Source organism: Kitasatospora sp. NBC_01560 (genome assembly GCF_045208415.1).
In the GTDB taxonomy this organism is placed as follows: Bacteria; Actinomycetota; Actinomycetes; order Streptomycetales; family Streptomycetaceae; genus Kitasatospora.
This window is the reverse complement of the sequence record NZ_CP109364.1, coordinates 5309411-5364154: the sequence shown is the minus strand read 5'-3', so window position 1 is coordinate 5364154 and position 54744 is coordinate 5309411. Positions and strand designations below refer to the sequence as shown.

At 73.1% G+C, this 54744-nt stretch carries 57 protein-coding genes and 1 pseudogene (2 of these 58 only partly in view); 28 read left to right on the top strand and 30 right to left on the bottom strand.

Going from position 1 to position 54744, the window contains the following annotated elements; translation table 11 throughout:
- Together OH807_RS23515 and serC are read left to right on the top strand one after the other, a co-directional pair.
- A protein-coding gene (locus OH807_RS23515; RefSeq protein ID WP_406202187.1) for a citrate synthase 2 crosses the window boundary here: on the top strand, positions 1-969 show its 3' portion. The gene continues 132 nt to the left of window position 1, outside the view; 969 of the gene's 1101 nt are visible here — the last part of the coding sequence; the start codon falls outside the window, past its left edge; the stop codon is at positions 967-969.
- 159 nt (positions 970-1128) lie between these two features.
- Positions 1129-2247 (top strand): phosphoserine transaminase, encoded by a 1119-nt coding sequence (gene serC / locus OH807_RS23510; protein WP_406202185.1) that lies wholly within the window; start codon positions 1129-1131, stop codon positions 2245-2247.
- Positions 2248-2501: 254 nt separating this feature from the next.
- On the opposite strand, the gene OH807_RS23505 is transcribed toward serC, so the two are convergent.
- On the bottom strand, positions 2502-3269 hold the full coding sequence (locus OH807_RS23505; RefSeq protein ID WP_406202183.1) for an SDR family oxidoreductase: 768 nt from the start codon (positions 3267-3269) through the stop codon (positions 2502-2504).
- Between the two features lie 85 nt (positions 3270-3354).
- Here OH807_RS23505 and OH807_RS23500 point away from each other — a divergent pair, with 85 nt between their 5' ends.
- A complete protein-coding gene (locus OH807_RS23500; RefSeq protein WP_406202181.1) occupies positions 3355-3963 on the top strand; it encodes a TetR/AcrR family transcriptional regulator in 609 nt (202 codons plus the stop codon).
- Between the two features lie 79 nt (positions 3964-4042).
- Here OH807_RS23500 and thpR read toward each other — a convergent pair whose 3' ends face one another.
- Positions 4043-4636 carry an RNA 2',3'-cyclic phosphodiesterase gene (gene thpR / locus OH807_RS23495; RefSeq protein ID WP_406202179.1) on the bottom strand — a complete coding sequence of 198 codons (594 nt, stop codon included), beginning with the start codon at positions 4634-4636 and terminating at the stop codon, positions 4043-4045.
- Positions 4637-4680: 44 nt separating this feature from the next.
- Here thpR and OH807_RS23490 point away from each other — a divergent pair, with 44 nt between their 5' ends.
- The gene (locus OH807_RS23490) at positions 4681-5199 is read left to right on the top strand and encodes a GNAT family N-acetyltransferase (protein WP_406202177.1); all 519 of its coding nucleotides are present in this window, start codon (positions 4681-4683) and stop codon (positions 5197-5199) included.
- 62 nt (positions 5200-5261) lie between these two features.
- Here the strand turns inward: OH807_RS23490 and OH807_RS23485 are convergent, their stop codons facing one another.
- From OH807_RS23485 to OH807_RS23455, 7 genes are all read right to left on the bottom strand, one after another.
- Positions 5262-6749 (bottom strand): MFS transporter, encoded by a 1488-nt coding sequence (locus OH807_RS23485; protein WP_406211136.1) that lies wholly within the window; start codon positions 6747-6749, stop codon positions 5262-5264.
- A 155-nt stretch (positions 6750-6904) separates the two neighbouring features.
- Entirely contained in the window at positions 6905-7339 is a 435-nt protein-coding gene (locus OH807_RS23480; protein WP_360182207.1) for a MarR family transcriptional regulator, read from the bottom strand.
- Positions 7340-7481: 142 nt separating this feature from the next.
- Complete coding sequence (locus OH807_RS23475; protein ID WP_406202174.1) at positions 7482-9281, bottom strand: hypothetical protein; 1800 nt, start codon at positions 9279-9281, stop codon at positions 7482-7484.
- Between the two features lie 94 nt (positions 9282-9375).
- Entirely contained in the window at positions 9376-10224 is an 849-nt protein-coding gene (locus OH807_RS23470; RefSeq protein WP_406202172.1) for a nucleic acid/nucleotide deaminase domain-containing protein, read from the bottom strand.
- A gap of 16 nt (positions 10225-10240) precedes the next feature.
- Entirely contained in the window at positions 10241-10801 is a 561-nt protein-coding gene (locus OH807_RS23465) for an SUKH-4 family immunity protein (protein WP_406202170.1), read from the bottom strand.
- 36 nt (positions 10802-10837) lie between these two features.
- Positions 10838-11827: a nucleic acid/nucleotide deaminase domain-containing protein gene (locus OH807_RS23460; protein WP_406202168.1), complete on the bottom strand. Its 990-nt coding sequence runs from the start codon at positions 11825-11827 to the stop codon at positions 10838-10840.
- Positions 11824-12549: a WXG100 family type VII secretion target gene (locus OH807_RS23455; RefSeq protein WP_406202166.1), complete on the bottom strand. Its 726-nt coding sequence runs from the start codon at positions 12547-12549 to the stop codon at positions 11824-11826. The genes OH807_RS23460 and OH807_RS23455 overlap by 4 nt, the downstream gene beginning before the upstream one ends.
- A 312-nt stretch (positions 12550-12861) precedes the next feature.
- Here OH807_RS23455 and OH807_RS23450 point away from each other — a divergent pair, with 312 nt between their 5' ends.
- Together OH807_RS23450 and OH807_RS23445 are read left to right on the top strand one after the other, a co-directional pair.
- Positions 12862-13266, top strand: a complete 405-nt coding sequence (locus OH807_RS23450) for a VOC family protein (protein ID WP_406202164.1) — start codon at positions 12862-12864, stop codon at positions 13264-13266.
- Positions 13267-13586: 320 nt separating this feature from the next.
- Positions 13587-14366, top strand: coding sequence for an MHYT domain-containing protein (locus tag OH807_RS23445; protein ID WP_406202162.1), 780 nt, complete (start codon positions 13587-13589; stop codon positions 14364-14366).
- A gap of 122 nt (positions 14367-14488) precedes the next feature.
- On the opposite strand, the gene OH807_RS23440 is transcribed toward OH807_RS23445, so the two are convergent.
- Together OH807_RS23440 and OH807_RS23435 are read right to left on the bottom strand one after the other, a co-directional pair.
- Entirely contained in the window at positions 14489-16201 is a 1713-nt protein-coding gene (locus OH807_RS23440; RefSeq protein ID WP_406202160.1) for a hydrogenase maturation protein, read from the bottom strand.
- Between the two features lie 298 nt (positions 16202-16499).
- Positions 16500-17423, bottom strand: a complete 924-nt coding sequence (locus OH807_RS23435; protein WP_406202158.1) for a DUF4231 domain-containing protein — start codon at positions 17421-17423, stop codon at positions 16500-16502.
- A 145-nt stretch (positions 17424-17568) separates the two neighbouring features.
- Here OH807_RS23435 and OH807_RS23430 point away from each other — a divergent pair, with 145 nt between their 5' ends.
- Positions 17569-18021: a VOC family protein gene (locus OH807_RS23430; RefSeq protein ID WP_406202156.1), complete on the top strand. Its 453-nt coding sequence runs from the start codon at positions 17569-17571 to the stop codon at positions 18019-18021.
- Positions 18022-18092: 71 nt separating this feature from the next.
- On the opposite strand, the gene OH807_RS23425 is transcribed toward OH807_RS23430, so the two are convergent.
- Both OH807_RS23425 and OH807_RS23420 read right to left on the bottom strand, forming a co-directional pair.
- A complete protein-coding gene (locus OH807_RS23425; protein ID WP_406202155.1) occupies positions 18093-18500 on the bottom strand; it encodes a hypothetical protein in 408 nt (135 codons plus the stop codon).
- Between the two features lie 3 nt (positions 18501-18503).
- The gene (locus OH807_RS23420) at positions 18504-19103 is read right to left on the bottom strand and encodes a DUF6313 family protein (RefSeq protein ID WP_406202153.1); all 600 of its coding nucleotides are present in this window, start codon (positions 19101-19103) and stop codon (positions 18504-18506) included.
- A 621-nt stretch (positions 19104-19724) separates the two neighbouring features.
- On the opposite strand from OH807_RS23420, the gene OH807_RS23415 reads away from it, so the two are divergent.
- On the top strand, positions 19725-20195 hold the full coding sequence (locus tag OH807_RS23415) for a hypothetical protein (protein WP_406202151.1): 471 nt from the start codon (positions 19725-19727) through the stop codon (positions 20193-20195).
- A gap of 60 nt (positions 20196-20255) precedes the next feature.
- Here the strand turns inward: OH807_RS23415 and OH807_RS23410 are convergent.
- The 6 genes and pseudogenes from OH807_RS23410 to OH807_RS23385 form a co-directional block, all read right to left on the bottom strand.
- Positions 20256-20405 (bottom strand): annotated as a pseudogene (locus OH807_RS23410) (NCS2 family permease); the annotation flags it as partial.
- Positions 20406-20447: 42 nt separating this feature from the next.
- Complete coding sequence (locus OH807_RS23405; RefSeq protein WP_406202149.1) at positions 20448-20696, bottom strand: hypothetical protein; 249 nt, start codon at positions 20694-20696, stop codon at positions 20448-20450.
- Positions 20697-22674: 1978 nt separating this feature from the next.
- On the bottom strand, positions 22675-22905 hold the full coding sequence (locus OH807_RS23400; protein WP_406202147.1) for a hypothetical protein: 231 nt from the start codon (positions 22903-22905) through the stop codon (positions 22675-22677).
- Between the two features lie 244 nt (positions 22906-23149).
- Positions 23150-23473 carry a hypothetical protein gene (locus OH807_RS23395; RefSeq protein WP_406202146.1) on the bottom strand — a complete coding sequence of 108 codons (324 nt, stop codon included), beginning with the start codon at positions 23471-23473 and terminating at the stop codon, positions 23150-23152.
- The gene (locus tag OH807_RS23390) at positions 23473-23634 is read right to left on the bottom strand and encodes a hypothetical protein (RefSeq protein WP_406202144.1); all 162 of its coding nucleotides are present in this window, start codon (positions 23632-23634) and stop codon (positions 23473-23475) included. Before OH807_RS23390 ends, OH807_RS23395 begins: the two co-directional genes overlap by 1 nt.
- On the bottom strand, positions 23631-24188 hold the full coding sequence (locus tag OH807_RS23385) for an ATP-binding protein (protein WP_406202142.1): 558 nt from the start codon (positions 24186-24188) through the stop codon (positions 23631-23633). The genes OH807_RS23390 and OH807_RS23385 overlap by 4 nt, the downstream gene beginning before the upstream one ends.
- 48 nt (positions 24189-24236) lie before the next feature.
- Between OH807_RS23385 and OH807_RS23380 the strand changes: the two genes are divergently transcribed.
- Together OH807_RS23380 and OH807_RS23375 are read left to right on the top strand one after the other, a co-directional pair.
- Complete coding sequence (locus OH807_RS23380; protein ID WP_406202140.1) at positions 24237-25547, top strand: hypothetical protein; 1311 nt, start codon at positions 24237-24239, stop codon at positions 25545-25547.
- Between the two features lie 17 nt (positions 25548-25564).
- The gene (locus tag OH807_RS23375; protein WP_406202139.1) at positions 25565-26278 is read left to right on the top strand and encodes a creatininase family protein; all 714 of its coding nucleotides are present in this window, start codon (positions 25565-25567) and stop codon (positions 26276-26278) included.
- A gap of 72 nt (positions 26279-26350) precedes the next feature.
- On the opposite strand, the gene OH807_RS23370 is transcribed toward OH807_RS23375, so the two are convergent.
- Positions 26351-27808, bottom strand: a complete 1458-nt coding sequence (locus tag OH807_RS23370; RefSeq protein WP_406202137.1) for an NCS2 family permease — start codon at positions 27806-27808, stop codon at positions 26351-26353.
- 271 nt (positions 27809-28079) lie between these two features.
- Here OH807_RS23370 and OH807_RS23365 point away from each other — a divergent pair, with 271 nt between their 5' ends.
- The 3 genes from OH807_RS23365 to OH807_RS23355 are packed head-to-tail and all read left to right on the top strand — an operon-like array spanning position 28080 to position 31434.
- Positions 28080-28442, top strand: a complete 363-nt coding sequence (locus OH807_RS23365) for a DUF2530 domain-containing protein (RefSeq protein ID WP_406202135.1) — start codon at positions 28080-28082, stop codon at positions 28440-28442.
- A gap of 52 nt (positions 28443-28494) precedes the next feature.
- On the top strand, positions 28495-31020 hold the full coding sequence (locus OH807_RS23360; RefSeq protein ID WP_406202132.1) for an HAD-IC family P-type ATPase: 2526 nt from the start codon (positions 28495-28497) through the stop codon (positions 31018-31020).
- Positions 31021-31041: 21 nt separating this feature from the next.
- The gene (locus tag OH807_RS23355) at positions 31042-31434 is read left to right on the top strand and encodes a hypothetical protein (RefSeq protein ID WP_406202129.1); all 393 of its coding nucleotides are present in this window, start codon (positions 31042-31044) and stop codon (positions 31432-31434) included.
- Here the strand turns inward: OH807_RS23355 and OH807_RS23350 are convergent.
- The gene (locus OH807_RS23350) at positions 31379-34684 is read right to left on the bottom strand and encodes a sacsin N-terminal ATP-binding-like domain-containing protein (protein WP_406202127.1); all 3306 of its coding nucleotides are present in this window, start codon (positions 34682-34684) and stop codon (positions 31379-31381) included. The two genes, OH807_RS23355 and OH807_RS23350, sit on opposite strands and share 56 nt — an antisense overlap.
- A 134-nt stretch (positions 34685-34818) precedes the next feature.
- Between OH807_RS23350 and OH807_RS23345 the strand changes: the two genes are divergently transcribed.
- The gene (locus OH807_RS23345; protein ID WP_406202125.1) at positions 34819-35223 is read left to right on the top strand and encodes a hypothetical protein; all 405 of its coding nucleotides are present in this window, start codon (positions 34819-34821) and stop codon (positions 35221-35223) included.
- Between the two features lie 83 nt (positions 35224-35306).
- Here the strand turns inward: OH807_RS23345 and OH807_RS23340 are convergent, their stop codons facing one another.
- Entirely contained in the window at positions 35307-36185 is an 879-nt protein-coding gene (locus OH807_RS23340; protein WP_406211134.1) for a DUF3027 domain-containing protein, read from the bottom strand.
- Positions 36186-36640: 455 nt separating this feature from the next.
- On the opposite strand from OH807_RS23340, the gene OH807_RS23335 reads away from it, so the two are divergent.
- From OH807_RS23335 to OH807_RS23320, 4 genes are all read left to right on the top strand, one after another.
- Positions 36641-38380 (top strand): MFS transporter, encoded by a 1740-nt coding sequence (locus OH807_RS23335; protein WP_406202122.1) that lies wholly within the window; start codon positions 36641-36643, stop codon positions 38378-38380.
- Positions 38381-38465: 85 nt separating this feature from the next.
- Positions 38466-38999: a hypothetical protein gene (locus tag OH807_RS23330; protein ID WP_406202120.1), complete on the top strand. Its 534-nt coding sequence runs from the start codon at positions 38466-38468 to the stop codon at positions 38997-38999.
- Positions 39000-39009: 10 nt separating this feature from the next.
- Entirely contained in the window at positions 39010-39756 is a 747-nt protein-coding gene (locus OH807_RS23325; protein WP_406202118.1) for a futalosine hydrolase, read from the top strand.
- Positions 39749-40594 (top strand): 1,4-dihydroxy-6-naphthoate synthase, encoded by an 846-nt coding sequence (locus OH807_RS23320; RefSeq protein ID WP_406202115.1) that lies wholly within the window; start codon positions 39749-39751, stop codon positions 40592-40594. The genes OH807_RS23325 and OH807_RS23320 overlap by 8 nt, the downstream gene beginning before the upstream one ends.
- A 62-nt stretch (positions 40595-40656) precedes the next feature.
- Here OH807_RS23320 and OH807_RS23315 read toward each other — a convergent pair whose 3' ends face one another.
- Entirely contained in the window at positions 40657-41040 is a 384-nt protein-coding gene (locus OH807_RS23315; protein ID WP_406202112.1) for a cold-shock protein, read from the bottom strand.
- A 589-nt stretch (positions 41041-41629) separates the two neighbouring features.
- On the opposite strand from OH807_RS23315, the gene OH807_RS23310 reads away from it, so the two are divergent.
- Positions 41630-41878 carry a hypothetical protein gene (locus OH807_RS23310; protein ID WP_406202110.1) on the top strand — a complete coding sequence of 83 codons (249 nt, stop codon included), beginning with the start codon at positions 41630-41632 and terminating at the stop codon, positions 41876-41878.
- A 70-nt stretch (positions 41879-41948) separates the two neighbouring features.
- Here OH807_RS23310 and OH807_RS23305 read toward each other — a convergent pair whose 3' ends face one another.
- The gene (locus tag OH807_RS23305; protein ID WP_406202107.1) at positions 41949-42590 is read right to left on the bottom strand and encodes an HAD family hydrolase; all 642 of its coding nucleotides are present in this window, start codon (positions 42588-42590) and stop codon (positions 41949-41951) included.
- A gap of 122 nt (positions 42591-42712) precedes the next feature.
- Here OH807_RS23305 and OH807_RS23300 point away from each other — a divergent pair, with 122 nt between their 5' ends.
- From OH807_RS23300 to OH807_RS23285, 4 genes are all read left to right on the top strand, one after another.
- On the top strand, positions 42713-43765 hold the full coding sequence (locus tag OH807_RS23300) for a FecCD family ABC transporter permease (RefSeq protein ID WP_406202104.1): 1053 nt from the start codon (positions 42713-42715) through the stop codon (positions 43763-43765).
- Complete coding sequence (locus OH807_RS23295) at positions 43762-44811, top strand: FecCD family ABC transporter permease (protein ID WP_406202101.1); 1050 nt, start codon at positions 43762-43764, stop codon at positions 44809-44811. Before OH807_RS23300 ends, OH807_RS23295 begins: the two co-directional genes overlap by 4 nt.
- 40 nt (positions 44812-44851) lie before the next feature.
- Complete coding sequence (locus tag OH807_RS23290; protein ID WP_406202098.1) at positions 44852-45730, top strand: ABC transporter ATP-binding protein; 879 nt, start codon at positions 44852-44854, stop codon at positions 45728-45730.
- Between the two features lie 75 nt (positions 45731-45805).
- Complete coding sequence (locus tag OH807_RS23285) at positions 45806-46864, top strand: ABC transporter substrate-binding protein (RefSeq protein ID WP_406202095.1); 1059 nt, start codon at positions 45806-45808, stop codon at positions 46862-46864.
- A gap of 63 nt (positions 46865-46927) precedes the next feature.
- Here the strand turns inward: OH807_RS23285 and OH807_RS23280 are convergent, their stop codons facing one another.
- The 5 genes from OH807_RS23280 to OH807_RS23260 all read right to left on the bottom strand — a co-directional run bounded on the left by OH807_RS23280 (position 46928) and on the right by OH807_RS23260 (position 48565).
- Positions 46928-47356 carry a VOC family protein gene (locus OH807_RS23280; RefSeq protein WP_406202092.1) on the bottom strand — a complete coding sequence of 143 codons (429 nt, stop codon included), beginning with the start codon at positions 47354-47356 and terminating at the stop codon, positions 46928-46930.
- A 186-nt stretch (positions 47357-47542) separates the two neighbouring features.
- On the bottom strand, positions 47543-47716 hold the full coding sequence (locus OH807_RS23275) for a hypothetical protein (RefSeq protein ID WP_406202089.1): 174 nt from the start codon (positions 47714-47716) through the stop codon (positions 47543-47545).
- Entirely contained in the window at positions 47713-47952 is a 240-nt protein-coding gene (locus tag OH807_RS23270) for a hypothetical protein (RefSeq protein ID WP_406202087.1), read from the bottom strand. The genes OH807_RS23275 and OH807_RS23270 overlap by 4 nt, the downstream gene beginning before the upstream one ends.
- Positions 47940-48197 carry a hypothetical protein gene (locus OH807_RS23265; RefSeq protein ID WP_406202085.1) on the bottom strand — a complete coding sequence of 86 codons (258 nt, stop codon included), beginning with the start codon at positions 48195-48197 and terminating at the stop codon, positions 47940-47942. Before OH807_RS23265 ends, OH807_RS23270 begins: the two co-directional genes overlap by 13 nt.
- Positions 48194-48565 (bottom strand): ATP-binding protein, encoded by a 372-nt coding sequence (locus tag OH807_RS23260; protein WP_406202082.1) that lies wholly within the window; start codon positions 48563-48565, stop codon positions 48194-48196. Before OH807_RS23260 ends, OH807_RS23265 begins: the two co-directional genes overlap by 4 nt.
- Positions 48566-48868: 303 nt before the next feature.
- Here OH807_RS23260 and OH807_RS23255 point away from each other — a divergent pair, with 303 nt between their 5' ends.
- A complete protein-coding gene (locus OH807_RS23255) occupies positions 48869-49732 on the top strand; it encodes a helix-turn-helix domain-containing protein (RefSeq protein ID WP_406202079.1) in 864 nt (287 codons plus the stop codon).
- Entirely contained in the window at positions 49725-49928 is a 204-nt protein-coding gene (locus tag OH807_RS23250) for a DUF397 domain-containing protein (RefSeq protein ID WP_406202076.1), read from the top strand. The genes OH807_RS23255 and OH807_RS23250 overlap by 8 nt, the downstream gene beginning before the upstream one ends.
- Before the next feature lie 63 nt (positions 49929-49991).
- Here the strand turns inward: OH807_RS23250 and OH807_RS23245 are convergent, their stop codons facing one another.
- Positions 49992-52769, bottom strand: coding sequence for a tetratricopeptide repeat protein (locus tag OH807_RS23245; RefSeq protein ID WP_406202073.1), 2778 nt, complete (start codon positions 52767-52769; stop codon positions 49992-49994).
- Between the two features lie 409 nt (positions 52770-53178).
- On the opposite strand from OH807_RS23245, the gene OH807_RS23240 reads away from it, so the two are divergent.
- The 3 genes from OH807_RS23240 to OH807_RS23230 all read left to right on the top strand — a co-directional run.
- A complete protein-coding gene (locus OH807_RS23240; RefSeq protein WP_406202070.1) occupies positions 53179-53367 on the top strand; it encodes a hypothetical protein in 189 nt (62 codons plus the stop codon).
- 313 nt (positions 53368-53680) lie between these two features.
- Positions 53681-54313 (top strand): RNA polymerase sigma factor, encoded by a 633-nt coding sequence (locus OH807_RS23235; protein WP_406202067.1) that lies wholly within the window; start codon positions 53681-53683, stop codon positions 54311-54313.
- Positions 54310-54744 carry the 5' portion of a CU044_5270 family protein gene (locus OH807_RS23230; RefSeq protein WP_406202064.1) on the top strand. It continues 642 nt past the right edge of the window, so 435 of the gene's 1077 nt are visible here — the first part of the coding sequence; it begins with the start codon at positions 54310-54312; the stop codon falls past the right edge of the window. Before OH807_RS23235 ends, OH807_RS23230 begins: the two co-directional genes overlap by 4 nt.

Here is a 54744-nt window from a genome sequence, read left to right as displayed (position 1 = left end):
GGCCACGTCTGGGGCCTGCTGGTCGACGGCAAGTTCAACCCCGGCCTGCCGGCCGCCGAGCCGTTCCCGATCCCGGTCCACTCCGGCGACATCCGCGTCGACGTGCAGTCCGCCCTCGCCATGCTCGCCCCGGTCTGGGGCCTCAAGCCGCTGCTGGACATCTCCGCCGAGCAGGCCCGCGACGACCTCGCCCGGGCCGCCGTGATGGCGCTCTCCTACGTCGCCCAGTCCGCCCGCGGCCAGGGCCTGCCGATGGTCCCGCAGAGCGAGATCGACAAGGCCGAGACGGTCGTCGAGCGCTTCATGATCCGCTGGCGGGGCGAGCCGGACCCGAAGCACGTCAAGGCCATCGACGCCTACTGGACGTCCGCCGCCGAGCACGGCATGAACGCCTCCACCTTCACCGCCCGCGTCATCGCCTCCACCGGCGCCGACGTCGCGGCCGCGCTCTCCGGCGCGGTCGGCGCGATGTCCGGGCCGCTGCACGGCGGTGCGCCGTCCCGCGTGCTCGGCATGATCGAGGAGATCGAGCGCACCGGCGACGCCACCGCGTGGGTGAAGAACGCGCTGGACAAGGGCGAGCGCCTGATGGGCTTCGGCCACCGCGTCTACCGCGCCGAGGACCCGCGCGCCCGCGTGCTGCGCCGCACCGCCAAGGAGCTCGACGCGCCGCGCTTCGAGGTCGCCGAGGCGCTGGAGAAGGCCGCGCTGGAGGAGCTGCACAACCGCCGCCCCGACCGCGTGCTGGCCACCAACGTCGAGTTCTGGGCCGCCATCATGCTGGACTTCGCCGAGGTCCCGGCGCACATGTTCACCTCGATGTTCACCTGTGCCCGGACCGCCGGCTGGTCGGCGCACATCCTGGAGCAGAAGCGCACGGGCCGGCTCGTGCGCCCCGCCGCGCGCTACATCGGCCCCGGCCCGCGCAGCCCGCGCGACATCGAGGGCTACGAGGCCATCGCGCGCTGACCCTCCGACCTGGCCGCGAGGCCGCGAAGTCGTTGCGGGGAGCAGCGGATCCGGCACCTGCCGGATCCGCTGTTTCCGCAGCTCGCGACCGCAAAGATCGCATCTCAGCGGGCGGACGGCCGTCACACTTCCCGAGCGGCGGCCGGTAGGCTGCCGACCGTGGCTCAGATCCAGATCCCCGCTGACATCAAGCCCGCAGACGGCCGTTTCGGCTGCGGCCCGTCCAAGGTGCGCCCCGAGGCCCTGAGTGCCCTCGCCGCGACCGAGACCTCCCTGCTCGGCACCTCGCACCGCCAGGCCCCGGTGAAGAACCTGGTCAAGCGCGTGCGCGAGGGCGTGAGCAGCCTCTTCTCCCTCCCCGAGGGATACGAGGTGGTGCTCGGCAACGGCGGCTCCACCGCCTTCTGGGACATCGCGGCCTTCGGCCTGGTGCGGGAGAAGTCCCAGCACCTCGACTTCGGCGAGTTCTCGTCCAAGTTCGCCTCCTCGGTCAAGGCAGCCCCGTGGCTGGCCGAGCCGACCGTGATCAAGACCGCCCCGGGCACCCACCCGCTGCCGGTCGCCGAGGCCGGCGTGGACGTCTACGGACTCACCCACAACGAGACCTCCACCGGCGTCGCGATGCCGATCAAGCGCCCGGTCGGCGCCGACCCGGGCTCGCTGGTCCTGGTGGACGCCACCTCGGGCGCCGGCGGCCTCCCGGTCGACATCACCGAGACCGACGTCTACTACTTCGCCCCGCAGAAGTCCTTCGCCTCCGAGGGTGGGCTCTGGCTGGCGGCCTTCTCCCCCGCCGCCCTGGAGCGTGCCGCCGAGATCGCCGGCTCCGGCCGGTACATCCCGCCGTTCTTCGACCTGCCGACGGCCATCGACAACTCGTCGAAGGACCAGACGTACAACACCCCGTCGATCGCCACCCTGTTCCTCCTCGCCGACCAGCTGGAATGGCTGAACGGCAACGGCGGGCTCGACTGGGCCGTCGCCCGTACGGCTGATTCCTCGTCCCGCCTGTACGGCTGGGCCGAGAAGTCCGCGTTCGCCAACCCCTTCGTGGCCAACCCGGCCGAGCGCTCGCAGGTGGTCGGCACGATCGACTTCGACGACGCGGTTGACGCCGCCGCCGTCGCCAAGGCACTGCGTGCCAACGGCATCGTCGACACCGAGCCGTACCGCAAGCTGGGCCGCAACCAGCTGCGCGTCGCGATGTTCCCGGCGATCGAGCCGTCCGACGTCGAGGCGCTCACCGCCTGCATCGACTACGTGGTCGAGCAGCTCTGACCCGGCCGGCACACGCGTGAGGGCCACCGCCCGCGGGCGGTGGCCCTTCTGCATGCTCGGGGCCGTCCGGCCCGGCCGGGCGGGCGCCGGGCGCCGGGCGGCCGCGCTCCCGGCGACCGCCCGGCCGGGCGGCTACTTGCCGATCAGCGCGCCGATCACCACGACGGCCAGCAGCAGCGCCAGGGCGCCGCTCACGATACGCATACGAGTTTTGGGGTCCACGGTCAACGAGGGTACCCGGGTGCGGACGGCGGTCAGACGCCGAGGTTGGACCCGCCGCTGGCATCGAGGTTCTGCCCGGTGATCCAACGGGCGTCGTCCGAGGCCAGGAAGGCCACGGCGTCCGCCACGTCGGAAGCCTCGCCGACCCGGCCGAGGGCGGCGTAGCCCGCCACCCGGGCCCGTGCCGCCGGGTCGTCCAGCCAGGGGTTGATGTCGGTGGCGACGACGCCCGGCAGCACCGCGTTCACGGTGATCCCGCGCGGGCCCAGCTCCTCGGCCAGGGTCAACGTCAGGGTGTTGAGCGCCCCCTTCGTCATCGCGTACGAGACCGCGGAGGGGAACGCGACCCGGGTGACCCCGGAGGACACGTTGACGATCCGGCCGCCGTCCCGCAGCCGGCCCAGACCCTGCTGGACGACGAAGAACGGCGCCTTGGCGTTCACCGCGAACACCTTGTCCCAGTCGGCCTCGGCCACCTCGTGGATCCGGCCGGGCGCGCCGATCCCGGCGTTGTTCACCAGGATGTCCAGGCCCGTGCCGCCGCCGGCCGCCGCGAGGCCCGCGTCGAAGGCCGCCCAGAGCGCCGCCGCGTCGCCGGGGGCCCCGAGCTCGGCACCGATCGCGAAGGCCCGCCCGCCGGCCCGCTCGATCGTCGTGACCACCTCCGCCGCCGCCGCCGCGTTGCTGCCGTAGTGGACGGCGACCAGCGCGCCGTCCCGGCCCAGCCGCTCGGCGATGCCCCGCCCGATCCCCCGGCTGCCGCCCGTCACCAGTGCCGTCTTCCCTGCAAGCGTGCCCATGGCCACGCCCCCCTTATTTCTGTAGTGGTCGCTAATGAAAGAGACCGTAGCACGCCTTCTGTAGGAGTCGATATAGAATCTCGGCATGGCGACGAGCACGGCGAACAGCACCCCGCGGCGCGGACGCCCGCGCTCCTTCGACCGCGACACCGCCCTGGAACAGGCCCTGCGGCTGTTCTGGGAGCACGGCTACGAGGCGACCTCGGTCGCCGACCTCACCACCGCCATGGGCATCCGCCCGCCGAGCCTCTACGCGGCCTTCGGCGACAAGCGGGCGCTCTTCGAGGAGGTCGTCGCCCGCTACCGGGCCACCCACGGTGCGTACGCGCCCCGCGCGCTGACCGAGGAGGCCACCGCCCGGGCCGGCGTCGCCCGGATGCTGCGCGAGGCCGCCGCCCAGGGCACCGACGCGGACCACCCCTGGGGCTGCCTGGTGGTCAGCTCGACGGTGAACTGCACCTCGCCCGAGGTCACCGCGGCCGTACGGGAGCTGCGCAACGCCAACGTCCGCGCCCTGGAGGCCCGTATCCGCGCCGATGTCGCGGCCGGCCACGAACCGGCCGGGACCGACCCGGCGGCGCTGGCCCGGTTCACCGCCACCGTTGTCCAGGGCATGTCCCAGCGCGCCCGCGACGGCGCGACCCGGGCCGAGCTGGAGCAGGTCGCGGCCGACGCGATGCGGGTCTGGCCCTGAGCCGCACCGGACCGGACCACGCCGGCGCCCCTGTCAGCGCCCGCGGCCGTACCTGCGTCCTCGTCCGCCGGGAGGGGCCTCAGCCCCGGTCGGCCAGCGGCCAGGAGCGCACCGCCCCGTAGTGCGCGAACCCGCCGTCGAGCTCGCTCTTCATCAGGTGCAGCTCGGCAGCGGCCCACTCCGGCCCGCGGTACCCGTCGAGCGCCCGCGCCAGGTCGTCCAGCCCCGCCCGCGACCCCGCCGGCCGCCGGTCCGCCCGCCGGTGACCGCGCGAGGAGCCGGCCCGGGCCAGGGTCAGGTGCGGGTGGAAGTCGAACGCCCCGGCCGCGCCGGCCACGTCCGCGGTCGCCGCGCCCACCGCCTCGGCGAGCCGCCGCAGCGCCCGGGCCTGTCCCTCCACCCCGGCCCAGAGCACCCGGTCGCCGAAGTGGCCGGCGCCGGCCAGCCGCAGCCGGTGCGCCGGGTGCAGCCCCGCCACCCCGGCCAGCGCGGCCTCCAGCGCCGGCAGGCGCTCCTCCGGCACCTCGCCGAGGAAGGCCAGGGTCAGGTGCCGGCCCTCGGCACCCGTCCAGCGCAACCGCTCCGCCCCGGGCAGCCCGCGCACCGGCGCCACCGCGTCGGCCAGCTCCTGCAACGCCCCGGCCGGCGGCAGCACCGCCACGAAGAGCCTCATGGATCCATCTTCCCGTGCACGGCCGTTTGGGTTAGAACTTTTTCATGAAGATCCGCACCGGTGGCCCCGACGACCTCACCGACATCCTCGCCCTGCTGGACGGCGCCGTCGCCTGGCTCGCCGCACGGGGCCGCACCGGCCAGTGGGGCGACCAGCCCTTCAGCACCGACCCGGCCAGGGTCGGGAGCATCCGGAAGTACGCCGACGAGCCGTTCCTGATCCGCCTCGCGGTGGACGACGAGGGCCGCACCGTCGGCTCCTGCGTCCTCTCCGAGGTGCGCGGCCCGCACATCCCTGCGGTGGAGGAGCGCGAGCTGTTCGTCCGCAACCTCGTCACCGACCGCACCCGCAAGGGCTCCGGCATCGGCACCGCGCTGATCGCCGACGCCCTCGACGAGGCCCGCCGGCGCGGCATCTCCCTGGTGCGGGTCGACTGCTACGGCGGCGCCGACCGCAGGCTGGTCGGCCAGTACCGCGCGCTCGGCTTCACCGAGACGGAGTCCTTCGAGGTCGAGCAGCCGAACGGGGTCTGGCCCGGCCAGGTCCTGGAGATCAGGCTCTGACCGCCCGCCCCGGATGCCCCGCCCCGGGCGGGGCATCCCGCCCCGCCCGGGGTGATCGATCGTCAGCAGGCGGCGGCCAGCTCCGACTTGGCCGCGACCCGGGTGCGCGGCACGAAGGCCACCACCCGCCCGCCGCGGCCCGGGTGCAGGTCGACCCGGACCTTGAGATCCGCACTGCGGGCCAGCACCAGGCCGACCACGCCGGCGGCCAGCGCCGAGACCAGCCCGCAGGCCAGCAGGCCGAGCCGGGGCCCGTACGAGGCCGTCACCCAGCCGACGATCGGCGCACCGATCGGCGTCCCGCCGGTGAAGACCAGCACCAGCAGGCCCATCACCCGGCCGCGCATCGCGGGGTCGGTGGCCAGCTGAAGCGTGGAGTTGACGGAGGTGTTGAAGCTCAGTCCGAACACCCCGATCAGGGTCAGCAGCGCCGCGAAGGTCCAGTAGCCGGGCGCGAACGCGGCCACCACCTCCAGCAGGCCGAAGCCGAGCGCCGCGCCCACCAGCCGCCGCAGCCGCGGCGCCCCGCGCCGGGCCGCGAGCAGGGCACCGGCCAGCGAACCGACCGCCATCGCGGTGTTCAGCAGACCGTACTGCCCGGCGCCGACGTGGAAGGTGTCGCGGGCGAAACCGGCCAGCAGCGTGGGGAAGTTGAACCCGAAGGTGCCGATGAAGCCGGCCAGCACCAGCGGCCAGAGCAGCTCGGGCCGCTCCTTCACGTACCGGAGCCCCTCCCGCAACTGCCCCTTCTCGCGGGCGACCGGCGTGGTCGGGCGCAGCTCGCTCGTGCGCATCGCGAGCAGTCCGCCGATCACGGCGGCGAAGGAGAGCGCGTTCACGGCGAACGCCCAGCCGCTGCCGACCGCGGCGATCAGCAGGCCCGCGACGGCGGGGCCGACCAGCCGGGCGGTCTGGAAGTTGGCGGCGTTCAGGCTGACCGCGTTGGCGAGGTCCTTCGGGCCGACCATCTCGGAGACGAAGACCTGCCGGGCCGGGTTGTCGACCACGGTGACCAGGCCGAGCAGCAGCGCGAACGCGTAGACGTAGTACGGCGTCACCACGCCGCCGATGGTCAGCACGGCCAGGCCGACGGCGAGCAGGCCCATCGCGCCCTGGGTGAAGATCAGCAGCCGGCGCCTGGGCATCCGGTCGGCGAGCACGCCGCCGAACAGGCCGAGCAGCAGCATCGGCAGGAACTGCATGGCGGTGGTGATGCCGACGGCCAGCGGGCTGCCGGTGAGGCTGAGGACCAGCCAGTCCTGCGCGATCCGCTGCATCCAGGTGCCGGTGTTGGACACCACCTGACCGGCGAAGTAGTAGCGGTAGTTGCGGACGCGCAGTGAGGAGAACATCCCCCCGGGCCGGGTGAAGCGGGCGCCTGTGGGAGATGCGGCAGCCGGTGTGCTGCCTTGAGCGGCGGGGGTCACCGCCGCGGTGCGTTCGTCGGGGTCGTCGTCGCCGTTGCCGGGCAGCCCCGTGGGGGCGGGTGCCTGGTCGGCGGCCGCGACGCTCGCCGCGGTGGGGTCGGTGGTCGGCTCGTCGGTACGGATGGCGGCGGCGGTGGCTGCGGCCGGCGGTGTCACTGTGGTCTCCCCTCGCGGCACGACGACCCGTCGGGGGGCCGTCGCGCTCCTGGTGTTCGTGATCGGTGCTGCGGTGATGCGGTTCTCCTTCGTCCTCCGGCGGCTACCGGATCAGCTGTGCCTCAGAGATGTGCGAGCTTGTACAGCACGGGTGCGGCCTCCCGGAGGACGGCCCACTCCTCCTCGTCGAGCCCTTCGGCGAGTTCGGCGAGCCAGGCGTTCCGGCGGCGGCGGCTCTCCTGGAGGATGACCTCCGCCTGCTCGGTGCTGCTGACCACCACCTGCCGGCGGTCCTCCGGGTGCGGTTCCCTCCGCACCAGGCCCTTCTCCTCCAGCATCGCGACGATCCTGGTCATCGACGGCGGCTGGACGTGCTCCTTCCGGGCGAGCTCACCCGGTGTGGCCTTCCCGCAGCGTGCGAGGGTGCCCAGCACCCCCATCTCGGTAGGGCTGAGCGACTCCTCGACCCGCTGGTGACGCAGGCGACGGGAGAGGCGCATGGTGGACGACCGCAGCTGACTGACGGCTGCGAGGTCCTGCTCGGACATCTCGGGCATGTATTTAGACTACGTCATTACTCTCGCTAAGGAAAATTGGTTTCCGCCCGGCCCCGGCCGCCCCACGGGGCCCGCACGCCTCGGCTCCACGCGGCCCTGCGGCCTCGTGCCCGGGTGCCCCGCGCCCGCGTGGTCCAGCGCCTCAGCGCCGGGTGTCCACCGTGGCGAGGCCGTCCGGCATGCCCAGCACGAGCAGCGTCCCGGCCAGGGCCAGCGACCAGACCTCCGAGCCCGTCCGCAGGTCGAGCACCACGCCGGTGCCGAGGTCACGCACCCGGACCAGCCCGTCGGACCACGCCGCGGCCACCACCGGGCCGGCCGCCGTCGCCCCGGCGGCCACCGCCGTGACCGGGCAGCCGCGCCGGTCGGACGGTTCGGGCATCGGCCCCGAGCGCGGGCCCCAGAGCCGGACGGCGCCGTCGAACCCGCCGCTCACCAGCAGCGGGATCTCCGGGTCGGACAGCGGCCCGCCGCCCAGCGCGGTACCGGCCAGTGCGGTGACCGGCCCGTGGTGCAGCCGCTCGCTCACCACCTTGCCGTCCTCGTACCAGTACACGCCGCCGGCCGCGTCGCCGAACGCCGGCGCGGAGCCGGCCAGCCCGCCGACCGCCGCCACCGCGCTCAGGCCGCCGCCGGCGTCCCCGCCCGTGTCACCGGCGGCCGCGCGGACGGCGTCCAGGGCCACCATCAGCCCGTACGGCTCCAGGCCGGGCCGCGGCTCGGCCGGGGCCACCAGCTCCGCCCGGCCCCAGGCGTCGAGCAGCACGACGGATCCGGCGGCCGTCACCGCCAGCCCCCGCAGCGGCCGCGGGGCCGGCACCACCACGGCGCCGACGCGGCGGCCGGTGGCGGCGTCGAAGGTCCGCACCGCGCCGGTCGGGTCGGCCACCAGCACCTGCGAGAGGTGGGCCCCCGCCCCGGCGGTGAGCGCGGCGGCCGGGCCCGGCCAGTCCCGGTCGGTGCCCTCCCAGCGCGCCCAGCGCCCGGACCACGGCCCGGGCAGCTGCGCGAGGACGGCCGCGGCGGCCGCGGCGGGGGCGTCCCCGCCGAGCAGCCTGGTCCGCAGCACGGCGGCCCGGACGGCCGGGTCCGGCTCCTCGATCACGGCCGGGCCGGCCGCGCGCCAGGCCCGGGCGAGCACGTCGTCGCGCCGCTCGACGGCCGCCGTCACCGGCACGGGGCGGGCCAGCGCCCAGAGCAGCGGGTCGGCGGCCAGCGGGCCGGGGTCGCCACCGGCAGCGGCCGCCGTCCAGAGCGCGGACAGCGCCTCCTCGCCGACGGCGCGCAGGTCGGCACCGGCCGGGAGCACCGGTACCGCCGGTACCGGCGGGGCGGCCGGTACCCGCAGGGCCGGGCCGGGCAGCGGGTAGGCCGCCGCCTCACCGCCCAGAGCCGCCGCCCACTCGGTGAACCGCGCCCGGTCCGTCCACTGCGGATCGCCGAGGTCCAGCACCGCCGGTGCGGGCACCGCGGTGAACGCGCCGGCCGCCGCACCCCCGGTCGCCGCCTCGACCACCAGCCGTACGCCGGGCAGCCGGAGCAGCGGGTCGAGCAGCCCGGTCACCAGGCCGGCCGGGTCCTCGGCCTCGTCCAGCTCGGGAACGCAGACCAGGGTCGGCCGGGCGTCCGCCGCGATCGCCTCGATCAGCGTGCCGGGGGTGTGCGCGACCAGGTCGAGCTGCTGCCCCAGCGACCAGACGGTCGTCCGCACGGTGGCCCCGGCGGCGGGCAGCACGGCGTGGATCCGCCGCTCGCCCGGCACCGTCCCGGTGCTGCAGCCGCGGACCATCCAGGCCAGCAGGTGCGACTTGCCCGCCCCGGGCGGCCCTGCCACCCGGCACAGCCGCGGCGCCCGCAAGTCGTCCAGCCAGCCGAGCAGTGCCAGTCCGGCCGGCCTGCGCCCCGCCCCCAACGGCGGCATCCGCCGCCCGTCCCGCGCCATTCCCCTGCGTCCCTCTCCTGGTTCCACCACGGTCCGACCGCTCGGGCCTCCCCGATCGGCCCCGGCACTCGGCCCCGGCGCTCGGCCCCGGCACTCAGCCCTGGCGCTCGGCCAGGCTGATCATCAGTGCCTTGACGCCGCTCTCGCGGGACTCGGCCGTCCCCCCGTAGTCGAAGCTGTGCGTGAACTCCGCCTGCGGGAACTCCGCCGCCATCCAGCGCGCGCAGTAGTGCCCCGGCATCAGGCACGGCTCCAGCTCGCAGTAGACCCGCACCACCTGCTCGGCCTCCACGCCCTCCGCCCGCAGACGGTGCCAGAGCACCTCCTCGGGATGCAGCAGGCCGGGGCCGCCGACCGCCGTCTCGATCCGCTTCCCGCCCTGCTCGTCGACCACCTCGAAGGCCGCCGAGGAGTCGACGTTCAGCGGGCGCCGCAGGTCGTCCAGCACCCGCGACCACCAGCCCTCGCGGCTGTCGAACGCCGTGGGGTCGGCCGCCAGCAGGCCCTGGCGCAGCTCCCGGTAGGCCGCGAAGGCCGCCTCCGGCCGGTCGGACGCGGCGACCGCCGGCAGGTGCCGGTCCAGCAGCAGCAGTCCGGCCGCGAACGCCTCCACCGTGGCACTGACCGGCAGGTCCAGCGGCTCCGATCCCAGCAGCACCGCACGGACGGACCGGTCCGGGGCGAAGTACAGCTCGGCCCCGCCGTCGGTTCCGATCCGCAGCTGGGCCGCCGACGGCCCCGCCTCCAGCCCGAAGGCTGCCGCGTACTCGCCCAGCGACAGCGGGTCGTCCTCCTCGGCGGACCGGAAGTACGGCCCCACCTGGAGCGGCAGCCCCGGGTGGCGCAGCGGCCCCGCGGGCGCCACCGCCAGGCTGCGCAGCCCGCGCGGCCCGAAGTGCGCGAGCAGCCCGGCCGTCAGCTCGTCGTTCATGTCGGTGCTCACGTCCGAACCGGCCCTCTCACGTCGTGGGGTAGAAGTCGAGGAAGGAGTTCCAGAACTCCGCGTCGCTGCCGAACGGCAGGTCGTCCCAGCGGTTCATGCCCTCGCGGATGTATTCCTCGGCGTCGGCCCAGTGGTACGGCGTCGGCCGTTCCTCGGGCCGCGGCCGCTCCACGGCGATCTTGTACACCAGGTACGCCAGCGAGGAGATGTCACGGTGGATCAGCTGGTACTCCTCGTCGGCGTCAGGGTCGCAGACCCAGATCGTCCCGTCGTCGAGGCTGATGAACACGAAGCCGCTGGACAGCTCGCCCAGCTGGCGCAGCCGACCGTGCTCGGTCTCCACCAGCGAATCGGTGAGCGGCCGGGCGAACGCCCAGTCGGGATTCTCCGGCCGCCGGTCCGCGAGCTCCTCCAGCAATCGGAACAGCCCGTTGGAGAAGGGCACGCCGATCTCCGTCACGAAGCGCGCGCCGTCACCGTCCGGCCAGATCTGCGCCGCCGCATCGGGCTTGAACCGCAGCAGATCGCCGGGCGCGGCCTCGTCGACGAGCTGGGGCCAGTCGATCCCTACAATCACCGGTCGTCCATCCTGTCGCCCTGTCCCTCAAACGCCTCAGTGCCCATGCTTGGGCTTCTTCGCGACGTGCTTCGCAGCGTGGTCCGCCTTGTCCTGCTGACCCTGCGCGTCGAAGTCCTTCGACCCCATCGTGCCACCATGCTGGCCTGCGGTGTGATCCGCGTGGAGCTGGTCCAGATAGGCCCTGTGACCCCAGTCCCGATCCTTCGTCGGGGTCTTGTGGTCGTACTCGACGCCGTAGTTCACGTCGAGGTCGGGGTTCTTGGGTTCGAAGTGCCGGCCCAGCCAGCGCTCACAGTTCTCATTGGCCTGACAGGGCGCACGTTCGGTGTAGAGCTCGCTGACGTGGTTCTCGCGCCCGCCGAGCAGGGGCTTGCCGATGGACCGCTCGGAGTGGCTGCGGTCACCGCTGCGGCCGACCAGAATGATCTCTTCGCCGTCGGGGTGCTTGTACCGGAGCGAAGCGTAGTTCTTGCCGCCGTAGTCGCCCTGGGCCCGCCGGGCCTCCTCGACGGCCCGGGAGAGTTCCGTCGGCTCGTCGATCCTCCGGCTGGGAACCTTCTCGTCCTTCTTGGGGTTCCCGTCCTCGTCCTTGTCCGACTTCTTGTACTTCTTCGCGTGGTACTTGTCCTTCAGGTCGTCCACCGAAGGGTCCTTGACCTTGTCGGAGGCGCCGTCGAGCAGGGTCTTGAGGGACTTGTCGGTCCCGTCCGTGTCGACGAACTTGCCGTCCTTGATCTCCTGGACCCGGCCGTCGTCGTGGATGTAGTACTTCCGGGGCGGCGGCTTCGGGCCGCCGCCGGAGCTGCTGCCCGCCTGCGGCGGCGGTGCGGCCTTCTCCTTGTCCTTCTCGTTGAAGCCGTGGGCGTTGTGGGCGTCGTTGTTCTTGTGGTGCTTGGCCGTCGTGGCCAGGTTGTCGCCCGCCTGCTTGTACATCTTCTTGACGGCTTTGCCGGTGTCGTCGGCCAGGGCCTTGCCCACCTGCTTGGCGCCCTTCTGCAGCGCCTTGACGATCGGATCGGTCATTCGAAGCTCAGCCCCGATACTCGGGCGCCGAAGAGCTGCGCGTGCTGGGCGACCTTCTCGGCCTGGTCGTGCAGGGCGCGGGCGTGCGTCTCCACGACGGCCGGGTCGATCTTGAACTGGGTGCCGGCCGACCCGCCGCCGCCGCCGCTCAGCGCGGCCTCGGCCGCCTCGAACGCCAACCCGGCCACCGCCCCCGAGACGATCTCCACCAGCGGGGTGATCGCCGCCTCGACCACCTCGGAGATGATGTGGTCCTCCAACTGGTGGGCGAGGTAGGACATCAGCTTGCGCCCGGCCTGCTGGATCGCGATCACCCCGGCCTCGGCCAGGCCGAGGGTCGCCACGGCGGCGGCCTGGGCGGCTATGAGGGAGGCGGCCAGCACGATGAGTTCGGCGAGCGCCTCCATCTTCATGGCGATGATGACGTCCGCGGCGACGTCCAGGGCCTTCGCCACCACGTGGGCCGCCTGGACGACCTCGTTGAAGTGCTTGTCGGACATCAGCGCCCACTTGGCGACCAGCGCCTCGTACGACTCGCCCTCGTACGCCCCGCCGAGCTGATGGACCGTCGCGGTCGAGTCCGCGTGCAGGTCTTCGAGTCCCTTCGCGAACTCCTTGATGTGCTCACCGAATTCGCGGACCTTGTCCTCATTGACCGAGGGCCAGTGAATGCCGATGAAGTCGAGGAGCGTCGCCACCTCACTGGGCAGCTCGATCGCCATCAGATCCCCCTAAAACACCATCCGTCGATAAGATCAAAATTTTATCCAATGAATCATCAGATTCTGCCCCCGGGAACGTGCCGATTCTGTACCGATCCGCACCGATTCGGAACCTCTCGTTCCACCCCGGCCGCCCGCCCCCGGCCGCCCGCCGGGCTCGCCCCGCTCGCGCCCGGCACCGCTGGCCGTGCCCTCCGTGACTCCCGGTGCGATGCTGGTTCTGGGGCCTGACCCACGCAGCCCCGGCGCCACACCAACCCCTCGGCAGAAGGGCCGACCAGCACCACCCCTCAGTGAAAGGGCCGACCAGAAATGACCGACGTCGCCGCCGAGCAGGCCCAGCAGGCCGACACCGGCTTCGCCCGCCTCGCCATGGTCACCATCGACTGCGCCGACCCGGTCGCGCTGGCCGCCTTCTACGGCGAGCTGCTCGGGTGGGAGACCCGGCACGTGGACGAGCACTTCGCCATCCTGGACAACCCCGAGGGCGGCAGCCCGCTCGGCTTCGGCCGGGTCACCGGGTACCGGCCGGAGCCGTGGACGGAGCCGGACGGCGGCAAGCACTTCCACCTGGACTTCTACGTGGACGACCTGGAGGAAGCCACCGCCCGGGCGCTCACGCTCGGCGCGACGGAGCCGCAGTACCAGCACGGCCGCACGCTCAAGGTACTGATCGACCCGGCCGGCCACCCGTTCGGCCTAGCCCCCTTGGAGTGACCTCCAAGGCCGCGGTGGTCTCTTGCGCAGGCGGCGTCAGGGGTTGGTGCCGAGATCTTGCCGGTCACGTGAAGGACGGCCCTGACCTGCTATTTCACCAAAAACACGAACCTTGAGCGACTCGCCGGTAGTGGCTACTGTCCCCTGTTGTCAGGGGCATCACACGCCAGGCCCCCGGGCGCTTCCCGCTGTGCGTACGCCTTCCGCCGCGCGCACTCCCCTCCCTTGCCGTTTCCCCGCCGCCCGGGCCGTCCCCGGCCGGCGCGTCCGCCCGCACCCTGGCGTCCGTCCTCCCCCCGAACCCCGTCAGGAGCTTCCTCGTGGGCGAGATCCATCATGCGGACCACGGCTGGGTGACACCCGCCGTCTCGTACTTCGTCGCCTGCCTGGGCGCCTTCGTCGCCCTGCGCAGCGCCCGCTGGGCACTCGTCTCCACCGGCCGGACCCGCGTCTACTGGCTGCTCTTCGCCTCTACCTCGCTCGGCGCGAGCATCTGGTCGATGCACTTCATCGCGATGCTCGGCTTCTCGGTCACCGGCATCGACATCTCCTACCGCCCGGGGCTGACCGTCCTGAGCCTGCTCGTCGCGGTCTTCGTGGTCGGTCTCGGCATGTTCGCCGTCGGCTACGGCCGCCGCCTCCCCGCGCTGCTGGCGGGCGGGCTGACCACCGGGCTCGGGGTCGCTGCGATGCACTATCTCGGCATGGCCGCGATGGTCCTGCCCGGCCACCTCGACTACGACCGCACCACGGTATGGGCCTCGGTCGGCATCGCGGTGTTCGCCGCGACGGCCGCGCTCTGGGCCGCCCTGAACATCAGGGGCACCCTCGCGGTGCTGGCCGCCGCTCCCGTGATGGGCGTCGCCGTGTGCGCGATGCACTACACCGGGATGGCCGCCGTCTCCGTCCGGCTCGACGCCGCACAGAGCACCGAAGGCGGGGTGATGGCCCTGCAGTTCATCTTCCCGCTGGTGGTCGGGCTGGGCTGCTACATCTTCTTCGGCTCGCTGGCCTTCGCGGTCTCACCGAGCAGCACCACCATCGGCACGCAGCCGATCCTGGTCGGCCGGGCCGCACCGCTCGCTCCGCGCGGGCGCTGACCCGGCACGTGCGGCGGGGCCGGCCTCCCCCACGGCCGGCCCCGCCGCACGCCCCACTCCGGGCGGCTCGCTCCGGAGGTCACCTCGCTCCGGACGTCACCTCACACCGCACACCGCACGCCTCACTCCGGGCGGCCCAGCAGCCCGGTCAGGTGCTCCGGCGTCCCGACCGGGCAGACCTTGTGCACGAACGCCCGCCGCAGCCCGTGGTACGGCTCGCCGTCCCGGTAGAAGTTGCGGTGCATCCGGCGAAGTTCCCCGGCCCGGTACGCGGCCAGTGGCCCGGCCTCCTCGTCCTCGGCCCGGCGGCGCTTCTTCTCCACCAGCCGGCCGGTCAGCTCCGGCGAGCCGGCCAGCCCGGCCGCCTCCCGGGCCACCCAGCGGCGGAACTCCGCCGCGCTGCCGCCCGCCGTCCGGTCCACCAGCCCCAGCCGCTCCGCGTGCGCCGCGCCCACCGGCAGCGCCTCCCCGGTCAGCCGCTCGGCCTGCTCGGCGCCCACCCGGCGGGGCAGCGTGTACGTCCAGTACTCGGAGCCGTACAGGCCCATCAGCCGGTAGTGCGGGTTGAGCACCGCCGACTCCCGGCACCAGACCTCGTCGGCGGCGAGCGCCAGCATCAGCCCGCCGGCGGCCGCGTTCCCGGCCAGGGCCGAGACGGTGAGCTTGTCGGTGGTGGTCAGGACGGCCTCGACCAGGTCGTCCATCGCGTTGATGTTCTCCCACGACTCCAGCGCCGGGAACGACGCCGCCTCGATGACGTTGAGGTGGATGCCGTTGGAGAAGAAGTCCCGGGCGGCGCCGAGCACCAGCACCGAGGTCGGCCGGTCCGCGGCCTCCCGGTAGGCGGCAAGCAGGCGGCGGCACTGCTCGGTGCTCATCGCCCCGCCGGCGAAGGAGAATTCGAGGAAGCCGACCTCGTCCTGCTCGTGGTAACGCAGCTCCGACCAGGTGTCCCGGCCGGCCGCCGAGGCCGGGCTCACCGGCACCTCGCGGACGCGGTACAGGCGGTCGGCGAGCACCGTCGCGGCGGGCTGCTTGAAGGTGGCCGGACCGCCGGGCGTGCGGCGCGGCCGCAGCTGCGGGATCCAGACCGCGCCGTCCACGGTGGCCCGGCAGATCGCGCCGTCCCGGGTGGCGATCACCGCACCGGGCACCGGCCCGCGCAGTTCGTCCTCGGGGTGGCCTCCGTGCAGGAAGTACTCGCGGCCGTACAGCTCGTCGAGCACGCCCGGCTGCGAGTCGGCGGCACGCAGCCGGCGCACCACGGTCGCGGTGTCGTCGGCGGACCAGTCGATCCGGCGGTCCTCCTGCCGGAGGAAGGGGCGCAGCTCGCCGCGGACGTCCGGGCGGGTGTAGTCCAGCGGTTCGGGCGTGAACAGCCCGCCCTCGAACCGGCCGACGGCCAGCAGCACCGCCTCGACGGCGGCGTCGGCGACTTCGCCCCGGTACAGCTCGCTCTTGCCGCACTCCGGCACCGTGAAGTCGACACTGGCCCAGATGTCGCCGGCGTCCATCTCCCCGACGGCCTGCAGGACGGTGACGCCCCACCGCTCGGCGCCCCCGGTGATCGCCCAGTCGAGCGAGGAGGGGCCGCGGTCGCCCGTGGGCCCGGGGTGCACGATCAGGACGGTCCGGGTGGACCAGACGTCCTCCGGGACCGCCTTGGTGAGCATCGGGCAGATGATCAGCTCGGGATCGGTGCGGGCCACGGCGGCGCGCACCGGCTCGTCGCCGAGCGCGAGTTGGACGGCGACCTCGTGCCCGCGCTCGCGGAGCTCGGTGTGGACGCGCTGGGTCAGGCTGTTGAACGCGCTGGCGATCAGAAGAACGCGCAAGGAGGGCCTCCGGACGGTGACGGGCATCGTGCGCGGAGGCGATGAAACCAGGGCATGGACACGTAACGATTACGGATCGCGCCCCTGCCGCGGACCCTCACCCACCCCGCACACCTGTGCAGCCGACACCGCGCACGCTCCGCCCGATCTCCCCACGACCTCCCGATTCCGGCGGTGACACTTTCCGCCCCGCGGACGCTCGGGCGGACCGGCCTGCTGTGCGGCCGGTCCGCCCGGCTGTTCGGCTACCCGGCTGTTCGACCACCCGGCCGTTCGACTGTCCCGCCGCCCGGTGCGCTCAGCGCGGGAACGCGCGCCGGGCCCGCCAGGTGGTGTGCTCCCGGGAGACGGCGTCCTCCGCCTCGGCGGCCAGCCTGGCCCAGCGCTGCTCGGCGTCCGGCACCCGGAGGTCCAGGTCGGAGAGCTGGTTGCCGACGTTCTCCAGCTCCCGCGCGGCCAGTTGGTACGCGGCGGCGAGCGGGCGCAGCTGCTTCAGCTGGGTCCAGGCGATCACCGCGGCGGCCGCCGCCGAGCTGGCGCCGAAGACGTGCACCGGCAGCGCGCCGACCGCCTGCGCGATCGCCGCCGCCGCACCGACGATGATCAGCGTCGCGACGCCCAGCCCCCAGGAGACCGCCTGCGACTCGCACGCCTCGGCCCGCGAGCGGTACCAGGTGCGCTGGCCCTCGACCCGGGTGCGTAGGTAGAACGTCCGGCGCGCGGTCAGGCTGTCGGCCCGGGTCCGCCGCATCTCCGGGGTGATCTCCGGGACGGTCCCCGGCGGCACGATCTCCGGGTCCTCGAAGGCGTGCAGCACGTCCTCCAGCTGGAGCAGGTAGCCGCGGTCCACCTCCCCGGACTCCGCCGGCCCGTCGAACGGCCGGGCCCGCATCGCGTACTTCCAGGCGAGCGTCTTGACCGACTCGGCCGCCGCGCGCGCCTCGTACCAGCGCCCCTGCGGGTTGCTCCGCCGCAGCCGCGACCAGAAGTACCCGGCGATCAGGAACGCCACGACGGAGAAGAGCGGCGTGATGTCGCTGTCCCCCCGGTGCTCCGGCCCGGGCAGCGAGCCCACCACCGCGGCGACCACCAGCATCGCGATGAGCCCGCGGTACCAGCGCAGCGTCTGCCGCTGGCCGTCCACCGACGCCCGGTCGGCCGTCCAGAACAGCTCCGGCAGCAGCTTCGCCTCGTCACCCACCGGCGGATCTTCCTGCACCATCGGTCGAGCCCCCTCCCCGTCTCCCGTCCAGGCAGTATGCCCACCGACAACTGCCCTACACGAGCGGGTTTTTGACGCGCTCTTTCCGCAGCTGACGGCCCGGCGGTGATTGCCCGGCGGGGCCGTAACCGCTATAAACGGTTACATGACCACCGTGCACTGGAAGCTCGTCGTCGACTGCGCCGACCCCCACGCCCAGGCCGCCTTCTGGGCCGCCGCCCTCGGCTACACCGTCGAGGACCACAGCGCCCTGATCGAGAACCTGCTCACGGCCGGAGCGATCACGCCCGACCTCGTCACCGAGGCAGGCGGTCGCCCCGCCTGGCGCACCCTGGCCGGCGTCCGCCACCCCGACGAGCCCTTCGACCCCGTCAGCGGCACCGGCCTCGGCCGCCGCCTGCTCTTCCAGGCCGTCCCCGAGGCGAAGACGGTGAAGAACCGCCTCCACCTCGACCTCCACCCCGGCCCGGACGCCCGCGACGCCATGGTCGAGAAGCTGACGGCCCTCGGCGCCACCGTGCAGCAGCACGTCGAACAGCCCGGCGGCGAGCACACCGTCATGGCCGATCCCGAGGGCAACGAGTTCTGCGTGCAGTAGCCGGCGGAACGCCGCGGGCCCTCCCCGCGCGGCGCGGGGAGGGCCCGGTGGAACGACGGCCGGCGCCGGCCTCAGCCGCGCGGGGTGAAGCCGCGCGGGCCCCGGCCCCCGGGGTCGTCCGGGTTGTCCGGGTCGTCCGGGTAGGTGGGGTCGATCCGCTCGTCCGGCGGCCGGGGCAGGAACGGGAGCCGGGGCATCCCCTCGGAGCGGGACCACGTCCGGTAGTCCGCCGCCCCTTCGTACAGCCGGCCCTGCCAGTAGCGCTCGGCCGGGCGGAAGTCGGGCGGCGGCACGTCGGCGACGGCGAGCAGGTCGAGCAGCATCCGCCCGGTCAGCGGCTCGTCCAGCTGCTGGGTCGCCTCCTCCGCGCCCCACCGGATCACGGTCTCCGCGGCCCGGGTCAGCCCCTCCGCACTGGCCGTCGGCAGAGCCAGGGCCAGCGCGGCCCGGACGATCTCGACGGCGTCCTCCGAGCGCATGCGTCACCGCCTCCTGTCACACACGATGCACACCCCGGTCCGTCCGGCGAACATGAGCACGATCCGGCCGGCGTTCTGCACCTGGCGCAGGCACTCGTGCCGGTCGAGGTGGGCGTACTGCTGGGTGGACATGAGGTCGCGGACGAAGACCTCCCAGTGGTCCTGGGCCCTCGTCCAGTCGTTGCGGTGCACCACCCGGACCCAGGAGTCGACGAACTCCTGCTGCGCGTAAGTCCCGTGGAAGTACGGGCCGAGGTCGTCGATCAGCCCCGGCAGCCGCAGGCGCCGGCTCAGTGGGCGGCGCCGGAACATGCTGTTGGTCGAGATCGCCTTCACGCTGCTGATCCGCTGCGCGATGATGTGGCCCGCGAACCCACCGATGATGGCCGGGACGAGCAGCCAGCCGAGCAGCGACGCCACCCAGAGCAGCACGTGGTCCGGCGCGTCGATCAGGGTGAAGACCTTGTAGACCGAGAGCGGACCGTCCGCCCGGGCCGCGCACACGAACAGGGCGCCCAGGAGCGCCGCCATGGGCAGGCCCCAGTCGATGATCCACTGCGTGGTCCCGCCGAGCGCCTTCCGCGAGCGCCACACCCGGCGCATCCGCCGCGACACCGCCTGCCGCCCGGCCGGAAGCTTCAGATGCCCCGGAACAGGAATGGGCCCGACGACCAACTGATCCCCCCGCCTGATCGGACGCCGACCCGGCACTCACCTCCCCAGCGAGGCCGTCGGCGTGGCCGATTCTGCCCCACCCCGCCCCCACCGTGCAGCAGGAACGCCAACTTCGTCACCGCCGCCCCGACCCGCCCCGCCACTGGTATCGAGGGCGACGACCACTCCGCCCCGGACCGCCCCCACCTCCTGACCCTCGGGACGGCGAAGGGCCGGGCGCTGCTGGACAGCCCGTCGAAGTCGGCGGCCGCCCACCTCGCCCTGCGCCGGAGCGCCTGGGCGGAGGGCCGGAAGGCCGGAGCGTACGAGCAGCAGAACGGGCCCTCTCCGGGTGGGAGAGGACCCGTTCGCGGTTCGGTCGGACGCCGTGAGCGCCGCGGTCCGCGCCGCTTCGATGGAGCAGAGAGCCGGGCATCGACCCCGGCGGAGAACTCCGAGGGCACCGGCCACCACCATCGTGGTGACCGACCAGAAGGGCACGGCCCACCGGCCCGGTGCGCCCCACCCCGGCGCATCGGCACAGGTGTGCGAACGTGCTATCCAGACCACATGGACGATCACGACAGGCCACTCCAGGACCCCGCCGACTGGGCGGCCGAGAACCGGAACTTCACCTCCGACATCCTCGACTCGGTCGGCGCACGGGCCGACCTGATGCAGACCGATCCCGGCGCCGCGATCCGGCTCCTCGGCGAACAGTTGGCCGGCCTCGGGCTGGACGACCCGGCCCGCCTGTCCGACAAGCACCGCATCCGGCTCTTCGCGATGCTGATGGCCGTGGTCGGCGAGTACCTGTACTGCGTCCACCGCGTCCGGTGGGCCTGGCTCGGCGACGGAACCCCACCGCTCGGAGGCCGCTGGGTGGTCTCCGCCCTCCCCGGCCCGGCCGACCGGTGGCCCACCATGGTCGATGTCCCGGGCCTGTGCATGGACGCGCTGGCATCCTCCGCGCCGGTCCGGCCGGCCGATCTGGTCAACCGCGCCGAGGAGCTCGCCGGGCTGCGGATCTCCCCCTTCTGAGACGCCCGCGGCCCCGCACCGGCCGGAAGCGGTGCGGGGCCGCCGGAGGGCATCGATGGCTCAGAGCAGGCCGAGGGCCGGCATCAGGTAGTAGAAGGCGAAGACCGCCGAGACCGCGTACATCGCGATCGGGACCTCACGGCCGCGGCCGGCGGCGAGGCGCAGGATGCTGAAGGCGATGAAGCCGAAGCCGATGCCGTTGGTGATGGAAGCCACCATCGTCTTGGGTGGTAAGTCGGCATGGCTGCATTCTCACCGCGCCGCTTCGGGGGGCGCACAGAGCTGGACATCGACCCTGACCAGCTGGTTTGGATCCTGTACGCCCGCGAGTCGGAGGACTCCGAGGGCACCGGCGAGCAGGTCGAGAACCAGATGGAGGACCTCCGCGCCGAGGTAGCCGGCATCGGCGGCCGGGTGAAGCGCGAGGAGCTGGAGAATGACACCTCCGCCTTCAAGGGCGCGCGCGGCGCGCCAGCGCGCGGCCCGGCCGCTCGCCGCCACACCTGCCTCCGCCCCGCCCCGCTCCGGCGGCGGCTGGCCGCGCCAGGCGTCGGACCGAAAGGAGATGGGCTGAGGCCACTACCGGCCGTGGCTGGTGGCGGGCGGCGCACGTGCTCTGCTCAGGCCCCTCCGGGGCCACAACACGACTAAGCCCCAGGTCACCGACCTGGGGCTAGCCATTCATAAACTCAGGACAGGAGAGGTCCAACCACGTAGTCAGTCAAGCCCGTTGCGACTGTCTCCAAAAGCGCGATCAAGCCATTCCGGGTACCATTATTAATGTTCATAGTGAACTCCTTTCGTTTGCAGTTACGTTGCGGACTCAGATTTGTCACTTCTTCAGGACCTGAATCAATATCCGTAGCGCGACTACAGTCGAAACGAGCATGACTACTAACCAGGGAGGAATCGAACCTCCCACTCCGTCCCCTGACCTCAGTTGACGAGTGATCAGATCATAGCAGCTGGAAGCCGGTTGATGCCCTGCATGCCACTGTCGTGCCAGACTGCACTGTGCGCCACGGTCAGCAGGAGCGAGCCCGGGATGGGAGCCCGGTCAAGCGCGCTGCCATCTGCCCAGGTGGCAGCACACAAGCCTCCACCGTCCTCCGGAGGCGGTTGTGGGCGTTCACCCGCTGGCCGTTGGTCCTGACTTGTAGCCTGCTGGCACGGCGATCCCACGCGAGCCGAGCGGCCGGCCTCTGGCCCTCTACACCATTAGTCTCGAAGCGGCGCTGGACTATGTGGAGGAGGCACTGGCTGAGGGGCTTACCGTCGAGATCGTCGACATGGATCTGCGTGACACTGTGACGTATCGCAGCCTCCAGGAGTCCCCAGTTCTCGCCACGTTCTGGAAGGTGAAGGTGAGCACGGGTGCGAGCGCGAGGGGTCTTCGATCCCGTTCGGCGCGCCACGTTCTGCAAGCGCTGGACCAGTTGACGCCCGAGCAGTACGGAGCCATTCATGCCGAGGATCTTGCGACAGTCTCTCGCAGCGTCTACTCCTCCGACTGCGGCCCAAGTTGAGTCGTCTCGTTTGGCAGCACGTGCCCCAGGTGTGCCCCAAGAGGCGGATACAGGCGGTAAGTTACGGTCAGCACCGGCTTGGTGAGCCAGGGTTCCGGCTTGCCAAAGCCGCAGGGCAGGTCCCATTTTAGGGTAAGTAGTTGGCGAGCTTCCCAAGCTCAGAGCGTGCCCGGCGTAACTTGACGTCAGCCATTGAGACTCCACCACCCGCGCGCTGAGCGGCGGCTCGTCTCTCATCTCTGGTGAACCAGCGAGATCAGGCCAATTCGGAGCCAGTCTCACCTCGCAGGATCTCGCAGTAGCTAGAAGCGTCGCAATGCGTCGTACTGGTATGGCGGTGCTTGGGCGTTACGGTTTCGCTGCGACTACCAGCTTAAACGCCCCTCTGGGGCCTCTGAACTGGGGATTCTCTATTGCGCGCGCAATAGAGAATCCGCGCGGCGGCCTGTAACGACCGCATGGGTGCGGCTAGCGGGTGGGGTCCGTTAACGTTCAGATCGCGCCGCTAACAGGCCGCAAGTCTTCAACAAAGAGAACGTCGCCCCCGTGGCTGGTAACCGGTGGGGGGCGACGCATGCCCAAGAGGAGCACTCCAGCCTCAAGCGGGTCAACAGCGATCATGTGTCAGCTATACCAAAGACAGGCATGTTGAGTCAAAGGTTTATGGCTTGCTGCTACACGTGCGGATGCCTAGCTCGGCGAAGGCCAGACCTGGACATTGAACAAGAATTCCTCTTATGCCTTCTTGTCGAGCTTCAGAAAGGCAGGCTTCCCGTGTCTAACTGCGCTGCAACGGGCGCGCACCTCGACGGCCAGCCACGGACGCTCGGGGACCGTCCGGGCAGGTTAGTGGCACTACCGGCCGAGGTCAGGTAAATGCCCAGGTTGCTTCGGGATGAAGAGGCCAATCGGCCGGTGCCAGTGCATGCTTTCGCAAGTGCTGGCCCCGGCCGTCAGGCTGACTCGCGGCGGACGTGTGCGGCCAGGCAGAGCAGTTCTTCCAGGCTCAGCCAGCCTTCGGCTACGCCCTCCAGGCGGACCACCGGGCCGCCGCGCGCGTCGGTGTCTGCGATCGCCCGCAGGTGTGAGCGCCCCACCCCGCACGCGGCCAGCAGTTCGTTCAGGCCGTCCGCAGTCTGCCGGCGGCGCGCCAGCCGGCCGCGTAGTCGACTCCCGGAAGCCACGCCCACGAGTCCGGGTCGAGATCCGCCGCCGACTCCGCACAGAAGTCGTCGTCCCCGTGCAACAGCCTCTCAACTCCCTTGATCTACAACCGAACCGGCTCATCCGTGCACAGACATGCCGAGGAGCCCGATACCATCGGCACCGGGTTCCGACCCACCGGACCACCCCATCCCCGCCAAGGTCTCGGGTGGTCCGGCACGTCTTCAGTTGTCGCTGATCAAGTGGGCCGTCCGCGCCGCCGCCTCAGGAGGACGACTCGGGGCCGGCGGGGTACAGCTTGATCGCGTGGCAGGTCAGCCCAAGGAAAACCAGCGACCGCACCTGCCCGTAGGTCGCCAGTTGGTGACCGATCCGCTGCACCGCCGACGGGCCGAAGAGGTCGTCGAAGTAATGGTGTTGGTTCGTGCCGAGCGGCAGTGGCCGCAGCGCCTCCCGAAGGGCCGACAGCGCGGTTGTCAGTTGGGAGAAGTGCGCAGGCCCCGTGATTCCCTGAATCTCCACCGTCACCGGGTACGGGTAGGGCGAGGCCCCTTCGATCCCCGACGGATTGTGCTCTCGAAGCGCCATCAGGCCTCCACCTCGCCCGGGCGACGCGGGTGCCATCGGTGGACGGCGAACATGCGGCCGTTGACGACGATGAGCCGCACCGCCGCCGCGTGCAACAGCCCGCCGCCGCAGTAGTGGCACCTCGTCACTGCCACCCCGGACGCGCGGATGATGATGCTCATCGCGCACCACCTTCCGGGCCCACGAGCGCCCAGACGATCTTTCCGATGCCGCCCGGCCGAGGGACGCAGCCCCACTCCAGGGACAACGCCTCCACCAGGTTCAGACCGCGGCCCGACGAGTCGTCCTGCCCGGTCACGCGGCGGATCGCCGGCTTCTCGCTGCTCGCGTCGTGCACCTCGATGCGGAGGTGGCCGTGCAGCATCTCAAAGCGGACGGCGATCTCCCGTCCGGGTGAAACCCTCGCGTGCACAACCGCGTTCGACACCAACTCGCCGAGGACCAGCTGACCGTCCTCCACGAGAGCCGCCCCGTCGGGAGTCGCGTGGAGGAACTCGCGGAGGTGGTTCCGGGCAACCCCGGACGATCGCCGGTGTCGCGCGAGCACGACCTTGAACACTGCGATCCCGCCGGACGACCTGTGGTGTTCGATACTGCCCCGAGGCGCTCCCGTGCTGATCACGTGCACCGCCCTCCCGATGCCGATGAAGGCGGGATCTGGATGATCCGGCCCGGACACCAGATTGGCGAGGGAGGGGTTGCCGAACGTACCCAAGGTGATTACCCAACGTGGGTAAACTCACAGTCAATCAACTTCCTTGCAGTGGACGTCGATCCCCAGCGGGGGGCAGAAGTGACCGAGGCTCGCGTTCCGGACCGGCTCCCGCCGGGACTGCTCTCCAACCCGGAGATGATCACCGCATGCCGACAGCGAGATTTCGGCGCGGTGTTCAAGTTGGTCAAGCTTGCCGGGATCTATCCCTCGCTCATCGCCCGGGCCTGCGACATGACGCCGAGCCGAGTCGGCGAGGTGACGTCCGGGAGGCGGTCCATCGAGAAGATCGACCTCATCGAGCGGATCGCGGACGGCCTCCACATTCCCGGCCACATGCTCGGGCTTGCCGCCCGTCCCTGGGAGCAGGACACGCCACCGCCACCGGCGAGACGCCGCGTGCCGGAGCCGGCCGACGGCAGACAAAGCCTCCGCGCGCCGATCGACCCCGAGTTCTTCGTCGGGCACCTGCGCGGCGTCATGCCTGGCCACTACAAGGCTGCGAACCTTCTCGGTTCCCGCCACGCGCTCGACTCGGTCACCCGGAACGTGCAGCTGCTCGACCGCATCCAGGAGAACGCCGGCGGCCGGGCCAGGGACGAACTGCTGACCATCGGGGCCCGCACCGCAGAGTTCCTCGGCTGGCTGAGCCAGGATCTCGGCGACTTCGACCGGGCCGGCTACTGGTCGGACCGGGCGATGGAGTGGGCCCAGGAAACCGGCGACGACGTGATGGCGGCCTACCTGCTCTTCAGGAAGAGCAACCAGGCCACGGCGCGCCGCAACGCGCAACAAGCCGTCGGTCTCGCCCGCGCCGCACAGCGGGCACCCGGCGCGACCCCGCGCATCCGGGCCCTGGCCGCGCAGCAGGAGGCACAGGGGCACGCGATCATGAGCAATCCTCGCTTCGCCCAGACCAAGTTCGACGAGGCGCACGAGCTTGCCGCCACGCCGGACGACTCACACAGTGACGACGCACTCGATCTTGCCTACTGCACCCCGACCTACATCGAGATGCAGCGCGCCAACTGCCTGATCGAGCTCGGCGACCCGCGCAGAGCGGTGGACATGTTCGAGGCCGAGCTTCGCGTCCTGCCGCCGATCTACCGCAACGACCAGGGTGTCTACCTCTCCCGTCTGGCGCGTGCCTACGCGGTCTCCGACGAGCCGGAGCAGGCTGCCGCCGCTGCGGACCGGGCGTTGTCGATCGCCGTCGACACCGAGTCCGCCCGTGCCATGTCCGAGTTGTCCGCAGCCGGCCGAGCACTCCAGCGGTGGAGCGCCGTGCCCGAAGTGGTCACGTTCACCAGCCGATTGAGGTTGATGGCCACCACGGCCTCCTCTCGACCGCCGACCGCTTGATGGGAGAGGGTGACTCCATGGACGCACTGATCACGGCCGCCACCTCCGCAGACGAACGCCAACGCGGTGCCAAGATCGCCGTACTGCCCGTCGGAAGCTTCGAACAGCACGGCGCCCACCTCCCGCTGACCACCGACACCGTCGTGGCCGGCCTGATCGCCCAGCGGATCGCCACCGACTACGACCTGTTCCTCCTGCCACCCGTCACCGTGTCCTGCTCCCACGAGCACGCCCACATGCCGGGCACTGTCAGCATCAGCGCCGCGACCCTGTACGCGGTGGTCAACGACATCCGGAAGTCCCTCCAGGCATCCGGCGTCCCCAGTCTGCTCATCGTGAACGGCCACGGTGGCAACTACGTCCTCTCCAACGTCGTCCAGGAGTCCAACACCTCCGGCCCGAGCGTCGCCCTGTTCCCCGCCCGAGAGGACTGGCACCAGGCCCGCGACGCCGCAGGCCTGGAGAGCAGCAGCGCCGAGGACATGCACGGCGGCGAACTGGAGGTCTCCCTCCTCCGCCACGGTGCCCCGCACCTGATCCGCGACGGGATCGAGGGCGACGACCACTCCGCCCCGGACCGACCCCACCTCCTTACCCTCGGCATGGCCGGCTACACCGAGAACGGGATCATCGGCAGCCCGTCCCTCGGGACGGCGGGCAAGGGCCAGGCGCTGCTGGACAGCCTGTCGAAGTCGGCGGCCGCCCACCTCGCCCTGCTCCGGACCACCTGACCGGAGGGCCGGGATGCCGTGAGCCCTCCCCGCGTCGGGCGGGGAGGGCTCACGGAACGACCGCCGGAGGCGTCAGAGCAGGCCGAGGGCCGGCATCAGGTAGTAGAAGGCGAAGACCGCCGAGACCGCGTACATCGCGATCGGCACCTCCCGGCCACGGCCGGCGGCGAGGCGCAGGATGCAGAAGGAGATGAAGCCGAAGCCGATGCCGTTGGTGATGGAGTAGGTGAACGGCATCATCACGATGGTCAGGAACGCCGGGATCGCGATGGTGTAGTCGGCCCAGTCGATCTCCTGGATCGAGTTGGCCAGGATCAGGAAGCCGACGGCGACCAGGGCCGGGGTGGCGGCCTGGGCGGGGACCATGGTGGCGAGCGGGGTGAGGAAGAGCGCCACCACGAAGAGCAGGCCGGTGACGATCGAGGCGAAGCCGGTGCGGGCGCCCTCGCCGACGCCGGCGGTGGACTCGACGAAGCAGGTGTTGGCGGAGGCCGAGGTGGCACCGCCGGCAGCGGTGGCGATGCCGTCGACCATGAGGATCCTGTTGATGCCGGGCAGGTCGCCCTTCTCGTCCAGCAGGTGGGCCTCGTCGGCGACGCCGAGGATGGTGCCCATCGCGTCGAAGAAGCACGACATGAGCACCGTGAAGACGAAGAGCACGCCGGTGAGCGCGCCGACCTTCTCGAAGCCGCCGAACAGGCTGACCTGGCCGACCAGGCCGAAGTCGGGCGCGGCGACGGGGTTGCCGGGCCAGGCCGGGACGGTGAGGCCCCACTTCATGGCGGGGATGTCGGCCAGCTTGTCGATCACCAGGGCGAGGCCGGTCATCGCCACGATGGAGATCAGGATCGCCCCGGGGACCTTGCGGACGAGCAGCACGAGGGTGAGCAGCAGGCCGAGCACGAAGATCAGGACGGGCCAGCCCAGCAGGTGGCCGTTGCTGCCGAGCTGGAGCGGGACGGTGGTGTGGGCGGCGTCCGGGATGCGGCTGACGAAGCCGGAGTCGACCAGGCCGACCAGGCTGATGAAGAGGCCGATGCCGATCGCGATGGCCTTGCGCAGGCCGAGCGGGACGGCGTTCATGACCCGCTCGCGCAGGCCGGTGGCGACCAGGATCATGATCGCGAAGCCGGCCAGCACGACCATGCCCATGGCGTCCGGCCAGGTCATCTTGGGGGCGAGCTGGAGGGCGACGATGGTGTTGACGCCGAGGCCGGCGGCCAGGCCGATCGGGACGTTGCCGATCACGCCCATCAGCAGGGTGGTGAGCCCGGCGGTGAGTGCGGTGGCGGTGACCAGCTGGGCGCTGTCCAGGTGGGTGCCGTTCATGTCCGTGGCGCTGGCCAGGATGATCGGGTTGAGCACCAGGATGTAGGCCATGGTGAAGAAGGTGGCGATGCCGCCCCGGATCTCGCGCGGCAGGGTGGAGCCGCGCTCGCCGATGCGGAAGTAACGGTCCAGCGCGTTCACGGGGGGCTTCGGCGCGGGGGAGGGCTCGGGCGACTCGGTGGTCGGCTGGGCCACGGGCATGCGTGCGTCCTCTGGTGGGGGCTGAGGAGGGGGTGGCCGCCCGGAGCGACGGTGGCCGGGCGGGCCCGGTGGGACGGGCACGAACTCAGGCGTCCTGGGCATGGCGCGGCCAACCGGGTTTCTCAGTATGAATTCCCCGATCGCACGCACGCCATCTTCGCGCGTAGATCGATCATCGGGCGTTGCGGAGCGGAAGCATCCGGCGGTCCGGCCGGCTCCCCGCCCCGGCGCCGTGGCCGCCGCTCCGCCCCGGCGCCGTACGCTAGGGCCCATGCCGAAGACCCCGCTGCACCCCTCGCCCCCGCCGCTGGAGGCCAATGACGTCGCCATCGTCGGCGGCGGCACGGTGCTGTGGTTCGTCGCCTTCCTGGTGCTGCTCCCCTTCCAGGGCACGCTCTCCGACCACGGCCACGGCAGCTGGCCGTGGATCTGCCTGTCCGGCGCCGGCCTCGGCCTGATCGGCCTCTGGTACTGCCGCGCCCGCCGGGACGCGATCGCCCGCAGCCGCGCGGCCGCCGACGAGCCCGGCGAAGGCTCCGACGGCAGCTCCGACAACGGCTCCGACGGCACCCCCGGCACCGCGAACCGGGCCTCCGGCGGGAACGGCACGGGCCCGGCCACCCAGTCGGACTGAATAGTCCTTTAGTAGCACGCATCGGACATAAGGCGCCCGTAGAGTCGGTGCCATGACGCAGCCTGCGCAGCCCGCGGAAGAGACGCCCGGCGAACCGGAGCGCGACGGCGGCCGGTCCGACGGGGCCCACCCGCTCGGGCTGCTGCCCGGCCGGCGCGGCGGCCTCACCGCCGCCGAGGTCGCCGAGCGGGTGGCCCGCGGGGACGTCAACGACGTGCCGGTCCGGTCCAGCCGCTCCACCCGCGAGATCGTCCGGGCCAACGTCCTCACCAGGTTCAACGCGATCATCGGCGTGATGTTCGGCATCATCCTCGTCGTCGGCCCGATCCAGGACGGCCTGTTCGGCCTGGTCATCGTGGCCAACACGGCGATCGGCATCATCCAGGAGCTGCGTGCCAAGAAGACCCTCGACAGCCTGGCGCTGATCGGCGAGGCCCGGCCGCAGGTGCGCCGGGACGGCACCGTGCAGCAGATCCCCACCGGCGGGATCGTGCTGGACGACACCGTGCTGCTCGGCATCGGCGACAAGGTGATCGTCGACGGCGAGGTGACCGAGGCCGACGGCCTGGAGATCGACGAGTCACTCCTCACCGGTGAGCCCGATCCCGTTCTCAAGCAGCCCGGTGACCAGGTGATGTCCGGCAGCTTCGTGGTGGCCGGTGCGGGCGCGTTCACCGCCACCAAGGTCGGCCGCGAGGCCTACGCGGCGCAGCTCGCCGAGGAGGCCAGCCGGTTCACCCTGGTCAAGTCGGAGCTGCGCAGCGGTATCAACAGCATCCTGCGGTTCATCACCTGGCTGCTCGTCCCCACCGCGATCGGCCTGATCATCAGCCAGCTCGCCGTCGAGGGCAGGGACTGGAAGGAGGCCGTCCGCCGGATGGTGGCCGGCATCGTCCCGATGGTCCCCGAGGGCCTGGTGCTGCTGACCTCCGTCGCCTTCGCGATCGGCGTCGTCCGCCTCGGCCGCAAGCAGTGCCTCGTCCAGGAGCTGCCCGCGATCGAGGGGCTGGCCCGGGTGGACACCGTCTGCCTGGACAAGACCGGCACGCTGACCGAGGGCGGCATGGACGTGGTGGAGCTGCGCACCCTGCCGGAGGCCGCCGGGCCGGACGCGGCGGCCGGGGCCGACGCCACCGACGGCCGCCTGCGCCCGGACGCCCCGCTCGCCCGGCACCTGCTCACCGACCCGGCCGTCATCGAGCGGGCGCTCGGCGTGATGGCCGGCGCCGATGCCCGGCCCAACCCGTCGATGCAGGCCGTCATCGACGCCTACGGCAAGGGCGACGACTCCGGCGGCTGGCGGGTGATCGAGGCGATGCCGTTCTCCTCCGCCCGCAAGTGGAGCGGCGTGCAGCTGCTGGAGCCGCAGGGCGGCGAGGCGAGCTGGCTGCTCGGCGCGCCGGACGTGCTGCTGCCCGCCGGGCACCCCGCCCTCGACGAGGTGGACGAGCTGGGCGCCAAGGGCCTGCGGGTGCTGCTGCTGGGCCGCTCGCCCCTCCCGCTGGACGCCCCCGACCCGGCCGCGGGCCTGCGGCCGCTCGCCCTGGTGGTGCTCCAGCAGCGGCTGCGCGAGGACGCCGCCGACACCCTGCGCTACTTCGAGGGGCAGCAGGTGCAGGCCAAGGTGATCTCCGGCGACGCGGCCGTCTCGGTCGGCGCGGTCGCCGCGCACCTGGGCCTGCCCGGCGCCGACCACCCGCTGGACGCCCGCACGCTGCCCGCCGACCCGACCGAGTTCGCCGACACCGCCGAGCGGACCACCGTCTTCGGCCGGGTCACCCCGCAGCAGAAGCGCGAGCTGGTCGGTGCGCTGCAGTCGCGCGGGCACACCGTGGCGATGACCGGCGACGGCGTCAACGACGTCCTGGCACTCAAGGACGCCGACATCGGGGTGGCGATGGGCACCGGCAGCGACGCGACCCGGGCGGTCGCCCAGATCGTGCTGCTGAACGACTCCTTCGCCACCCTCCCCTCGGTGGTCGCCGAGGGCCGCCGGGTGATCGGCAACATCGAGCGGGTGGCCGGGCTCTTCCTGGTGAAGACGGTCTACTCGGTGCTGCTCGCCCTGCTGGTGATCTTCACCCACTCGCCGTACCCGTTCCTGCCCCGGCACTCGACGGTGCTCTCCACCCTCACCATCGGCATTCCGGCCTTCTTCCTGGCGCTGGCGCCCAACAACGAGCGGGCCCGGACCGGCTTCGTCCGCCGGGTGCTGCGGCTGGCGATCCCGGGCGGGATCATCGCGGGGACGGCCACCTTCACCGCGTACGCGCTGGCCCGGGCCGACCACGCCACCGATCTGGAGTCGGACACCAGCGTGGCCACCCTGACGCTGTTCCTGGTGGCGCTCTGGGTGCTGGCGATCGTGGCCCGCCCGTACAACTGGTGGCGGCTGCTGCTGATCGCCACCATGGGCGGGGCCTTCGCGCTGGTGCTGACGGTGCCCTGGCTCTCGGACTTCTTCGAGCTCTCGCTCTCCGGCACCCGGGACCCGTGGATCGGCGTCGGCATCGCGCTGATCGCCGGGCTCCTGCTGGAAGTGGTCTGGCGGGTCATGCGGCGGAAGCAGGATGATTGATCGCGACGGGGGGTGGGCCGGTTGGCACGCAGGGGTGGGGATCTGGAGGCGTTCACCGCCTTCCTCGGCGGGCTGCTCGCGGCCGGGCTGACCGGCCTGGCGCTGGTGGGCGTCAATGAGCTGGTCGCACCGGCACCGTGGCTGCGCAGGGCCGCGCCGCCGGGGCTGGTGACGGTCTGGCTGACCGTCACCGTCGGCCTCTACCTGCGGCTGCGCGCGGCCGCGGCGGCGGCGGCGGGCGGCCGCACCGGCACCGGCCGCCCGACCTGCCGGGTGGGCCCGCTGCCCGCGGCCGGGTACGACCGCCGGCCGGAGCGCCGGCCGCTCCGGCGGCCCGGCCGCAAGCCCGGGGGCCCGCTCAGCCCTCGAAGTCCCGGGCTGCGGAGAGCTCGTAGGCGCGGTCCGGCTCGGTGAGCGCGGCCAGCACCTCGAAGCGCCGGTGCCACTGACCGACCGACCAGGCCAGCCCGGCCGCCAGGCCCTCCGGGGTGGCGGCGTGCAGCAGCCCGGGAACGGGCGGCAGCTCGAACTCGTCGTCCTCGTCGGCGGCCTCGGCGGCCTCCGGGTCGTACGGCGCCTCCGGGGCGTCCGCCGCGGTGTCCCACCGCCAGTCCACGGCGGCCTCCTCACCGTCCGGGCCGACCACCAGCAGCTCCTCGTGCTCCTCGTACGCCACGGGGCAGCCGGGCAGCAGCTCGCGCACCACAGCGGGCACCCGGTGCAGCGTGCCCTCGGAGAGCACCCGGCCGCCGGCCACCTCACTGGCCAGCGAGACGTGCAGGCGCTCGGCGAGGTCGGCGGCCAGCGCGGGCGCGACCGGCAGCAGCGGGTACGAGTGCAGGAGCTGCACCAGGTCGGGGGCGTCGGCGACGACCGCCTCGGTGGCGTCCACCAGCACCGTGTGGGCCGGGCGACGGCCGGTCTCCCCGTCCAGCGGCGGCAGCGCCCGGACGACGTCCAGCGGGTCGATCCGCCCGGCGTCGACCCGGGCCAGCGCCGTGTGGATGCCGTGCAGCTGGCGGTGGCTCACCGCGGAGGCCGGGTCGGTGAGCCGGTCCAGCAGTTCGTCCGGTCCGTGCGGCTCGGCCAGCAGCGCGGTCAGCGTGGTGCGCACGCCCAGCGCGTGCAGGAACTGCTCGTCCAGCGTCGTCCGGGCCTCGTCGTAGAGGCCGCGCAGCAGCGGGTCGGCGCCGGCCGCCCGGAGGCCGGCCGGCTCGCGGCCGTCCAGCACCGGGTGGTCGCGCAGCCACCAGGCGGTGTACGGCGGCAGGTCGGTGTACGTGCCGTCGGGCAGCAGCGTGCGGACGGGGTTGACCACGGCGTCCCGGTACGGCGGGCGGGAGAGCGCGGCCAGCGCCTGCGGCCAGGCGTCGTCGTCCACCAGGTCGAGGTCGCGGACGGCCAGCAGCTCGGCGGCGACCGGCGGCACTCCCCCGCCGTCGGCCTCGTCGGCGTGCAGCGCCTCCAGGGCGTCCTCGGCCCATTCGGCCAGGCCGTCGGGGGCCTCGTCGAGCAGCCCGGTGGGGTGGCCGCCGGCCGCGCGGTCGGCGGGGACGGTCGGGTCGAGGCGCTCCAGGTCGTCCGGGTCGAGCACCACGTCCTCGGCGCGGACCAGCACGAAGTCGGCCAGCACGCCGGCGGCGGCGAGGACGTCCGGGCCCCAGCGGTCCAGCAGGTCGTCGTCGACCCAGCCGGCGTCGTCCTCCCGGGCGATCGCGGCGAGCGGGCTGTCGGGCAGCACGAGCTCGCCCGCCCGGGCCGGCTCGCCCTCGTCGTCGAGCAGCGCCAGCCGGGCCAGCCACGGGTGCGCGCCGACCGCCGGGGCGGCTGCCTTGACCAGGGAGAGGACGGAGTCGGCGAGGTCGACGGCGGCGTCCAGGTCGTCCTCGGCCAGCTCGTAGGAGCGGGCGACGGCGGCCCGCACCTCGGGCGTGTCGAGCACGCCGGCCGGGGTGGCGGTGCCGGCGCCGAGCTTGGCCAGCAGCGGGTGCGACGCCTCCGGGTGGGCCAGCCGCAGGTCGAGCAGGGCCAGCGCGCCGGCCAGTGAGCCGGGGTAGCCGGGGAAGGCCGCCCAGTCGGCGTCGTCGGAGGGCAGCAGGACGCGGCGCGGGCCGGTGACCGTCCGGCCGTCGGCCAGCGGCACCGGCAGGGCGCCGAGCGCCTCCGGGTCGGCCGCGCCGAGCGCCGCGTACAGGTTGCGCCACCAGGCCGGCTCGCGGTCCAGGCCGCCGAGCTGGTCGACCACCTCGGCCAGCGGCACCCGGCGCACGTTCAGCACCCGCAGCTCGGCCCGGCGCTCCAGGCCGGCCGGCAGCAGGCCCGGGAAGATCGGCGCCAGCGCCTCGACCACCGAGCCGTCCGCGCCCTCCAGCAGCGTGGCGTCCCGCGGGCGCAGTGCGGGCGTGCCCTGCTCGACCGGCGCCGGGTGCGGCAGGAACGGCGTGCCGGGCAGCCGGGAGAGGATCGCGGCGCGCAGCGCGTTGTCCAGCGCGCCCTGGCCGAGCGGGCCGGGCACCAGGCCGAGCGAGCCGAGGTCGGCGCCGCGGCTGCGCAGCAGGTCCGCGTAGGAGTCGGCGGCGCGTTCGGTGAGGAAGTCGGCGAGCGGGCCGGGGGCGACGTGCCGGCGGGTGGAGTCCAGCGGGTACGAAGCGATCAGCAGGGCGGGCAGGCCGAGCGGCTCGTCGCTGGGCGTCGGCGCGTGCAGCACCGGGGCGATCGCGGGCGCCTGCGGGGTGCCGTCGGCACCGACCGGGACGGCCCAGGTCACCGTCCAGTACGGGCGGGCGCGCTCCTCGGTGGGGCGGTCGGCGAGCAGCGCGGCGTCCAGGCGGCCGGAGGCGCCGGCGGTCTGCCAGACGGTGTGCCGCAGCCGGCCGTCGGCGTCGTCGGTGACGGTGACCTCGACGACGCCGTCCGGGCGGGGCTCGGCGGCGGACCGGGTGAGCGTGCGGGTGCCGTCCGGGGTCTCCACCACGACCTCGGACAGGCCGCCGAGGGTGAGCAGCAGCGCGTCGTCGATGCCGGCCAGCAGGCGGCGGGTGAGGTCCTCGGCGGCGGCGTCGCGCAGCGGCAGGACGACCACCGTGTCGTAACCCTCGGGCGCCGGTCCCTCGGCGGCGAACGGCAGGCGCAGCAGCGGCACGTGGCCGTCCCGGCGGCGCAGCTCCTCGCCCAGCGCGGACTGCGCCTCGGCCAGCGAGCGGGCCTCGCCGAGCGACCAGCGCACGCCGCCGCCCGCGCCGAGGACGGCGGGCTCGTCGGTGACGGCGAGGACGGCGGCGAAGCCGACGCCGAACCGGCCTACGGTGGGCTGCTCGTCCGCCCGCTTCGAGGAGGCGCGCAGGGTGGAGAGCGACTCCACGGCGGCGGCGTCCAGCGGGGCGCCGGTGTTGGCGGCGGCCAGCACACCGTCGGCCAGGGTGAGCCGCAGCCGGCCGGGGGCGCCGCCCGCGCGGGCCGCGGCGTCGGCGGCGTTCTGCGCCAACTCGACCACCAGGCGGTCGCGGTAGCCGCCGAGGGCGAGCTCCTCCTCGGCGTTGGCGTCCTCCCGGAACCGGGCCGGCGAGGCCGCCCAGGCGTCCAGCACCCGGCGGCGCAGCCCGGCGCTGCCGAAGTGGTCGGCGAGGTGCTCGTCCGTTCCGCTGCCGATGATCCGAGGTTCCACTGGACCTGCCGCCTTCCGCCGCCCTGTACTTCGTACGATGGGCATTCTTCCCTGCCCCGGCGCCCCCGGCGGACCGGGGTGGGGCCGCGTCCGTCCCGGGGCCGCTCCGGCGAACCCGGCAAGGGGGGAGTCCCATGGTGTCCGAGCACCCGAACGGGCCCGGCGGCCCGCCGCCGTCCGACCGCTCCTGGTTCGTCCTGGTCGAACGCGACTGGCGGGAGCACGGCGGCACCGACCACCGCTGGCAGCTGACCGCGCCCAAGGAGGCGCCGCTGGGCCGGGATCAGGCGCTCGCCATGGCGGAGGAGGCGGCCCGCACGTACCTCCCGGGCGACAGCGGGCAGCCATCGGGGCGGCCGGGCCGCCGGATCTTCCGCCTCCCGGACGGCGGTTTCCTGGTCGAACTCCGCGACAGCGGCTGGCGGCGGCACTTCCGGGTCTCGGTCGGCGAGCTGGTCCACACCGAGGAGCCGGAGCAGCCGGCCGCGCGCCCGGAGCCGGCCCCCGCGCGGGGGCGGGGGCTGTTCGGCCGCCGCTGACCCGGCCGGGTGGCCGGCCGGCCGGGTCAGCGGCGGCCGGGCCGGCTCGGTTCAACCCCGCGCGCGGCGGCGGGCGGCCCGGCTCAGGAGTGGCCGAGCTCCTCGGCGGGGGCGTCCGGCTCGACCGAGCCGGAGGTGCGGTCGGGGTGCAGCTGGAGCGGCTCGACCACCAGCTCGTCCAGGATCAGCTCGGACGGCGCCGGCGGGGCCGGGATGACGGCCGCCTCGGAGTGGCCGCCGCAGCCGTAGGCGAAGGAGACGATCTGGCCGTCGGCCGGACCGAACTCGTTGCCGCAGACGCCGAAGGCCTGGCCGAGCGAGCCGCCGATCGGGACGAGGAAGCCGCAGCTGTTGCACGAGGCGGGGGCCGCCTGTGCCATCGGGGTCTGCGGGCCGTGGGCCTTCTCCCAGCGGTCCGCGGCGAGGTGCAGGCCGAGGCGCGAGAGCACCCGGCTGCGGCCCATGCCGAGCTCCTCGGCGATGGCGCTGATCCGGGCGCGGGCCGGGGCGACCTGCACGTTCGGGTCGCTGACCACCACGTCCTCGTCGGCCATCGCCGCCACGGAGTTCGGCGCCGGCTCGTCCTCGCCGGTCCAGCCCGGCTCCAGGCGCACGTCGTCGGCGTCGGTGGGCAGCAGGTCGCCCGGGCCCATGTCGCCGGGGCGCAGCCGCTCGCTCCACGGCACCCACTGCGGGGCGAGGACGGCGTCGGGGCCGGGCAGCAGTACGACCTCGTCCAGGGTGACGTTCTTGGCCCGCGGGGCGCGGGCGACGGTGACCGCCCAGTGCCAGCCGCGGTAGGCGGCGTCGAGGCACTCGAAGGTGTGGGTGGCGACGCGGTCCGCGTCCGCCTGGACACCGAGGTGTGCACCGACGGTCGCTGCTCCGACCGCCTCGTCCGCTGCCTGCCTGGCGAGTTCGACGGCCTCGGCACAGAGCCGATCGGGGGTACGGCTTCGCATCGCAGCACTCACGGCGTCGATTCTCTCCCAGTTCTTCTGTTGCCCACGGCGTGTTGCCTGTTCCGTCGCGGCTCGGTGTCCCTCGTCCATTCTGCGCGACCGCGGGCCGCCTCGGATACCGGCCGCGCCGCTCGTCCGGTTCCGTCCGGCGCCCGGCCGGCCTCGGGGCGGACCCTGGGCAGGCTACCCGCCGGTCGGCCACCGGGCACAGTCCGGGGCGGTGGTCGGCACCCTCGGGCACCGTACCGACTGCCGGAACGGCCGCGCCGAGCGAAGCGGAATCCCGCGTCGCGGTCACGATTCTGGGGCAGGATGGGCTTGTGGCGGACGAAATCCCGTCGCAGCACGCACTGCGTGCCTCACAGGCCGACGGAAGCTCCGACGGAAGCTCCGACGAGGCGAACGCCGTGCCGCGACAACAGCCTCCGGTCCACGCTGCGGGCGAACCGCAGCCGATGGACGTCTCCGCTGCGCCCGCGGATCCGACCGAACACCCGGAACCCGCCGGACCCACTGCCGAATCCGCCGGACCCGCCGGACCCGCCACCGGGCACGCCGCGCACGCCGGACCCACCGGCCCCACGGAGCCCGCCGCACCGGCCCCCGCACCGGACTCTGTCACATCGGACGCCGCCGGGCAGGCACTCGCGCAGGAAGCACCGGCGCAGCAGGCGCTCACGGAGCAGGCCCTCGCCGCGGACGAGCGCGCCGGGGAGGAGTCCGCCGAGGACGAACCGCGCCGGAACTTCCTGGTCCGCACCGCCTCCGCCGCCGGCTCCCGCACCGGGAAGGTCGTGCACGGCACCGGCCGCCGGATCCGCCGGGCCACCTCCGCCGAGGGCGCCGGGGAGTCGGGCCTCGCCAAGCTGATCGAACTGCACGCGCTGAACTCGTTCGGCGACATGCTGATCACCGTCGCGCTGGCGTCCACCATCTTCTTCTCCGTCCCCACCGGCGAGGCCCGCGGCCGGGTGGCGCTCTACCTCCTGATCACCATGGCGCCGTTCGCGGTGCTCGCCCCGGTGATCGGCCCGCTGCTGGACCGGCTGCCGCACGGCCGCCGGGCCGCGATGGCGACGTCGATGCTGGCCCGCGCCGTCCTGGCCTGGACGATGGCCGGCACGGTGGCCGGCGGCGGGCTGGCGCTCTATCCGGAGGCGCTGGGCGTCCTGGTGGCGTCCAAGGCGTACGGGGTGGTGCGCAGCGTCGTGGTGCCCCGGCTGCTGCCGAGCCGGCTGTCGCTCGTGAAGGCGAACTCCCGGGTCACCCTGGCCGGGCTGCTGGCCACCATGGTGGCGGCCGGGGTGGGCGGGCTGCTGCACCTGGTGGGGCCGGGCTGGCCGCTGCGCGGCGCCTTCCTGGTGTTCGTGATCGGCACCCTGATGGCCTTCCACCTGCCGCACAAGGTGGACTCCGCCAAGGGCGAGCAGCGCGCCGTCCTGCACGCGGAGGCGCACGGCGGCGCCGCGGCGGCGGCCGGGCCGGACGGGGTGCCGGATGCCGCGGCGGGCCCGACCGCGGCTGCGGCTGCGGCTGCGGCCGGGCCGACGAGCGGCGCCACCGGCAGCACGACGAAGGACGGCAGGGCGCCGAAGGCCTCGCTGCGCACCGTCGGCCCCTCGGTGATCCTGGCGCTGCGGGCGATGTCGGCGCTGCGCTGGCTGGTCGGCTTCCTGGTGATGTTCCTGGCGTTCCTGCTCCGCGAGGACCCGATCGGCGGGCTCCAGCCGACCGTCGCCCTCGGCCTGGTCGCGCTGGCCGCCGGGACGGGCAACGCGCTGGGCTCCTTCCTCGGCTCCTGGCTGCGGACCCGGGGCTCCGAGGCGACGGTCACCGCGATGCTGCTGCTGGCCACCTGCGCGACGGCCGCCGCCGCGCTCTGGTACGGCGTGGTGACGGTGATCGTGGTCGCCGCGGCGTCCGGGGTGGCGGCCTCGCTGGGCAAGCTGGCGCTGGACGCGCTGATCCAGCGGGACGTCCCGGAGTCGGTGCGCACCTCCGCCTTCGCCCGCTCGGAGACGCTGCTCCAGCTCTCCTGGGTGGCCGGCGGCGCGGTCGGCATCGTGCTGCCGCTGGACGGCGCGCTGGGGCTCTGGGTGGCGGCCGGGGTGGTCGGTGCGGTGCTGCTCTGGACGGTCCGCTCGCTGTTCCGGGTGGGGCTGCGCGGCCGGGCGGCCGCCCCGCGCGTGGCGTAGCGCGGCGGGCGGCGGTTTTCGGCCACAACACGCGGTTGCCCACCCCCGCGTAGCGTGATCGGCAAAGCCCGGTAGCCTCTGACGCATGAGCCTCAGCACCCGTGTCATCGCCGCCGTCGGCGCCGTCGTCGTGATCGGCGCCGGCACGGTCGGTGCGTCCATCGCCGTCGCCTCGGGCAAGGAAGCCCCGAGCGACCACCGCGTGACCCTCACGGTCGGCACCTCCTCGATGGAGGAGAGCCCGTTCTGCTTCAACGACGGCAAGCCGCTGACCGAGGACCAGCAGCAGGAGTGCCAGGACAAGGCGAGCAAGGCCCTGGACGAGGGCAAGCTCCCGAAATCCGACGTGGTGAGCAGCGACCGGATCGGCGTCGGCGTGACCCCGACCGTGTCCGACCGCGGCTGGTGGGCCAACACCAACGGCGGCGGCCAGGCCTCCGGCGGCCGGTTCACCCTCGCCACCGCGGCCAAGAACACCACCTACTCCGGCTCGGTCTCCGCCTCCAAGGCGCTCAACGCCTCCGGCAAGACCCTCGTCACCGTGGTCGAGTCGGACCCGAAGCAGCCCGACGCGATCTACGGCGTCTGGTACTTCGAGCTGAACACCCAGGACTCCTGACGGCAGTCCGGTGACCGAACGGCTTTCCGGCGAGCAGCCGGCCCCCGAGCGGGGCCGGCTGCTCGTCGTCGTCGCGGTGGACGCCGAGGCGCAGGCGGTGCTGCGCGGCCTCACCGGGCCGGTGCGGGTACTGCCGCTGCCCGGCGGTGAGCTGCACCGCGCCGCGCACGCCTCGGGCGTGCCGGTGGACGTCCTGGCCGGCGGGGTCGGCCCGGCCGCCGCCGCTGCCGCCGCCTCGGCCGCGCTCGCCGCCCACCGGTACGACCTGGTCGTCTCGGCCGGCATCGCGGGCGGCTTCGCCCCGCAGGCGCCGGTGGGCGCCACCGTCGTCGCCGCGGCCGTCGTCGCCGCCGACCTCGGTGCGCAGACGCCGGAGGGCTTCGCCGACGTCACCGAGCTGGGCTTCGGGACCGTCCGGCACACCCCCGCCCCGGCCGCCGTGGCGCTCGTCGCCGCCGCCCTGGGCGCCGTCACCGGCACCGTGCTGACCGTCTCCACGGTGACCGGCAGCGCCGAACGCGCCGCCGCGCTGTCCGCCCGCCACCCCGACGCGGTGGCCGAGGCGATGGAGGGCTTCGGCGTGGCCGAGGCCGCCGCCCGTTACGGCGTGCCGGCCTTCGAACTGCGCACCGTCTCCAACCCGGTGGGCCCGCGCGACCGGGCCGCCTGGCGGATCGGCGAGGCGCTGGCCGCCCTGGAACGGGCCTTCGCCGCGCTGCCCTGTCCGGAGTTCCTGAAGGAGGCCCGCCGTGGCTGAACCGCTGAGCATCGCCCACTCGCCCTGCCCGAACGACACCTTCGTCTTCCACGCCTGGACGCACGGCCTGGTGCCCGGCGCGGACGCCCCCGAGGTCACCTTCGCGGACATCGACGTCACCAACGGCCTGGCCGAGCGCGGCGAGCTGGACGTCCTCAAGGTCAGCTACGCCGCCCTGCCCTGGGTGCTGGACGAGTACGCGCTGCTGCCCTGCGGCGGTGCGCTCGGGCGCGGCTGCGGCCCGCTGGTGCTGACCCGCCCGGACACCGGCGGCGACCTGACCGGCCGGACCGTCGCCGTGCCGTCCGAGCGGTCCACCGCCTACCTGCTGTTCCGGCTCTGGGCGGCCACGGCGGTGCCCGGCGGGTTCGGCGAGATCGTCGTCCTGCCGTTCCACGAGATCATGCCCGCCGTCCGGGACGGCCGGGTGGACGCCGGCCTGGTGATCCACGAGGCCCGCTTCACCTACCGGCAGTACGGGCTGGAGTGCCTCGCGGACATGGGCGAGGCCTGGGAGCGGGAGACCGGCCTGCCGATCCCGCTCGGGGCGATCATCGCGAAGCGCTCGCTCGGCGCCGAGCGGCTGCACGCGATCGGCGAGGCGATCCGCGCCTCCGTCCGGCAGGCCTGGGCGGATCCGGAGGCCGGCCGCGCGTACGTGCTGGAGCACGCCCAGGAGATGGACCCGGCCGTCGCCGACCAGCACATCGGCCTCTACGTCAACGAGTTCACCGCGGACCTCGGCGAGGAGGGGTACGGCGCCGTACGGGCGCTGCTCACCCGGGCCGCCGCCGAGGGGCTGGTGCCCCCACTCGGCCCGGGTGCGCTGGACATCTGAGCCCGGCGGGGCCCGCAGGCCCCGACGTGCCCGGAAGCGTCCCGACGTGCTCCGGACGTGCTCTAGACGTCGAACTGCTCCGCCACCCCGCGCAGCAGCACGGCCAGCTTCTGGCCGGCCGGCTTGGCCGGGTACCGGCCGTGCTGGAGGCCGGGCAGCACCGAGTCCATCATCGTGATGAGGTCCTGGACGAGCGCCGCCATGTCGTCCGGGCTCTTCCGCTGGGCGGCCGCCACCGACGGCAGCGCGTCCAGCAGCTGCACGGCCATCGCCTGGTCGCCCCGGTGCCCGGCGACCACGCCGAACTCGACCCGCTGGCCCGGCTTCAGCACGGTGACACCGGCGGGGAGCGCCTTGGTGTGGACGAAGACGTCGCCGCCGTCGTCGCGCGACAGGAAGCCGAAGCCCTTCGTCTCGTTGAACCACTTGACCTGGCCGGTGGGCATCTCGAACAGTCCTCGATGTGGGTGTGGGGGATCCCGGCCCTGGCCGGGGATCACTGGGTGGTGGAAGGGCGGGCCGACCTCGGCTCGGCGCCCGCGCGGGCGCTCACGGTCAGCACGCTGTAGGGAGCAGACTAACGGTCCGTCACTGCCTCATCCGCGTTCCGCGAAGGATCCGTGCAGGGCTCTCGCGGTCACGGGCGACCCGGTACTGGCATGGCCGGGGCGCGGCTCGGCGCTTTCCACAGGCTCACACCCCCGGTCTGAGAGACGGGGCGCACCTGTCGCACCCCTCGGCACAGCCTGCATACCCCCGCTCAGCAGGGATCAAAACTCCCAGCGCCCGGAAAACTGCGCAACGTGACCGACCCGGTGCGGTGCGGGTGCGGGCGCCGCCCGGCGCGGAGCGGGAGCGTCCGGGGAGCTCCGGCGGCGGTCCGGGGAGGTCCGGGGACGTCCGGCGGCGGTCCGGAGGCGGTCCGGGGAGGTCCGGCGGCACCGCGGGCCCGGCGCTCTGCGAGACTGGGCGCCAGACCGAGAAGAACCCGACGTGGCCCGCAGCGGCCACCGCGGCCCGTGGAGGAGCAAGCCAGTGAGCACCCAGAGCGCCGACCGCGGGGACACCTTCGTCAAGGCCGGGACGATCGTCTTCGGGCTCGGCACGCTCGCCACGCTCGTCACCTTCGTCCCGCTGTTCCTGCACCTGACGCCGCTGCCGACGGCCGCGTACTGGCTGAGCATGCTGATGCCGCTGGGCTTCCTGCTCGCCCTGACCGGTCTGCTGCTCTCCGCCCGCGCCCAGCGCGCACGCGTCCGGGCCCGGGACGCCGCCCGGGCCTGAGCCCGCACCCGCCCCGGTACCCGCACCGGACCGCGTACCGGCACCCGCACGCTGCCGGGCCCGCCCGCTGCTACGGCGTGACGCCCACGCCGTCGAGGTGGCCGGCCAGCCAGTCCGGGAAGGCGGTGAGGTCGGCCAGCACCACGTCGGCGCCCGCCGCCAGCAGCTCGTCCGCGCCGTACGGCCCGGTGGCCACGCCCACCGCGACGGCGCCCGCGAGCCGCGCACCCCGGATGTCGCCGAGGTGGTCGCCGACGTAGACGCTCGCGCCGTGCTCGCGCAGCGCCTCGCCCTTGCTCTCCGCCCAGAGGTCGCCGGCCAGCACGTCCGCGTGCAGCCCGGCGTGCTCCAGGTGCAGCCGGGCGTTCGGCTCGTACTTGCCGGTGATCACCGCGACCCGGCCGCCGCGTGCCCGGACGGCCTCCACGGCGGCGTACGCACCGGGCAGCGCGACGGTGGGCGCGAAGGCGTGGTCCCGGTACAGCTCGCGGTAGCGGTCGAGGGCGGCCGGCAGCTGCTCGGCGGGGAACCAGTTGCGCAGCTCGTCGAGGAGCGGCGGGCCGAGCCGGGTGACCACCAGGTCGGCGTCGATGAAGACGCCGGTCTCGGCGAAGAGCGCCAGATAGGTGGCCCGGATGCCGGGCCTGGTGTCCAGCAGGGTCATGTCCAGGTCGAAGCCGACGGTGAGCGGGACGTCCGGGGTGGCAGGCATGCCGCCAGGCTATCCAACCGGGGTCCCCGGGCGATTTGCCCCGGCTGCTGCGCGGAACCCAGGTTTACCCGAGCTGTCTGCGCGGAAGTCAGGCTTGCCTGAGCTGTCTGCGAGAGAGAGCCATGACCGACACCACCGCGCCGGCCGTGAGGCCCGCCGCCGCGCCCGGCACCCGGCGGCTGCTGCGCCGCCGAACACTGTGGCTCGCCGCCGCGCTGGCGGTCCTGGCCGCCGCGGTGCTGCTGAGCCTGGCCGTCGGCAGCCGCACCGTCCCGTTCGGCGAGACCCTCGACGCCCTGCTGCACGGCGGTGACACCACCGACGCCGTCGTCGTCCGCGAGCTGCGGGTGCCCCGCACGGTGGTCGGCCTCGCCGTCGGTGCCGCACTGGGCCTGGCCGGCACCGTGATGCAGGGCCTCACCCGCAATCCGATCGCCGACCCGGGCATCCTCGGCGTCAGCCAGGGCGCGGCGGCCGGTGTGGTGCTGGCGATCTCCGCCTTCGGCGTCTCCACGCTGACCGGCTACGTCTGGTTCGGCTTCGCCGGGGCCGTGCTCGCCACCGTGCTGGTGTACGGGCTGGCCGGGCGCGGCCGGGGCGGCGCCACCCCGGTCAAGCTGGCGCTGGCCGGCTCCGCGACGTCCGCGTTCATCGCCTCGCTCAACACACTGGTGCTCACCACCGACGCCGCGGCCATGGATCAGTTCCGGTTCTGGCATGTCGGCTCGCTCTCCGGCCGCACCTCCGACGTGGCCTGGCAGCTGCTGCCGTTCCTGCTGGTCGGCACGGTGCTGGTGTTCGCGGTGGCGCGCGGGCTGGACGCGCTGGCGCTCGGCGAGGACACCGCCAAGGGCCTCGGCGCCCGGACCGGCACGGTGCGGGCGGTCGGCGCGCTCGGCGCCACCGTGCTGACCGGCTCGGCGGTCGCCGCGGCCGGTCCGATCGCCTTCGTCGGCCTCGCCGTCCCGCACGCCGCCCGCGCGGTGGCCGGCGCGGACCACCGCTGGGTGCTGACCTTCTCCGCCGTGCTCGGCCCGGCGCTGCTGCTGCTCGCCGACGCCCTCGGCCGGGTGCTCCTCCCGCCGTCCGAGGTGCCCGCCGGGGTGATGACCGCGCTGGTCGGGGTGCCGGTGCTGATCGCCCTCGTCCGGCGGCGGAAGGTGGTGGCGGCGTGAGCACCGTCGCGCTGAGGGGCTACACCGCGCTGCGTGCCGGGCGGGCCTCGTTCCTGCTGCACCGCCGCTCGGCGGCCGCCGCCCTCGGGCTGCTGCTGGTGCTGGCCGCCACCGTCGTCGCCTCGCTCTGCCTGGGCGAGTCCACCGTCTCCCCCGCCGAGGTGGTGGGGGTACTGCTCGGGCGGCCCGGCCCGCACGAGCTGGTGGTCGGCGAGTTCCGGCTGCCCCGGGTGGTGGTCGGCCTGCTGGTCGGCACCGCGCTCGGCCTGGCCGGCGCACTGATCCAGAGCGTCGCCCGCAATCCGCTGGCCGGCCCCGACGTGGTCGGCGTCACCTGGGGCGCCACGGCCACCGTGGTGGGCCTGACCGCCTACGGCGTGGTCGGCGCCGCCGGGCAGGTGCCGTACGCGGCGGTGGCCGGGGGCCTGGTGGCCGGCCTGCTGGTGTACCTGCTGGCCTGGCGGCGCGGCCTGCACGCCCAGCGCTTCGTGCTGATCGGCATCGGGATCTCCGTCGCCCTCTCCTCACTCACCTCGGTCTTCCTCACCAAGGGCGACGGCTTCCAGGCGCAGGCGGCGAAGGTCTGGATGACGGGCAGCCTCAACGGCTCCGGCTACGACCAGGCCGGGTGGCTCGGGTGGGTCCTGCTGGCGGCCGTGCCGGTGGCGCTCTGGGCCGCCCGGTCGCAGCGTTCGATCTCCTTCGACGACGCCACCGCCGTCGGCCTCGGCCTGCGGCTGGACCGGATCCGGCTCGGCATGGCCCTGCTCGGCATCGTGCTCGCCTCCTGCGCGGCGGGCGCCGCCGGCCCGGTCGACTTCGTCGCGCTGACGGCCCCGCAGATCGCCCTGCGGCTGGCCCGCTCGGCGCAGATCCCGCTGTTCTGCTCGGCCCTGACCGGCGCCCTGGTCGTCGTCCTCGCCGACCTGCTGGCCCGGCGGCTGCTGGCGCCCACCGAGCTGCCGGTGGGCGTGGTGACCGGGCTGGTCGGCGCGCCGTACCTGATGTGGCTGCTGATCCGTTCCCGCCGGGGGAGTTCCCGATGACCGCTGGAGGTACCCGCATGTCCGTCGACGGAGACTGCCGATGACCGCCGACCTCGTACCCGGTGCCGCCGTGCCCGGTGAGCCGGGTGCTCCCGCTGCCGCCGTGCCCGGCGTGCCCGGGCACCGGCTGGAGGCCCGGGGCCTGACCCTCGCCTACGAGGCCCGCACGGTCGTCGAGGGGCTGGACCTCACCGTCCCGGACGGCCGGGTCACGGTGATCGTCGGCCCGAACGCCTGCGGCAAGTCGACCCTGCTGCGCGCGCTCGGCCGGCTGCTGAAGCCGACCCGCGGCGCGGTGCTGCTGGACGGCGCCGAGCTGGCCCGCGTCCCCACCAAGCGGATCGCCCGGCAGATCGGGCTGCTGCCGCAGTCCCCCACCGCCCCCGAGGGCATCTCGGTCGCCGACCTGGTCTCGCGCGGGCGGCAGCCGCACCAGAGCTGGTGGCAGCAGTGGTCGGCGGAGGACGAGGCGGCCGTCGCCGAGGCGCTGGAGCGCACCTCCACCGCGGAGCTGGCCGAGCGCAGCATGGACGAGCTCTCGGGCGGGCAGCGCCAGCGGGCCTGGATCGCGATGGCGCTCGCCCAGGGCACGGACATCCTGTTGCTGGACGAGCCGACCACCTTCCTGGACATCGCCCACCAGGTCGAGGTGCTCGATCTCGTCCGGCGGCTCAACGTCGAGCGCGGGCGGACGGTCGTCGCCGTGCTGCACGACCTCAACCAGGCCGCCCGGTACGCCGACCACCTGGTGGCGATGCGGGGCGGCCGGATCGTCGCCCAGGGCCCGCCGCGCGAGGTGGTGACGGCGGAGCTGGTGCGGGAGGTGTTCGGGCTGGAGTCGGTGGTCGTGCCCGACCCGGTGACCGGCACCCCGCTGGTCGTCCCGGGCGCGCCGTGGGCGGTCAAGACGGACGCCTAGCGGGCAATTCGGACATAATCGACGGTCCCGGAGCCCTGCTCCGGAGCCCTGTTCGTTTCTGCCCGAGGACCACCGATGCCCCCGATCACCCGCCGCACCCTGCTCGCGGGGCTCGGCGCCGTCGCCCTCGCCGGTTGCAGTGCCGGCCGTGCCGAGCCGCCCGCCGACACCGTCGGCGGCACCGCCTCCGGCACCGGCAGCCTCTCCGGTGCGGCGTCCGGCACCGCCTCCGGGAGCGCCGCCGCCACCGCGAGCGGCGCGGCGACGGAACTGCCGAGCCCGCCCCCGGTGCCCGACGTCACCGTGAACACCGCCGTCGGGCCGGTCACCGTGCCGGGCGCGCCGATGCGCGTCGTCGCCCTCGACACCGCGGAGCTCGACTCCTCCCTCACCCTCGGCATCACCCCGGTCGGCGCCGCCCTCGCCCCGCTGGACACCGGCTTCCCCGACTACTGGCCGGCCTCCCGGCTGAGCGGCATCACCCGGGTCGGCGCCATCGGCGACCCCGACCTCAGCACCCTGCGCGCCCTGCGGCCCGACCTGATCCTCTCCAACCAGGCCCGCGACGGCGCCCGGTACGACCAGCTGCGCGCCATCGCCCCGACCGTGCTCACCCAGACCACCGGCGCCTCCTGGAAGGCCGACTTCCAGCTGCACGCCGAGGCCCTGAGCCGGCAGGACGCGGCGGCGGCGTTCGTCTCCTCCTACCAGCGGCACGTCTCGCAGACCGTGCAGGCACTGGCGGGCGCCAAGGCCTCGGGGCGGCGGATCAGCCTGGTCCGCTTCGTCGAGGGCGGCGGCATCCGCCTCTACGGGAAGCAGAACTTCCTCGGCACCGTGCTGACCGAGCTGCAGCTCGGCCGCCCGGACTCCCAGAACGTCGACCAGTTCGACGTCGAGGTGCCGCCGGACCAGATCGCCAAGGCCGACGGCGACCTCGTCCTGTACGCCACGTACGGCGACCCGGAGGCGGCCGGCACCACGGCGACCCTGGCGAGCCCCGGCTGGCAGGCCCTCGGCGCCGTCCGCGCCCACCGCGCCTTCGAGGTGGACGACCAGCTCTGGTTCCAGGGCATCGGCTACACCGCCGCCAACTACGTCCTGGCCGAACTCCAGCGCTTCCTGGGGGCGTGAGCTCACACGGCGGGGACGCCCGGCGGGAGGGGCCGCGGTGACCGCCGACCGGCGCGACGGAGCTCAGTCGACGCAGAACTCGTTGCCCTCGATGTCCTGCATCACGATGCAGGAATCGTGGCCGTCGTAGAGGAGTTGCACGCGGACGGCGCCGAGGGCGAGCAGGCGGGTGCACTCGGCTTCGAGCGTGGCGAGGCGCTCCTCCCCCACGAGCCCGGTACCGACCCGCACGTCGAGGTGCAGCCGGTTCTTGACGACCTTGCCCTCGGGAACGCGCTGGAAGTACAGCCGCGGGCCCACACCCGAGGGATCGGTGCAGGCGAACCACGAATCCCGCTCCTCGGCGGGCTTGGTGGCGTTGTAGTCGTCCCAGGTGTCGAACCCCTCCGGCGGCTGCGGTACGACGTACCCCAGCACCTCGCACCAGAAGCGGGCGACGCGCTCGGGTTGGGCACAGTCGAAGGTGACTTGGAACTGTTTGATCGACGACATTGCTGCACCCTAACAGCGGCCCCTGCGGCTCATCCGCGATTAAATTCAGCCCTGTTGGCGGCTCTCGGCGGGTCGGACGAGGCGGTGGAAACCGGCACCCGGCCGGCGGCGGTGGGGCGCTGCGGTGAGAGATTCTCGTGGCGGAACCCCGCCGTGGTGGCGGGGTTCCGGGTGCCGCGTGCGGGGTCAGGTGGGTAGGCGGGGGCGGTGCCGGGGGTCGGGGCGGGTGGCGTAGTTGTCGCCGTCGGGAGGCGCCGACCGCAGGGCGGTGACGACGCCGAGCGCGACGGTCACGAGGGCCAGCGCGAGGAGCGTGACGAGCGCCGCGCCGACCAGGAAGTGTGCGGTGCCGGGTCTCATCGGCGGATGCCGATGACGCGGTGTCCCAGGTGGGCGGCGAGGCCCTGGAGGAGGTCGTGGGCCTGGTCGCGGGTGAGCGGGAAGGCCAGCTGCTCACCGGGGCCCGCCTGGACGTCGAGGTCGACGGCGACGCGGAGCTGGAGCGCGGCGTCGGGCACGTGCTCGACGGCCAGGTAGTGCGCGGTCGTGCGCTCCACGTGCGTGGAGCCGGTGCCCATCGGGATCAGGACTCCCACGGCTGGTCCCTCTCGGTGTCGCGGAGCAGGTGGAGGAGGTTGAGCAGGGTGCTGATCGGAGCGTGGCCGAAGTCGAGGAGGATACGGCCGTCCACGCTGCTGTGGTGGGTGGTGGCGGAGCCCCACTGGATGCCGAAACCGGCGCCCCTGGAGTGGAGTTCGCGGAGCAGGGCGGTGAGGTGGACGTCCGTGTAGTCGCGCATCCGGGGGTCGTCCGGCGCGATCGGGGCGCGGCGGTTGGTCACGCGGCGGCGTCCAGCTCGAACCAGACACTTTTGCCGCCCCGCTTGCGCGGATTGGCGCCGAAGCGGTGGGTCAGCGACCGAACGAGGTGCAGGCCCCGGCCGGAGAGGTCGTAGGGGTCGGCGGACGTTCTGGGCTCCGGGAGGACGGGGCTGTCGTCCGCGACGGACACGCGCAGGGTGCGGGTGGCGAGCAGGACGACGACCACGGTGGGCGCGAGGCTGCCGGCGTGCCGCCAGGCGTTCACGTACAGCTCGTGCAGGGCGAGTTCGGCGTCACGGATCAAGTCGTCCGGCCACTGGGAGCCGGCCATCGCGGCACGCAGCTCCTCCCGGGCGGCGGACCAGTCGGGCGGGTTGAAGGCGCGCATGAGGGACCTCCGGATGAGATGTGGCGAGGATGGATTCGGCGTTCACCGGCGGAGACGTCACCGTGAGCCAGGCCAGGACATGGCTGCTCTGCGGTGCGAGGGCAGCAGGCGCCTACTGCCCAGGAAACAGGCGTTACTGACGATCCGTCGGATCGATCTGAGAATGACGATAGCCCACGCGGCTTGAAATTTTAGGTGAGAGCCGCAAGATTCACCCTCTGGTGGCAGGAGCGCCCATCTCCCAGATGGACCCGCCAGCAGCCAGCGCGGCAAACTGGCCTCACTGCCCGGCGAGAGGACACCATGGCTGTTCGCACCAACCCAACCCTCAGTCAACGGCGACTGGGCGTGGAGCTGCGGCGGATGCGAGAGCAGGCCGGCCTCGGGAGCAGTCAGCTCGCCAAGATGCTCGGCATCAGCCCTGGCCAGATGACTCAGATGGAGACCGCGAAGATCGGCGTCAGCCCGGAGCGCCTGCGTACGGTCGCCGCAGCATGCAGTTGTGCCAACCAGCCACTCATCGATGCTCTCGCCGAGGTTGCTTCAGACCGACGAAAGGGCTGGTGGGAGGAGTACCGCGGGGTCCTACTCACGGACTTTCTTGAGGTGGCAGAGCTCGAAGGCCGAGCTACGCGGCTTGCTGTCAGCACCACCACATACATGCCCGGCTTGTTCCAAACCAACGCTTACGCATCTGCGGTCTTCTCTCGGGTAGTTCCCCCGCTGCCACCGCAAGAGATCGAGACTAGGACCGCCTTCCGTCTCAAGCGACAGCAACTCATCCGCTCCGGCAGGACCCCATTGCAAGCGTTCATCCACGAGGCTGCGCTACGAATTCAGTTTGGTGGCCCGCGTGTGCTCGCCGAACAGCTCGACGCCCTCATCGAGGAATCCGAACGACCTGGCATCTCCGTCCGAATCGTGCCGTTCGCTGTCGAAACCTTCCCTGGTGCCGGTGAGAACCTCACGTTCGCCGAGGGTGCGGTTCCCGAGCTGGACACCATCCAGATGGATGTATCGCAGGGCACCCTGTTCTTCGATTCGCCGGCCGACCTCGCCAAGCACCGGGTCATCTTCGCACGCCTGGACTCCACCGCGCTCCCAGAAAAGGGATCGCGCGAGTTCATCCGATCCATCATGAAAGAAGTGAAAGCTGCGAATGCCTAACTCGGACTGGCAGAAATCAAGCTTCAGCGCATCCAACAATGAATGCGTTGAGGTTCGCACCACCAACGGCCTGGTCGAGCTGCGCGAGTCCGACGACGGCGACGTCATCCTCCGCACCACCCCGGCCCAGTTCGCCGCACTCCTCCACCGCGCCAAGGCCGGCCACTTCGACCACCTCGGCCGCACCACCCACTGAACCGCCCCGGCGGCCCCTCGCTCACCCGAGCGAGGGGCCGCCGTCGTCGTCCCAAGGGCGTGACTACTCGTCCGCATCCTCCAGCGCCTTCGCCGCCTCGTCCTCGGCGTTGGCCGCTCGGTACGCTGCGGACGACGCCTCACGCCGGGCCCGCACCTCCTCCGCGGGCCGGCCTGCCGCGCGGAGGGACGTGGCGAGTTCGCCCAGTGCCTCTCCCAGCCCGTACTGGTCGCCCAACTCCTCGAACAGGGCGACGGCCCGCTCGCCGACCTCCACCGCCCGCTCGAAGTCACCGGTGGCTCGCAGTGTGACGCCGAGATCGCTCCGGGCGACGGCTTCGCCCGCGTGGTCGTCGACGGCCTGGAACAGGCCCAGTGCGGTGCGGTGGGCCTGCTCCGCCTCCTCCAACCGCCGCAAGAGCCGCAGCGTGGTGCCGAGGTTGGTCCAGGCGAAGGCTTCGCCGCGATGGTTGTCGAGAGCCTGGAACAGGCCCAGTGCGGTGCGGTAGGCCTCCTCGGCCTCGTCCAGCCGCCCCAGACTCCGCAGCGTGGTGCCGAGGTCGGTCCATGCCGCGGGCTCATTGCGGTGGTCGTTGAGGGACTGGAACAGGCCCAGTGCGGTGCGGTGGGCCTCCTCCGCCTCCTCCCGCCGCTGCAAACTCCGCAGCGTGGTGCCGAGGTTGGCCCAGGCGAAGGCTTTGCCGGCGTGGTCGTCGAGCCCCTGGAGCAGCCTCAGTGCGGTGCGGTGGGCCTCCTCGGCCTCCTCCAACCGCCGCAAGAGCCGCAGCGTGGTGCCGAGGTTGTCCCAGGCCACAGGTTCACTGTGACGCTCGCCGATGGCCTGGAACAGGCTCAGTGCCGTGCGGTGGGCCTCCTCCGCCTCCCCGAGCCGCCACAGGTACCGCATCATGATGCCGAGGTTGCCCCAGGTGAAGGCTTCGCCATCGCGGTCGTTGAGGGCCTGGAACTGACTCAGCGCTGTGCAGTAGGCCTGCTCCGCATCCCCGAACCGCCGCAGCTTGTACAACGCGATGCCGAGGTTGCCCCAGGCCGTGGCTTCGCCGTCGTCACCGAGGGCCTGGTACTGGCCGAGTGCGGTGCGGTGGGCCTGCTCCGCCTCCTCGAACCGCTGCAGGTCCTGCAACGCGTTGCCAAGATTGGACCAGAGGATGGCCTCCCCGGCCGGGCTGTGGCAGTCACGGGCCGCTTCAAGGGCGACCTTGGCGACCTCCAAGCGGCTTTCGAGGTGATGGCGAAGCCGGAGGTAGGGAGCGAGGAAGCCGGGCAGGGTGTGAGCGATGTGGTCGTGTCCGACGGTCCGGACGGCGTACGCGGCGTGGACGGCGGCGACGAGGTTGGCGTGTTCCGCGTCCAACCAGGCCAGTGCGTCCGGGCGGCCGGCGAAGTGCCGCCCCCGGCCCTGCGGTGAGGTTCCCTTCAGGTGCGCGCTCGCGTTGTCCGCCGTACCGGTGTAGTACGCCAGGAGCCGACGCTGGGCGTTGGCGGTGTGCTGGGGATGCAGCGCGGCCTGTTCGGCGGCGTAGGCCCGGACGAGGTCGTGCATGTGCCACCGCTCGGTGGACGGGTCCTGGCGGATCAGGCTGGCCCTGGAGAGGGCGATCAGCCGGGCCCGGACGTCCTTGAACTTGCCGACGCCGGTGAACACCGCGGCGGTCTCGGTGGAGAGATCGGGGCCGGGGTTGACGGCGAGGAGCCGGAACAGCTCCGCATGGGTGGGGGCCAGCCGCCGGTAGGAGCGCTCCAGCACGGTCCGCACGGCCCGCCCCCCGTCCTCCAGCAGGTCGAGCCGCTCACCGAGGTCCTCCAGGTACCCCGCGAGCCGGCCCGGCTTCAGCCCCCGCTCCGCCACGAGCTGGGCGGTGGCGATCCGCAGGGCGAGCGGCAGGTACCCGCACAGCGCGGCGACCCTGGCCGCCCCCTCGGGATCCGCGGCGATCCGCTCGTCCCCCCGGAGGGTCAGCCGCAGCGCGGTGTCCATCAGCTCGACCGCCTGCTCCGGGGCGAGGACGTCGAGGTCGACCAGGCGTGCCCCCAGGCCGGCGGCGAAGTCGTCACGGGAGGTGACCACCAGCCGGTGCGGCCCCTCCGCGGGGACCAGGTCCTGCACCTGTCCGACGGCGGAGGCGTTGTCGGCGAGCACCAGCACGCGCTCCCCGGCCCGGGCGCGGACGGCGAGCTCCGCACGGTAGAGGGCGGTCCGCTGGTCGGTGTCGGGCGGGATCCGGTCCGTCTCCGTGCCGAGGCCGCGCAGCACGCTGTCGAGCGCCTGACCGGCGTCGAGACTCCCGTCGTCGTAACCGTGCAGGTCGAGGAAGAGCACCCCCGTGAACAGGCCGCGCCGAAGGGCCTCATGAGCCGCCGCCAGGCCGAGCGTGGTCTTTCCCATGCCTCCCATCCCGAGCATCGACGCCACCACCACCGTCTCCACCGCCGGTCCGCCGGTGCCGGCCGACGGGTCCAGCAGCGCCAGCAGGTCGTCCAGCTCCTTCCCCCGCCCGGTGAACCCCGCCGGCACCGCCGGCGGAGGAGCGAGTACGGGCAGCACCGGCCCCGCCGGGGCAGGACCGTCGGTGTCGCCCGGCCCCGCACCCCGGCCCGCGCTGTCGAACTCATCGACCTTCGCGACGAGTTCGCCGTGCGCCCGCCGCCAGTGACGCAGATCGCCCGACGGTCCCTCCAGGGGGAATCCCTGCGCCTCGGAGAACGTCGCACAGGCGGTGACGAAGGCCGACAGCCGATCCCACGGGGGAATCCGGAAGACGCCGTTCTTCCCCTCCAGGAGTTCACTGATCACGCTGGTGTTCAGAGCGGCGCCGGACACCTTGACCAGATCAGGGCCGGTGGGATTCCCGGAAGTGAACTGGAGCCGCTTCAACTCACGTGCGAATTCCCTCAGCAGTTGCTGCGCCTGCGGGCTGTGTCCTGGTGCCACCGATGTCCCTGCCTATCCGTCCCCTGCACCGGCGGTGTGCACGGAGCGGCTCCGCACGCCCCGCGGGCGCCCCTCCCGAACCGGAGACTCCCGCCACGGTCCGCGATCGTCCGTGGCGGTCCGCGATCGTCTGCCAGACCGGCATCCCAGCCTAGTGCCCACCTGCATCGACGGGGCGGATTCCGCGTTGCTCCGCAGGTGTCCGCAGTTCGACCGAGGAGCCCTCCGGGCGAGGACCGTTGGTGTCAAGCCGGTCGACTGACCGGCGCTCACCACGGCTGACAGAAGGGGGACTTGCATGTCCCGCAGGCAGCAGCGCACCCGGAAGCAGAGCGACGCCCCCGCCGGCAGGCCCGCGGGTCGCCGGATCGCGGTCACCACCACCGACGAACAGATCACCCACCGGATCGCCCGCGGCATTGCCGCCGGAACCGCTCGATCGCTCACCGACTGGCTCATCGAGCAGATCAAGGACATCACGACCTGACCACCAAAACTCACCACCAGCCCTCCCACCCGAGCCGCACAGGAAGTCGGCCCGCCCGACTTCCTGTGCACCGAACGACTCCGGGGCGAAGGCAGCGCACCCGTCGACCAGCGGCTGTCCTTCCCGGCGTCACCATTGGAGGATTCCCTTGCCACAGCTACCACGGCCGGAAGGACTCCGGCTCGGGTGGTCGGGGCCTGCCGTAAGCGCCGACGCGGACCGGCCGACGGCCGGCGGCCGGCGGCTCGGACATGACGCACGTCACGGGAACTCACCCTCGGGTGCCGGACAGCCCATAGGGGTGATCACAGATATGCGAACCCGGGTACGGGCCGGGGACCCGAACGTCTTCGGGGAGCTGTTCGACCGCTACGCCCGGACCGTCTACAACCACGCCTTCCGTCTCACCGCGGACTGGGCGGCTGCCGAGGACATCATGTCGGCGACGTTCACGGAGGCCTGGCGGTCCCGCGCCCGGGTGACCGCCGAGGGAGGATCGCTGCGGCCGTGGCTGCTGGGCATCGCCACGAACCTCGCCCGCAACCACTGCCGCAGCAACCGGCGCTACCGCGCCGCGGCCGCGGCCCTCGCAGCCACCGGGCCCTCCGTGGTGGAGGTGCCCGACCACGCCGAGGACGTCGCCGGCCAGGTCGACGACCGCCGCCGGATCGCCGCCGCGATCACCGCCATGGGCTCCCTGCGCCGCCCCGAGCGCGAAGTCCTGATCCTGTGCCTGTGGGAGGGCCTGGAGTACGCCGGGGCCGCCGAGGCCCTCGGCATCCCCCTCGGCACCGTCCGCTCCCGCCTGTCCCGCGCCCGCACCAGGCTGCGCAAACTCGCCGACGCGGAACTGGCGGCGGCCGGACGGGAACCCGCCCGCCGTACCCGACAGATGAACGGGGACCGCGCGACAGCGGTCCGGCCCGTCCAGGAAGGAACCCGATGAACGCCAGCCCCTCCCAGCCGCACCCGGCCGAGTGGCCGGAGACCGACGGCCTCCTGCCCGCCGTCGAGCGGGACCTGCCGACAGGCCGCCACCAGCTGCACAAGGAGCGCCTGATGGCCCGGATCCACGAAGACCTCGACACCACCGCCGTCGCCGGCCCCGCCCGGACTGGCACCCCATCCCCGCGCCGCCCGTTCCTGCGCCGCGCCGTCCTCCTGCCGGTGGCGGCGTGCGCCCTGGCGGGCGCCGTCCTGGCCGGAGTCGGCCTAGGCACCGGCGGCGACCCGGGCGGGGCCGACGACCTGGGCACCGGCCCTGCCCTGACCACCACCATCGGCGCCGCCGACCCGGGCGGCGTCGTCCAACTACTCGACCGGATCTCCCTGGCCGCCCGGGAGAACGCCGTGCCGCCGGCGCGCGCGGGCCAGTTC

What these genes read in the sequence shown, in the direction of transcription:
- OH807_RS23240 (WP_406202070.1), top strand. Translation starts at nt 53,179, where the DNA reads ATGTCCCGCAGGCAGCAGCGCACCCGGAAGCAGAGCGACGCCCCCGCC.
- OH807_RS23260 (WP_406202082.1), bottom strand. Translation starts at nt 48,565, where the DNA reads ATGCGCGCCTTCAACCCGCCCGACTGGTCCGCCGCCCGGGAGGAGCTG.
- OH807_RS23490 (WP_406202177.1), top strand. Translation starts at nt 4,681, where the DNA reads ATGAAGATCCGCACCGGTGGCCCCGACGACCTCACCGACATCCTCGCC.
- OH807_RS23235 (WP_406202067.1), top strand. Translation starts at nt 53,681, where the DNA reads ATGCGAACCCGGGTACGGGCCGGGGACCCGAACGTCTTCGGGGAGCTG.
- OH807_RS23315 (WP_406202112.1), bottom strand. Translation starts at nt 41,040, where the DNA reads ATGCCCACCGGCCAGGTCAAGTGGTTCAACGAGACGAAGGGCTTCGGC.
- OH807_RS23475 (WP_406202174.1), bottom strand. Translation starts at nt 9,281, where the DNA reads ATGGCGCGGGACGGGCGGCGGATGCCGCCGTTGGGGGCGGGGCGCAGG.
- OH807_RS23300 (WP_406202104.1), top strand. Translation starts at nt 42,713, where the DNA reads ATGACCGACACCACCGCGCCGGCCGTGAGGCCCGCCGCCGCGCCCGGC.
- OH807_RS23395 (WP_406202146.1), bottom strand. Translation starts at nt 23,473, where the DNA reads ATGGCGCTTCGAGAGCACAATCCGTCGGGGATCGAAGGGGCCTCGCCC.
- OH807_RS23375 (WP_406202139.1), top strand. Translation starts at nt 25,565, where the DNA reads ATGGACGCACTGATCACGGCCGCCACCTCCGCAGACGAACGCCAACGC.
- OH807_RS23450 (WP_406202164.1), top strand. Translation starts at nt 12,862, where the DNA reads ATGACCGACGTCGCCGCCGAGCAGGCCCAGCAGGCCGACACCGGCTTC.
- OH807_RS23430 (WP_406202156.1), top strand. Translation starts at nt 17,569, where the DNA reads ATGACCACCGTGCACTGGAAGCTCGTCGTCGACTGCGCCGACCCCCAC.
- OH807_RS23330 (WP_406202120.1), top strand. Translation starts at nt 38,466, where the DNA reads ATGAGCCTCAGCACCCGTGTCATCGCCGCCGTCGGCGCCGTCGTCGTG.
- OH807_RS23435 (WP_406202158.1), bottom strand. Translation starts at nt 17,423, where the DNA reads ATGGTGCAGGAAGATCCGCCGGTGGGTGACGAGGCGAAGCTGCTGCCG.
- OH807_RS23420 (WP_406202153.1), bottom strand. Translation starts at nt 19,103, where the DNA reads ATGCGCCGGGTGTGGCGCTCGCGGAAGGCGCTCGGCGGGACCACGCAG.
- OH807_RS23280 (WP_406202092.1), bottom strand. Translation starts at nt 47,356, where the DNA reads ATGTCGTCGATCAAACAGTTCCAAGTCACCTTCGACTGTGCCCAACCC.
- OH807_RS23480 (WP_360182207.1), bottom strand. Translation starts at nt 7,339, where the DNA reads ATGCCCGAGATGTCCGAGCAGGACCTCGCAGCCGTCAGTCAGCTGCGG.
- OH807_RS23425 (WP_406202155.1), bottom strand. Translation starts at nt 18,500, where the DNA reads ATGCGCTCGGAGGACGCCGTCGAGATCGTCCGGGCCGCGCTGGCCCTG.
- OH807_RS23455 (WP_406202166.1), bottom strand. Translation starts at nt 12,549, where the DNA reads ATGGCGATCGAGCTGCCCAGTGAGGTGGCGACGCTCCTCGACTTCATC.
- OH807_RS23285 (WP_406202095.1), top strand. Translation starts at nt 45,806, where the DNA reads ATGCCCCCGATCACCCGCCGCACCCTGCTCGCGGGGCTCGGCGCCGTC.
- OH807_RS23500 (WP_406202181.1), top strand. Translation starts at nt 3,355, where the DNA reads ATGGCGACGAGCACGGCGAACAGCACCCCGCGGCGCGGACGCCCGCGC.
- OH807_RS23335 (WP_406202122.1), top strand. Translation starts at nt 36,641, where the DNA reads ATGGACGTCTCCGCTGCGCCCGCGGATCCGACCGAACACCCGGAACCC.
- OH807_RS23390 (WP_406202144.1), bottom strand. Translation starts at nt 23,634, where the DNA reads ATGAGCATCATCATCCGCGCGTCCGGGGTGGCAGTGACGAGGTGCCAC.
- thpR (WP_406202179.1), bottom strand. Translation starts at nt 4,636, where the DNA reads ATGAGGCTCTTCGTGGCGGTGCTGCCGCCGGCCGGGGCGTTGCAGGAG.
- OH807_RS23290 (WP_406202098.1), top strand. Translation starts at nt 44,852, where the DNA reads ATGACCGCCGACCTCGTACCCGGTGCCGCCGTGCCCGGTGAGCCGGGT.
- OH807_RS23305 (WP_406202107.1), bottom strand. Translation starts at nt 42,590, where the DNA reads ATGCCTGCCACCCCGGACGTCCCGCTCACCGTCGGCTTCGACCTGGAC.
- OH807_RS23370 (WP_406202137.1), bottom strand. Translation starts at nt 27,808, where the DNA reads ATGCCCGTGGCCCAGCCGACCACCGAGTCGCCCGAGCCCTCCCCCGCG.
- OH807_RS23255 (WP_406202079.1), top strand. Translation starts at nt 48,869, where the DNA reads ATGGCTGTTCGCACCAACCCAACCCTCAGTCAACGGCGACTGGGCGTG.
- OH807_RS23365 (WP_406202135.1), top strand. Translation starts at nt 28,080, where the DNA reads ATGCCGAAGACCCCGCTGCACCCCTCGCCCCCGCCGCTGGAGGCCAAT.
- OH807_RS23505 (WP_406202183.1), bottom strand. Translation starts at nt 3,269, where the DNA reads ATGGGCACGCTTGCAGGGAAGACGGCACTGGTGACGGGCGGCAGCCGG.
- OH807_RS23250 (WP_406202076.1), top strand. Translation starts at nt 49,725, where the DNA reads ATGCCTAACTCGGACTGGCAGAAATCAAGCTTCAGCGCATCCAACAAT.
- OH807_RS23275 (WP_406202089.1), bottom strand. Translation starts at nt 47,716, where the DNA reads ATGAGACCCGGCACCGCACACTTCCTGGTCGGCGCGGCGCTCGTCACG.
- OH807_RS23345 (WP_406202125.1), top strand. Translation starts at nt 34,819, where the DNA reads ATGGTGTCCGAGCACCCGAACGGGCCCGGCGGCCCGCCGCCGTCCGAC.
- OH807_RS23360 (WP_406202132.1), top strand. Translation starts at nt 28,495, where the DNA reads ATGACGCAGCCTGCGCAGCCCGCGGAAGAGACGCCCGGCGAACCGGAG.
- OH807_RS23340 (WP_406211134.1), bottom strand. Translation starts at nt 36,185, where the DNA reads ATGCGAAGCCGTACCCCCGATCGGCTCTGTGCCGAGGCCGTCGAACTC.
- OH807_RS23460 (WP_406202168.1), bottom strand. Translation starts at nt 11,827, where the DNA reads ATGACCGATCCGATCGTCAAGGCGCTGCAGAAGGGCGCCAAGCAGGTG.
- OH807_RS23415 (WP_406202151.1), top strand. Translation starts at nt 19,725, where the DNA reads ATGGACGATCACGACAGGCCACTCCAGGACCCCGCCGACTGGGCGGCC.